General features: G+C 63.5%; 56 protein-coding genes and 1 pseudogene (2 of these 57 cut by a window edge). 30 read left to right on the top strand and 27 right to left on the bottom strand.

All coding sequences use genetic code 11. The annotated features are described in order from the left end of the window. On the bottom strand, positions 1–118 hold the 5' end (the start) of the coding sequence (locus LDZ23_RS13300; RefSeq protein WP_244807670.1) for a class I SAM-dependent methyltransferase. 1,088 nt of this gene lie to the left of the window's left edge; 118 of the gene's 1,206 nt are visible here — the first part of the coding sequence; its start codon is at positions 116–118; the stop codon falls past the left edge of the window. A 13-nt stretch (positions 119–131) separates the two neighbouring features. On the opposite strand from LDZ23_RS13300, the gene LDZ23_RS13295 reads away from it, so the two are divergent. The 5 genes from LDZ23_RS13295 to glmS all read left to right on the top strand — a co-directional run bounded on the left by LDZ23_RS13295 (position 132) and on the right by glmS (position 5,729). After that, positions 132–974 carry an SDR family oxidoreductase gene (locus LDZ23_RS13295; RefSeq protein WP_008352640.1) on the top strand — a complete coding sequence of 281 codons (843 nt, stop codon included), beginning with the start codon at positions 132–134 and terminating at the stop codon, positions 972–974. 27 nt (positions 975–1,001) lie between these two features. Further along, positions 1,002–1,403, top strand: coding sequence for a dihydroneopterin aldolase (locus LDZ23_RS13290; RefSeq protein ID WP_008352641.1), 402 nt, complete (start codon positions 1,002–1,004; stop codon positions 1,401–1,403). Further along, positions 1,400–2,371 carry a tRNA 2-thiocytidine(32) synthetase TtcA gene (gene ttcA / locus LDZ23_RS13285; RefSeq protein ID WP_008352644.1) on the top strand — a complete coding sequence of 324 codons (972 nt, stop codon included), beginning with the start codon at positions 1,400–1,402 and terminating at the stop codon, positions 2,369–2,371. The genes LDZ23_RS13290 and ttcA overlap by 4 nt, the downstream gene beginning before the upstream one ends. Before the next feature lie 96 nt (positions 2,372–2,467). After that, entirely contained in the window at positions 2,468–3,829 is a 1,362-nt protein-coding gene (gene glmU / locus LDZ23_RS13280) for a bifunctional UDP-N-acetylglucosamine diphosphorylase/glucosamine-1-phosphate N-acetyltransferase GlmU (protein ID WP_008352645.1), read from the top strand. An 82-nt stretch (positions 3,830–3,911) separates the two neighbouring features. Next, positions 3,912–5,729, top strand: coding sequence for a glutamine--fructose-6-phosphate transaminase (isomerizing) (gene glmS, locus LDZ23_RS13275; protein WP_008352648.1), 1,818 nt, complete (start codon positions 3,912–3,914; stop codon positions 5,727–5,729). A gap of 62 nt (positions 5,730–5,791) precedes the next feature. Here the strand turns inward: glmS and chrA are convergent, their stop codons facing one another. Both chrA and LDZ23_RS13265 read right to left on the bottom strand, forming a co-directional pair. Then, positions 5,792–6,997, bottom strand: a complete 1,206-nt coding sequence (gene chrA / locus LDZ23_RS13270; RefSeq protein ID WP_008352649.1) for a chromate efflux transporter — start codon at positions 6,995–6,997, stop codon at positions 5,792–5,794. Between the two features lie 280 nt (positions 6,998–7,277). Then, on the bottom strand, positions 7,278–7,979 hold the full coding sequence (locus tag LDZ23_RS13265) for a FadR/GntR family transcriptional regulator (protein ID WP_008352651.1): 702 nt from the start codon (positions 7,977–7,979) through the stop codon (positions 7,278–7,280). A 381-nt stretch (positions 7,980–8,360) separates the two neighbouring features. Here LDZ23_RS13265 and garL point away from each other — a divergent pair, with 381 nt between their 5' ends. The 4 genes from garL to gudD all read left to right on the top strand — a co-directional run bounded on the left by garL (position 8,361) and on the right by gudD (position 13,057). Continuing rightward, the gene (gene garL, locus LDZ23_RS13260) at positions 8,361–9,146 is read left to right on the top strand and encodes a 2-dehydro-3-deoxyglucarate aldolase (protein WP_008352653.1); all 786 of its coding nucleotides are present in this window, start codon (positions 8,361–8,363) and stop codon (positions 9,144–9,146) included. Continuing rightward, positions 9,080–10,090, top strand: coding sequence for a 2-hydroxy-3-oxopropionate reductase (locus LDZ23_RS13255; protein WP_268811673.1), 1,011 nt, complete (start codon positions 9,080–9,082; stop codon positions 10,088–10,090). The genes garL and LDZ23_RS13255 overlap by 67 nt, the downstream gene beginning before the upstream one ends. 265 nt (positions 10,091–10,355) lie before the next feature. Then, a complete protein-coding gene (locus tag LDZ23_RS13250; RefSeq protein WP_008352655.1) occupies positions 10,356–11,690 on the top strand; it encodes an MFS transporter in 1,335 nt (444 codons plus the stop codon). Positions 11,691–11,725: 35 nt separating this feature from the next. Beyond that, positions 11,726–13,057 (top strand): glucarate dehydratase, encoded by a 1,332-nt coding sequence (gene gudD / locus LDZ23_RS13245; protein ID WP_008352656.1) that lies wholly within the window; start codon positions 11,726–11,728, stop codon positions 13,055–13,057. 7 nt (positions 13,058–13,064) lie between these two features. On the opposite strand, the gene LDZ23_RS13240 is transcribed toward gudD, so the two are convergent. Both LDZ23_RS13240 and LDZ23_RS13235 read right to left on the bottom strand, forming a co-directional pair. Continuing rightward, on the bottom strand, positions 13,065–13,880 hold the full coding sequence (locus LDZ23_RS13240) for a DUF72 domain-containing protein (RefSeq protein ID WP_033536945.1): 816 nt from the start codon (positions 13,878–13,880) through the stop codon (positions 13,065–13,067). 201 nt (positions 13,881–14,081) lie between these two features. Further along, positions 14,082–14,384 (bottom strand): hypothetical protein, encoded by a 303-nt coding sequence (locus LDZ23_RS13235; protein ID WP_144403794.1) that lies wholly within the window; start codon positions 14,382–14,384, stop codon positions 14,082–14,084. Between the two features lie 408 nt (positions 14,385–14,792). Between LDZ23_RS13235 and arsC the strand changes: the two genes are divergently transcribed. From arsC to LDZ23_RS13220, 3 genes are all read left to right on the top strand, one after another. Next, entirely contained in the window at positions 14,793–15,215 is a 423-nt protein-coding gene (gene arsC, locus LDZ23_RS13230; RefSeq protein WP_008352660.1) for an arsenate reductase (glutaredoxin), read from the top strand. A 125-nt stretch (positions 15,216–15,340) separates the two neighbouring features. Then, positions 15,341–15,631 (top strand): hypothetical protein, encoded by a 291-nt coding sequence (locus LDZ23_RS13225; RefSeq protein WP_008352663.1) that lies wholly within the window; start codon positions 15,341–15,343, stop codon positions 15,629–15,631. Between the two features lie 247 nt (positions 15,632–15,878). Further along, entirely contained in the window at positions 15,879–17,051 is a 1,173-nt protein-coding gene (locus tag LDZ23_RS13220; RefSeq protein WP_008352664.1) for a GGDEF domain-containing protein, read from the top strand. On the opposite strand, the gene LDZ23_RS13215 is transcribed toward LDZ23_RS13220, so the two are convergent. Then, positions 17,048–17,542, bottom strand: coding sequence for an MgtC/SapB family protein (locus LDZ23_RS13215; RefSeq protein ID WP_008352666.1), 495 nt, complete (start codon positions 17,540–17,542; stop codon positions 17,048–17,050). The two genes, LDZ23_RS13220 and LDZ23_RS13215, sit on opposite strands and share 4 nt — an antisense overlap. A 129-nt stretch (positions 17,543–17,671) precedes the next feature. Between LDZ23_RS13215 and LDZ23_RS13210 the strand changes: the two genes are divergently transcribed. After that, positions 17,672–18,061, top strand: coding sequence for a RidA family protein (locus LDZ23_RS13210; protein ID WP_008352667.1), 390 nt, complete (start codon positions 17,672–17,674; stop codon positions 18,059–18,061). A gap of 6 nt (positions 18,062–18,067) precedes the next feature. Here the strand turns inward: LDZ23_RS13210 and LDZ23_RS13205 are convergent, their stop codons facing one another. Further along, a complete protein-coding gene (locus LDZ23_RS13205) occupies positions 18,068–18,664 on the bottom strand; it encodes an alpha-ketoglutarate-dependent dioxygenase AlkB family protein (protein WP_008352670.1) in 597 nt (198 codons plus the stop codon). Between the two features lie 189 nt (positions 18,665–18,853). Between LDZ23_RS13205 and LDZ23_RS13200 the strand changes: the two genes are divergently transcribed. Then, entirely contained in the window at positions 18,854–19,249 is a 396-nt protein-coding gene (locus LDZ23_RS13200) for a response regulator (RefSeq protein WP_008352671.1), read from the top strand. Positions 19,250–19,255: 6 nt separating this feature from the next. On the opposite strand, the gene LDZ23_RS13195 is transcribed toward LDZ23_RS13200, so the two are convergent. Beyond that, a complete protein-coding gene (locus tag LDZ23_RS13195) occupies positions 19,256–20,062 on the bottom strand; it encodes an endonuclease/exonuclease/phosphatase family protein (RefSeq protein WP_008352672.1) in 807 nt (268 codons plus the stop codon). A gap of 50 nt (positions 20,063–20,112) precedes the next feature. Beyond that, positions 20,113–20,634 (bottom strand): hypothetical protein, encoded by a 522-nt coding sequence (locus tag LDZ23_RS13190; protein ID WP_008352673.1) that lies wholly within the window; start codon positions 20,632–20,634, stop codon positions 20,113–20,115. A gap of 328 nt (positions 20,635–20,962) precedes the next feature. Between LDZ23_RS13190 and LDZ23_RS13185 the strand changes: the two genes are divergently transcribed. The 6 genes from LDZ23_RS13185 (at position 20,963) to LDZ23_RS13160 (ending at position 25,808) form a co-directional block, all read left to right on the top strand. Further along, the gene (locus tag LDZ23_RS13185; protein ID WP_008352674.1) at positions 20,963–21,940 is read left to right on the top strand and encodes an AAA family ATPase; all 978 of its coding nucleotides are present in this window, start codon (positions 20,963–20,965) and stop codon (positions 21,938–21,940) included. Positions 21,941–22,125: 185 nt separating this feature from the next. Beyond that, a complete protein-coding gene (locus tag LDZ23_RS13180; protein WP_008352675.1) occupies positions 22,126–23,226 on the top strand; it encodes an NAD(P)/FAD-dependent oxidoreductase in 1,101 nt (366 codons plus the stop codon). A 132-nt stretch (positions 23,227–23,358) separates the two neighbouring features. Further along, a complete protein-coding gene (locus LDZ23_RS13175) occupies positions 23,359–23,676 on the top strand; it encodes a high-potential iron-sulfur protein (protein ID WP_008352676.1) in 318 nt (105 codons plus the stop codon). Positions 23,677–23,846: 170 nt separating this feature from the next. Further along, positions 23,847–25,136 (top strand): MFS transporter, encoded by a 1,290-nt coding sequence (locus LDZ23_RS13170; RefSeq protein ID WP_033536939.1) that lies wholly within the window; start codon positions 23,847–23,849, stop codon positions 25,134–25,136. A 205-nt stretch (positions 25,137–25,341) separates the two neighbouring features. Further along, the gene (locus LDZ23_RS13165) at positions 25,342–25,641 is read left to right on the top strand and encodes a hypothetical protein (RefSeq protein WP_144403793.1); all 300 of its coding nucleotides are present in this window, start codon (positions 25,342–25,344) and stop codon (positions 25,639–25,641) included. Between the two features lie 23 nt (positions 25,642–25,664). Further along, the gene (locus LDZ23_RS13160) at positions 25,665–25,808 is read left to right on the top strand and encodes a type II toxin-antitoxin system YoeB family toxin (protein WP_200889185.1); all 144 of its coding nucleotides are present in this window, start codon (positions 25,665–25,667) and stop codon (positions 25,806–25,808) included. A gap of 48 nt (positions 25,809–25,856) precedes the next feature. Here the strand turns inward: LDZ23_RS13160 and LDZ23_RS13155 are convergent, their stop codons facing one another. After that, complete coding sequence (locus LDZ23_RS13155; protein ID WP_008352684.1) at positions 25,857–26,165, bottom strand: hypothetical protein; 309 nt, start codon at positions 26,163–26,165, stop codon at positions 25,857–25,859. Positions 26,166–26,174: 9 nt separating this feature from the next. After that, complete coding sequence (locus tag LDZ23_RS13150) at positions 26,175–26,930, bottom strand: Mut7-C RNAse domain-containing protein (RefSeq protein ID WP_033536938.1); 756 nt, start codon at positions 26,928–26,930, stop codon at positions 26,175–26,177. On the opposite strand from LDZ23_RS13150, the gene LDZ23_RS13145 reads away from it, so the two are divergent. From LDZ23_RS13145 to LDZ23_RS13130, 4 genes and pseudogenes are all read left to right on the top strand, one after another. After that, positions 26,929–27,924, top strand: a complete 996-nt coding sequence (locus LDZ23_RS13145; protein ID WP_268811672.1) for an NAD(P)-dependent oxidoreductase — start codon at positions 26,929–26,931, stop codon at positions 27,922–27,924. The genes LDZ23_RS13150 and LDZ23_RS13145 overlap by 2 nt on opposite strands. A 67-nt stretch (positions 27,925–27,991) precedes the next feature. Next, the gene (locus LDZ23_RS13140; RefSeq protein ID WP_008352688.1) at positions 27,992–28,621 is read left to right on the top strand and encodes a LysE family translocator; all 630 of its coding nucleotides are present in this window, start codon (positions 27,992–27,994) and stop codon (positions 28,619–28,621) included. Between the two features lie 210 nt (positions 28,622–28,831). Next, a pseudogene (locus LDZ23_RS13135) lies at positions 28,832–29,214 on the top strand (hypothetical protein). 7 nt (positions 29,215–29,221) lie between these two features. Next, complete coding sequence (locus LDZ23_RS13130) at positions 29,222–29,587, top strand: response regulator (RefSeq protein WP_008352689.1); 366 nt, start codon at positions 29,222–29,224, stop codon at positions 29,585–29,587. A gap of 235 nt (positions 29,588–29,822) precedes the next feature. On the opposite strand, the gene argC is transcribed toward LDZ23_RS13130, so the two are convergent. From argC to LDZ23_RS13115, 3 genes are all read right to left on the bottom strand, one after another. Beyond that, entirely contained in the window at positions 29,823–30,776 is a 954-nt protein-coding gene (gene argC / locus LDZ23_RS13125) for an N-acetyl-gamma-glutamyl-phosphate reductase (RefSeq protein ID WP_008352692.1), read from the bottom strand. Between the two features lie 46 nt (positions 30,777–30,822). Next, positions 30,823–31,437 carry a flavodoxin family protein gene (locus LDZ23_RS13120; protein ID WP_008352694.1) on the bottom strand — a complete coding sequence of 205 codons (615 nt, stop codon included), beginning with the start codon at positions 31,435–31,437 and terminating at the stop codon, positions 30,823–30,825. A gap of 126 nt (positions 31,438–31,563) precedes the next feature. Next, a complete protein-coding gene (locus LDZ23_RS13115; RefSeq protein WP_008352697.1) occupies positions 31,564–32,154 on the bottom strand; it encodes a YbhB/YbcL family Raf kinase inhibitor-like protein in 591 nt (196 codons plus the stop codon). A gap of 292 nt (positions 32,155–32,446) precedes the next feature. On the opposite strand from LDZ23_RS13115, the gene LDZ23_RS13110 reads away from it, so the two are divergent. Continuing rightward, a complete protein-coding gene (locus LDZ23_RS13110; RefSeq protein ID WP_008352699.1) occupies positions 32,447–33,160 on the top strand; it encodes a response regulator in 714 nt (237 codons plus the stop codon). A gap of 82 nt (positions 33,161–33,242) precedes the next feature. Here LDZ23_RS13110 and LDZ23_RS13105 read toward each other — a convergent pair whose 3' ends face one another. Next, complete coding sequence (locus tag LDZ23_RS13105; RefSeq protein WP_008352701.1) at positions 33,243–33,929, bottom strand: orotate phosphoribosyltransferase; 687 nt, start codon at positions 33,927–33,929, stop codon at positions 33,243–33,245. Between the two features lie 295 nt (positions 33,930–34,224). Here LDZ23_RS13105 and LDZ23_RS13100 point away from each other — a divergent pair, with 295 nt between their 5' ends. Together LDZ23_RS13100 and LDZ23_RS13095 are read left to right on the top strand one after the other, a co-directional pair. Continuing rightward, positions 34,225–35,466, top strand: a complete 1,242-nt coding sequence (locus LDZ23_RS13100; protein ID WP_033536942.1) for an MFS transporter — start codon at positions 34,225–34,227, stop codon at positions 35,464–35,466. A gap of 251 nt (positions 35,467–35,717) precedes the next feature. Next, complete coding sequence (locus LDZ23_RS13095) at positions 35,718–37,991, top strand: NADP-dependent malic enzyme (protein ID WP_008352704.1); 2,274 nt, start codon at positions 35,718–35,720, stop codon at positions 37,989–37,991. Between the two features lie 69 nt (positions 37,992–38,060). Here the strand turns inward: LDZ23_RS13095 and LDZ23_RS13090 are convergent, their stop codons facing one another. After that, positions 38,061–41,636, bottom strand: coding sequence for an indolepyruvate ferredoxin oxidoreductase family protein (locus LDZ23_RS13090; RefSeq protein WP_008352705.1), 3,576 nt, complete (start codon positions 41,634–41,636; stop codon positions 38,061–38,063). 345 nt (positions 41,637–41,981) lie between these two features. On the opposite strand from LDZ23_RS13090, the gene LDZ23_RS13085 reads away from it, so the two are divergent. Further along, the gene (locus LDZ23_RS13085) at positions 41,982–42,191 is read left to right on the top strand and encodes a hypothetical protein (RefSeq protein ID WP_008352707.1); all 210 of its coding nucleotides are present in this window, start codon (positions 41,982–41,984) and stop codon (positions 42,189–42,191) included. Positions 42,192–42,286: 95 nt separating this feature from the next. Here the strand turns inward: LDZ23_RS13085 and hppD are convergent, their stop codons facing one another. Further along, on the bottom strand, positions 42,287–43,390 hold the full coding sequence (hppD, locus tag LDZ23_RS13080; protein ID WP_008352709.1) for a 4-hydroxyphenylpyruvate dioxygenase: 1,104 nt from the start codon (positions 43,388–43,390) through the stop codon (positions 42,287–42,289). A gap of 145 nt (positions 43,391–43,535) precedes the next feature. Between hppD and LDZ23_RS13075 the strand changes: the two genes are divergently transcribed. Then, positions 43,536–44,039, top strand: a complete 504-nt coding sequence (locus tag LDZ23_RS13075) for an Lrp/AsnC family transcriptional regulator (protein ID WP_008352710.1) — start codon at positions 43,536–43,538, stop codon at positions 44,037–44,039. 75 nt (positions 44,040–44,114) lie between these two features. On the opposite strand, the gene LDZ23_RS13070 is transcribed toward LDZ23_RS13075, so the two are convergent. The 9 genes from LDZ23_RS13070 to LDZ23_RS13030 form a co-directional block, all read right to left on the bottom strand. Continuing rightward, positions 44,115–44,711, bottom strand: a complete 597-nt coding sequence (locus LDZ23_RS13070; protein WP_235366314.1) for a GNAT family N-acetyltransferase — start codon at positions 44,709–44,711, stop codon at positions 44,115–44,117. Between the two features lie 288 nt (positions 44,712–44,999). Next, on the bottom strand, positions 45,000–45,605 hold the full coding sequence (locus tag LDZ23_RS13065) for a TetR/AcrR family transcriptional regulator (protein WP_008352714.1): 606 nt from the start codon (positions 45,603–45,605) through the stop codon (positions 45,000–45,002). Between the two features lie 33 nt (positions 45,606–45,638). After that, positions 45,639–46,439, bottom strand: coding sequence for a DUF1835 domain-containing protein (locus LDZ23_RS13060; RefSeq protein WP_244807669.1), 801 nt, complete (start codon positions 46,437–46,439; stop codon positions 45,639–45,641). Positions 46,440–46,522: 83 nt separating this feature from the next. Beyond that, positions 46,523–47,611, bottom strand: coding sequence for a 1,2-phenylacetyl-CoA epoxidase subunit PaaE (gene paaE / locus LDZ23_RS13055; protein ID WP_008352720.1), 1,089 nt, complete (start codon positions 47,609–47,611; stop codon positions 46,523–46,525). A gap of 28 nt (positions 47,612–47,639) precedes the next feature. Continuing rightward, positions 47,640–48,152, bottom strand: coding sequence for a 1,2-phenylacetyl-CoA epoxidase subunit PaaD (gene paaD / locus LDZ23_RS13050; protein ID WP_008352721.1), 513 nt, complete (start codon positions 48,150–48,152; stop codon positions 47,640–47,642). Further along, positions 48,152–48,952 carry a 1,2-phenylacetyl-CoA epoxidase subunit PaaC gene (paaC, locus tag LDZ23_RS13045; protein WP_008352722.1) on the bottom strand — a complete coding sequence of 267 codons (801 nt, stop codon included), beginning with the start codon at positions 48,950–48,952 and terminating at the stop codon, positions 48,152–48,154. The genes paaD and paaC overlap by 1 nt, the downstream gene beginning before the upstream one ends. 11 nt (positions 48,953–48,963) lie before the next feature. Continuing rightward, entirely contained in the window at positions 48,964–49,248 is a 285-nt protein-coding gene (gene paaB / locus LDZ23_RS13040; protein ID WP_008349546.1) for a 1,2-phenylacetyl-CoA epoxidase subunit PaaB, read from the bottom strand. A 17-nt stretch (positions 49,249–49,265) separates the two neighbouring features. Beyond that, positions 49,266–50,270 carry a 1,2-phenylacetyl-CoA epoxidase subunit PaaA gene (gene paaA, locus LDZ23_RS13035; protein ID WP_008352723.1) on the bottom strand — a complete coding sequence of 335 codons (1,005 nt, stop codon included), beginning with the start codon at positions 50,268–50,270 and terminating at the stop codon, positions 49,266–49,268. Between the two features lie 224 nt (positions 50,271–50,494). After that, the gene (locus LDZ23_RS13030; RefSeq protein ID WP_008352724.1) at positions 50,495–51,967 is read right to left on the bottom strand and encodes an MFS transporter; all 1,473 of its coding nucleotides are present in this window, start codon (positions 51,965–51,967) and stop codon (positions 50,495–50,497) included. Between the two features lie 179 nt (positions 51,968–52,146). Between LDZ23_RS13030 and LDZ23_RS13025 the strand changes: the two genes are divergently transcribed. Beyond that, the gene (locus LDZ23_RS13025) at positions 52,147–53,409 is read left to right on the top strand and encodes a TIGR03862 family flavoprotein (RefSeq protein WP_033535854.1); all 1,263 of its coding nucleotides are present in this window, start codon (positions 52,147–52,149) and stop codon (positions 53,407–53,409) included. Between the two features lie 6 nt (positions 53,410–53,415). Here LDZ23_RS13025 and LDZ23_RS13020 read toward each other — a convergent pair whose 3' ends face one another. After that, positions 53,416–54,163: the 3' portion of a methyltransferase gene (locus tag LDZ23_RS13020; protein WP_008352726.1), read on the bottom strand. 404 nt of this gene lie beyond the right edge of the window; only the last 748 of its 1,152 coding nucleotides appear in the window; the start codon falls outside the window, past its right edge — the gene reads right to left on this strand; its stop codon occupies positions 53,416–53,418.

The following is a 54,163-nucleotide window of genomic DNA, read 5'->3' as shown; positions in this document are numbered from 1 at the left end:
ACCAGCCGCCCGCCGCGGCAATGCGCCTGCGGATCAGGTCGGTGAGCGCTTCGGACTGCGCGAGCGCGTCGGCGCCCGGAGCAGGTAAACTATCGGATTGTCTGGCATTCGGATTCATCCCAGTATTGTAAATGAGCGCTTCCACGCCGTTTTCTTCCGTCAACACGTCGTCATCCGGTTCCGTTTCGCGTGCGCGCGCCGTGCTCGTGACCGGCGCGGCGAAACGCATCGGGCGCGGCGTCGCGCTCGAATTCGCGCGGCAAGGCTGGGATGTGGTCGTGCATTACGGCCACTCGGCGCATGAAGCGCGCGAAACCGTCGCGGATATCGAGTCGCTCGGGCGCCGCGCGGTTGCACTGAAAGCGGATCTCGCCGTCGAGGCCGAGGTAGAACGGCTCGTGCCGGCGTGCGCCGAAGCGTTCGGCGGTCTGAACTGCGTGGTGAACTGCGCGTCGCGTTTCGACGAAGATACGGCCATCGACTTCGGCTACGCGAAGCTGCTCGAGATGACCGCCGTCAACGTCGCGGCGCCGCTCACGCTCGCGCGCATGCTGCACGAGATCACTCCCGAGTCCGCAACCGTCGATGACGCGCAACGCGGCGTCGTCATCAACGTGCTGGATCAGAAGCTGTACAACATGAACCCGGACTACCTGTCGTACACGCTGACGAAGGCGGCGCTCGAAAACGCCACCATCGCGCTCGCGCAGGCGCTGGGTCCGAAACTGCGCGTCGTCGGCCTCGCGCCCGGTCTGACGCTGATTTCCGCCGGGCAGACGCCCGCGTCGTTCGAGACGGCGCATCGCGTGACGCCGCTCAACCGCGCATCGACGGTCGACGACGTCGCGCAGGCCGCGTGTTATCTCGCGAACGCGCACGGCGTGACCGGCACGACGCTCGTCGTCGACGGCGGCCAGCATCTCGTGCCGAGTCCGCGCGACGTCATGTACATGATCGGCGCGCAAAAGTCCTGAAACGCGCCACTGAATATTGGAACCAACATGCTTGCCGCACTTTCGCACCCCCGGCTGACCGATTGCCGGCGGCTTTTTCTGCGTAACTACGAAGTTCGCATCAACATCGGTGTGCATGACTTCGAAAAGCGCGGCGAGCAACGTGTCGTCATCAACGTCGAGCTGTACGTGCCGCTCGCGCTGTCGACGCCCGTCGCCGACAAGCTCGCCGAAGTCGTCGACTACGATTTCATGCGCTCGACCATCGCCGAGCGCGTGAAGCGCGGACACATCCATTTGCAGGAAACGCTGTGCGACGACGTCGCGGCCGCGCTGCTCGCGCATCCGAACGTGCGCGCCGTGGCCGTGTCGACGGAAAAGCCCGACGTCTATCCCGATTGCGACGCGGTCGGCGTCGAAGTCTTCCGCATCAAAGAGGAACGAGCATGAACGCGCGCGACACGATCGAAGCCGCAGCCGAAACCGCAGAAGCGCAAAAGCCGGTGCGCGAGGCGCTGACGAAGCGCCAGCAAAAGGAAGCGTACGAGAACAACAAGCTGTTCAAGCGCATCGCGCGCCAGGTCGGCGAGGCGATCGGCGACTTCAACATGATCGAGGAAGGCGACAAGGTCATGGTGTGCCTGTCCGGCGGCAAGGACAGCTACGCGATGCTCGACATCCTCATGCGCCTGCGCGAGCGCGCGCCGATCAACTTCGAGATCGTCGCCGTCAATCTCGATCAGAAGCAGCCGGGCTTTCCGGAACACGTGCTGCCGGAATATCTGAGCAAGCTCGACATTCCGTTTCATATCGAGAATCAGGACACGTACAGCATCGTCAAGCGGCTCGTGCCGGAAGGCAAGACGACATGTTCGCTCTGCTCGCGACTGCGCCGGGGCATTTTGTATCGAGTCGCGGGCGAGCTCGGCGCGACGAAGATCGCGCTCGGACATCATCGCGACGACATCCTGCAGACGCTGCTGCTCAACATGTTCTACGGCGGCAAGCTGAAGGGCATGCCGCCCAAGCTGCAATCCGATGACGGCAAGAACATCGTCATTCGTCCGCTCGCGTACGTGAAGGAAGTCGATCTCGAAAAATACGCCGAACTGCGCGAATTCCCGATCATTCCGTGCAATCTGTGCGGCAGCCAGCCGAATCTGAAGCGCGCGGAAATGAAGGCGCTGGTCCGAGAATGGGACAAGCGTTTTCCGGGGCGCGTGGAAAACATGTTCAACGCGCTGTCGAACGTGGTGCCGTCGCATCTGATGGACAGCAAACTTTTCCCGTTCGCCGGATTGCGCGCGACGGGCGAGGCCGATCCGCAAGGCGATATCGCGTTCGACGAGGAACCGTGTGCGACCGAACCGTCAGGAACGTCCGGCACGGTTTCAATTGTGCAGTTCGACGACCTGTAACCTTTATCCAATAAGGCGCAGCGTGGGTTTCGCCGCATTGCGCCAAAGAGCCGCGTGATAAATTGGCGGCTCGTCATACCAGCAAGGCTTTCAGCGATGAACATCGTGATTCTGGCTGCCGGCATGGGCAAGCGCATGCGCTCCGCCCTGCCGAAAGTGCTTCATCCATTGGCGGGCAAACCGCTGCTCGCGCACGTCATCGATACGGCGCGCACGCTGTCGCCGACGCGGCTCGTCGTCGTCGTCGGACATGGCGCGGACAAGGTTCGCGAGGCCGTCGGCGCGCCGGACGTCCAGTTCGCTCTGCAGGACAAACAACTCGGCACGGGACACGCCGTGCAGCAGGCGCTGCCGCTGCTCGATCCATCGGTTCCGACGCTCGTGCTGTACGGCGACGTGCCGCTCACGCGTGCGAGCACGCTCGAACGTCTGATCGCCGCCGCGGGCGCGGAGCGCTACGGCGTCCTGACCGTGAACGTGGGCGATCCGACGGGCTACGGGCGCATCGTGCGCGACGCCGCGGGCAAGGTGAAGAAGATCGTCGAGCAAAAGGATGCGAGCGAGGAAGAACGGCGCATCGCGGAAATCAATACGGGCATCGTCATCACGCCGACGCGCACGCTCGAATCGTGGCTCGCGTCGCTGAAGAACAACAACGCGCAGGGCGAGTTCTATCTGACGGACGTCGTCGAGCGCGCGATCGAAGCGGGCGTCGAAGTCGTCACCGCGCAGCCGGACGCCGAATGGGAAACGCTCGGCGTGAACAGCAAGATCCAGCTCGCGGAGCTGGAGCGCATCCATCAGCGCAACGTCGCGAACGCGCTGCTCGATGCGGGCGTGACGCTGATGGACCCGGCGCGCATCGACGTGCGCGGCACGCTCGAATGCGGCGCGGATGTGTCGATCGACGTGAACTGCGTCTTCGAAGGACGCGTGACGCTCGCCGACAACGTGACGATCGGCCCGAACTGCGTGATCCGCGACGCGACCATCGGCGCGGGCACGCGAATCGATGCGTACACGCACATCGAAGGCGGCAAGACGGGCGCGAACGTCGTGCTCGGTCCGTACGCGCGGCTGCGTCCGGGCGCGACGCTCGGCGATGAAGCGCATGTCGGCAACTTCGTCGAAGTGAAGAATGCGGTGTTCGGGCGCGGCTCGAAGGCGAACCATCTCAGCTATATCGGCGATTCGGATGTCGGCGCGCGCGTGAACATCGGCGCGGGCACCATCACCTGTAATTACGACGGCGCGAACAAGCATCGCACGGTGATCGAGGACGACGTGTTCGTCGGCTCGGATACGCAACTGGTCGCGCCGGTGCGCGTGGGCCGCGGCGTGACGATCGCGGCCGGCACGACAGTATGGAAGGACGTTGGCGAAGGCGAGCTGGTGCTCAATGAGAAGTCGCAAGTGAGCAAGACGGGCTACGTGCGCCCGGTCAAGAAGAAGTCGTAAGGCTGTACGTCAGATTCAGCCCAACGCGCGCGGCGCATCGTGCATCGCGCTTTCGAATGCAAGTCTCAGAGGAAGAACGTCCATGTGCGGAATTGTCGGCGCGGTAGCGCAACGTAACATCGTCTCGGTGCTGGTCGAAGGTCTGCGCCGGCTCGAATATCGCGGCTACGACTCGTGCGGCGTGGCCGTTCTGAGCAACGGCGAGCCGCGCCGCGCGCGCAGCGTCGCGCGCGTATCCGATCTCGACGCGCAAGTGCGCGAGACGAACCTCGGCGGCATGACCGGCATCGCGCACACGCGCTGGGCCACGCACGGCGCGCCCGTCACCGACAACGCGCATCCGATCTTCTCGCGCGATACCGTCGCGCTCGTGCACAACGGCATCATCGAGAACTACGAGTCGCTGCGCGAAATGCTGAAGGGCAAGGGCTACGAGTTCGTGTCGCAGACCGACACCGAAGTCATCGCGCATCTGATTCACAGCATGTATCGCGGCGATCTCTTTCAAACCGTGCGCGAGGCCGTGAAGCAACTGCACGGCGCGTATGCGATCGCGGTGATGCACCGGAATCAGCCGCATACGGTCGTCGGCGCACGTCAGGGTTCGCCGCTCGTCGTCGGCGTGGGCGAGGGCGAAAACTTCCTGGCTTCCGATGCGCTCGCGCTCGCCGGCAGCACGGACCGCTTCGCGTTCCTCGAAGAAGGCGATGTTGTCGAGATCGGTCTCGAAGGCGTGAAGATCGTCGATCGCGAAGGTGTACCCGCCGAGCGCGAAGTGCGCGTGGTGACGGCGTACGGCGGCGCGGTCGAGCTCGGGCCGTATCGCCATTTCATGCAAAAGGAAATTTTCGAGCAGCCGCGCGCGATCACCGACACGATTCCGCAAGCCGACGAGTTCAGCCCGAGCCTCTTCGGTGAAGCGGCGCGCGACGCGTTCTCGCAGGTCGACAGCATTCTCATTCTCGCGTGCGGCACGAGCTACTACTCGGGCGTGACGGCGAAATACTGGCTCGAATCGATCGCGAAGATTCCGACGCAGGTCGAGATCGCGAGCGAATATCGTTATCGCGAATCGGTGCCGAATCCAAAGGCGCTGGTCGTCGTGATTTCGCAATCGGGCGAAACCGCCGACACGCTCGCCGCGCTCAAGCACGCGCAGTTGCTCGGCCACAAGCACACGCTCGCCGTGTGCAACGTCGCGACGAGCGCGATGGTGCGCCAGACCGAACTCGCATTCCTGACGCACGCGGGCACCGAAATCGGCGTGGCATCGACGAAGGCGTTCACGACGCAGCTCGTCGGTCTCTTCGTGCTCGCGGTGACGCTCGCGAAGATGCGCGGTCACGTCGACGCGAAGCGCGAAGCGGCGTACTTCACGCAACTGCGCCACTTGCCGGCTGCGCTGAACAGCGTGCTCGCGCTGGAGCCGCAGATCATCGCGTGGTCGGAAGAGTTCGCGCGCAAGGAGAATGCGCTGTTCCTCGGCCGCGGCCTGCATTATCCGATCGCACTCGAAGGCGCGTTGAAGCTCAAGGAAATTTCGTACATCCACGCTGAAGCGTATCCGGCGGGCGAGCTGAAGCACGGGCCGCTCGCGCTCGTCACCGAGGCGATGCCGGTCGTGACCGTCGCGCCGAACGACGCGCTGCTCGAAAAGCTGAAGTCGAACATGCAGGAAGTGCGCGCGCGCGGCGGCGAACTGTACGTGTTCGCGGATGCCGATACGCGCATCGTCAGCGAGGACGGCATCCATGTGATCCGCATGCCGGAGCATTACGGCGCGTTGTCGCCGATCCTGCACGTCGTGCCGCTGCAGTTGCTCGCGTATCACACGGCGTGTGCACGCGGGACGGATGTCGACAAGCCGCGCAATCTGGCTAAGTCGGTGACGGTGGAATAAGGTCGGTTGATCGGCTGAAAAAGAATAAAGAGGTCCGCGCATGTCGCGGACCTTTTTCATTTTCACGCGCCGATCATCCATCCGCCGATGGCGGTCAGCGCCACGACGATCACCGGAGACACGCGCCCCACGACGAGCAAACCGAACGCGGCCAACGCCAGCGCGACATCCGCACGCGAATGCACGGCGCTCGTCCAGACCGGGTCGTACAGCGCCGCGCCGAGAATGCCGACGACCGCCGCGTTCACGCCGCCCATCGCGCGCTGTATCGCGTCCCGCTGACGCAACGTCTCCCAGAACGGCAGTGCGCCGAGCACGAGCAGAAACGCGGGCAGGAACATGGCGACGAGCATCGCGAAACCGCCGATCCATCCGCCGAGCGGCGCGGGCATCACCGCGCCCAGAAACGCGGCGAAGGTAAAGAGCGGCCCCGGTACGGCTTGGGCCGCGCCATATCCGGCGAGAAAAACATCGTTGGGCACCCATCCGTTCGGCACGACGCTCGCCTGAAGCAGCGGCAACACGACGTGCCCGCCGCCGAAAACGAGCGAGCCCGACCGGTAAAACACCGACGCCATCGCGAGCCAGTTCGCGCCGGTCCAACCGGCGACGCCCGGAAGCAAAGCGAGCAGCACGAAAAAAACCGCGAGCAGCATCGCGCCCTGCGTTCTGCCGATGCCATATCGCCGATGCTTCGCCGACGCCAGATGCGTCAGCGTCAACATCCGCCAGCCGATGATTCCGCCGAACGCGATGGCGCCCAATTGCCCGGCGGCCGACGGCACGGTCAGCGCGATCAACGCGGCGGCCACGGCGATGCCGGCCCGCAACCGGTCCGGACACAGCGACGTCTTCATGCCCCACACCGCTTGCGCGACGATGGCGACCGCCGCGAGCTTGAGACCGTGCACGATCCCGGAGTGAATCAGCTGCGCCGAGTGCGCCAGGCCGAGGGCGAAGAGAATCAGCGCAATCGCGGACGGCAACGTGAAGCCGGTCCATGCCGCCAGCGCGCCGATCCATCCTGCGCGCGCGAAGCCGATCGCGATTCCGACCTGGCTGCTCGCCGGCCCCGGAAGGAACTGACATAGCGCGACGAGATCGGTGAAGCTCGTGTCGTCGAGCCATTTCCGGCGTTCGACGAATTCAGCGCGAAAGTAGCCGATGTGCGCGACTGGTCCGCCGAACGATGTCAGGCCGAGTTTGAGAAACGTCGCGAACACTTCGAACGGCGTTCCGCGCGCGGACTTCGGTTCATGCAAAGCCATCGTCCTGTGGACAACCTTGTTGGCACATCGTCGCGTTAACTGTTGGCGCTTTCTGAACAACTCGACGTCCGTCGAAACGACGCGAAAGTTGTCCCGAGTTCAGGCCGAAACCACGCCCGCCATACCGGAGTTGTCGGCGCGGTAAACCTCTGACGTAAAAAGCGCATTGCCAGTTATCCACCGATTTGCGGCGAGCTTGTTAACTACTACCACGTATACATACGAACTCTTTTGTTTACTCAGACAACGTGGCGGCACTGCCCAAAACATCGGCGCTCATTCAGGCGGCAGCGCCATGCGCGTGTCTCAACCGTTCGCGGCTGTTGCTCAGATGCATGCGCATCGCGGCGCGGGCATCGTCCGGATCCTGACGCACGATCGCCTGATAGATCGCCTTGTGCTCGCTCAGCACACAGCGCAGACGTTCGATCTGATCCAGCTCCGCGATTTCGGCCTTGCGCAGCCGCGTGCGCGGACTGACGCCGCGTCCCATCTGACTAAGCACGTCGTGGAAATAGCGATTCCCGCTCGCGCGCGCGATCTGCAAGTGAAACTCGACGTCGTGTTGCAGCACGTCCGTACTTCCGTTCGCGAGTTGCTCCTCGAAGCGCTTGAGCGCGGCGGCGATCTGCTTCAGATGCGCGTCGGTGCGCCTGCCGGCGGCGAGCGCGGCGGCGGCGCCTTCGAGATCGATGCGAAATTCGATGATCGCCATGATGTCCAGCAGGTTCGACAGGTCGGCATCCGCGAGACGCACCGATTCGCGTTCCTCGGGCGAGCGGATGAACGTGCCGACGCCGTGCCGCGTTTCCACGACGTTCGCCGCCTGCAAGCGCGACACAGCCTCGCGCACCACGGACCGGCTCACCGACAGTTGCTTCATCAGCGCGGCTTCGGTCGGGATCTTGTCGCCGGGACGGAGAACGCCGCGTTCGATATCCTCGATCAGGGTTGCGACGACTTTATCGGTGAGACTGGCCATGGTGATTCGCTGCTGATGGATATTGTTCTGGGAAGCGCGGCGTTTACACCCGTTGTCGGACGTCTTGGCTTCGCTTAGGATCGGTCGACGCGCATGGCGCGATAAGCCTCGCGCGTGGGGATGTCCGACGACGCATCTTCCTGCGTGGGGAACGCTTCGTCAATTCGACGCGGCCCGGATGTCCTGCAAATTGATATAAGACATCGTATAAGTAGAATTAGACGATTCTTAGCAGAAATCTCTTAAACTAAAGGAATGCAGGGTTTACGCCGCTGTCGTTTTCCCGCGTTTCCACAGTACCCTGTGTTAAGACGTCCGATAACTACGTGAGTTCGGACTTGCCGCTTTCCAATCAGATCGCCGTCGTCACAGGGAGGCATCATGCCGTCTTCGTCACCATATCAACCGCTGCCCAATACATTCCGAACGTCGCTGCGCGAGCGCAAGCGGCTGATCGGATGCTGGATGTCGCTGGCGAGTCCGATCGTCACCGAACTCGTCGGCGTGGTCGGATTCGACTGGATGCTGCTCGACGCCGAGCACGCGCCGAACGACGCGCTCACGCTCATCCCGCAATTGATGGCGCTGAAAGACAGCCCGAGCGCGCCTGTCGTGCGCCCGCAGGCCAACGATCCCGTCGCGATCAAGAAGCTGCTCGACGGCGGTGTCGTCAATTTCCTGATTCCGTTCGTCGACAGCGCCGCCGATGCCGAGCGCGCCGTCGCCGCGACGCGTTATCCTCCTCAGGGCATCCGCGGCGTGTCGGTCGGGCATCGCGGCAATCGCTACGGCACGGTTCCGAACTACTTCCAGATCGCGAACGACAATATCAGCGTCGCGGTGCAGATCGAGAGCCGCGCGGCGGTCGAAGCGATCGACGAGATCATCGCGGTCGAAGGCGTCGACGCGCTGTTCGTCGGACCGTCGGATCTCGCGGCATCGTACGGTCACATCGGCCAAGCGAACCATCCGGACGTGCAGGCGGTCATCGCACATGTGTTCGAGCGCGCGCACGCGGCCGGCAAGCCGAGCGGCATTCTCGCGCCCGTGCAGGAAGACGCCGAGCGCTATCTGGCAATGGGCAGCACATTCGTCGCCGTGTGCGCGGATCTGGGGATGCTCAGAAACGCGGCGCAGGGCGTGCGCAAACATTTCATCCCGGACTGAGCGTCGCGCTCGACAAACCGGCATCGAAAATCGACATCAAGGAGCGATACATGCAAAAGGCAGGCTTCATCGGACTGGGCATCATGGGCAATCCCATGGCGGCCAATCTTCTCAAGGGCGGCGTCCAGCTCGCGGCATTCACGCGCAGCGGCGTGCCCGCCGATCTGACCGGCGCGGGCGCCACGGCCTGTGATTCGCCCGCGGCCGTCGCGGAGCAGGCCGACGTCATCTTCATCATGGTGCCGGACACGCCGGACGTCGAACGCGTGCTGTTCGGCGAGAACGGCGTCGCGAGCAAGCTGAAGAGCGGTCAGATCGTCGTCGACATGAGCTCGATTTCGCCGATCGCCACGCGCGAATTCGCGGCGAAAGTGCGCGAGAAGGGCGCGGATTATCTCGACGCGCCCGTCTCCGGCGGCGAAGTCGGCGCGAAGGCCGCGTCGCTGACGATCATGGTCGGCGGCGCGCAAGCCACGTTCGACAAGGTCAAGCCGCTTTTCGACCTGATGGGCAAGAACATCTCGCTGATCGGCGAAGTCGGCGCGGGACAGGTCTGCAAGGTCGCGAATCAGGTGATCGTCGCGGCGACCATCGAGGCGGTCGGCGAAGCGCTCTTGCTCGCATCGAAGGCCGGCGTCGATGCCGAAAAGGTTCGCACCGCGCTGATGGGCGGCTTCGCGTCGTCGCGCATTCTCGAAGTGCACGGCGAGCGCATGACGAAGCGCACGTTCAATCCGGGCTTCCGTATCGAGCTGCATCAGAAGGATTTGAATCTGGCGCTCGCGACGGCGCAATCGCTCGGCGTCGCGCTGCCGAACACGTCGACGTGCATGCAGTTGTTCAATGCGTGCGCCGCGCACGGCGGCAAGGCGTGGGATCACTCGGGCATGGTCCGCGCGCTCGAGATCATGGCGAATCACGAGATCGGGCAGGACAAGAAGTAAGCGTCAGCATTTCCCGTCTTCGATAAACACTGCCGGCCTCGCGCCGGCAGTGTCGTTTTCGCAACCGGCCTTGTGCTTCTGTAGTTGTCGGACGTCCTAGTTTAGAAGGCCAGCGTCCGAACATGCGCTCGGTGTCCATCGGCGTGTAAGCCATATACGACAAGCCTAGAGCCGAGAAAGGGTAAACACGTGATTGGCCCCGAAAGCATCTCGCCATACAATGTCATCAGACAACGTACCACGAGACGCGATCCGGAGACATCCCTTGAACACGATTCCCGCCACGCCAGCCGCCGATCTGCTCGAATCGGCCAGCGCCAAGGTCAAGCGCCATGTGCTGCCCTTGTTCCTCATCATGTTCATCGCGAACTACATCGATCGCGTGAACGTCGGTTTCGTGAGCTCGCATTTGCAGACCGATCTCGGCATCGGCGCGGCGGCGTACGGTCTCGGCAGCGGTTTGTTTTTCATCGGCTATGCGCTGTTCGAAGTGCCGTCCAACGTGCTGATGCAGAAGTACGGCGCGCGCGCGTGGCTCACGCGCATCATGGGTACGTGGGGCGTCGTCGCGGCGATGATGGCCTTCGTGCAGAACGAAACGTCGTTCTACGTGCTGCGCTTTCTCCTGGGCGTCGCGGAGGCGGGATTCTTTCCGGGCGTCATCTATTACTTCACGCAATGGCTGCCGCAGAAGGAACGCGGCAAGGCGATCGCGATTTTCCTCGGCGGCTCGGCGTTCGCATCGATTCTGTCCGGCCCGATCACGGGCGGTCTGCTGTCGATTCGCGGTCTCGGCCTGCACGGCTGGCAGTGGATGTTTCTGATCGAAGGCGGGTTCTCCGTCATCCTGTGCGGCGTGAGCTGGATGCTGCTGAAATCGCGCATCAGCGATGCTCACTGGCTCTCCGTCGACGAGCAACGCGCGCTGCAAAACGCGATCGCATCCGAACAGGCGGAACGCGAAGCGGCCACCGGCGGCCACATTCCCGCGATCAAGCTGCTGAAAGATCCGCAGATCGTGCTGTTCTGCTTCATGTATTTCGCGATTCAGCTCACGATTTACGCCGCAACCTTCTGGCTGCCGACGATCATCCGCAAGATGGGCGGCCTCACCGATTTCCAGGTCGGCCTCTACAACACGATTCCGTGGATGATCGCGATCGTCGCGATGTACTGCTTCGCGCTGCTCTCCGCGCGCTGGCGCTTCCAGCAGGCGTGGGTCGCCGTGGCGCTCGTGATCGCGGCATGTGGCCTGTTCGCATCGACGACCGGCAACGCGGTGCTGTCGTTCGTCGCCATCTGCTTCTCCGCGATCGGCTTCAAGGCGGCGTCGTCGCTGTTCTGGCCGATTCCGCAAGGCTATCTCGATGCGCGCGTCGCGGCTGGCGTGCTCGCGCTCATCAACTCGGTCGGCAATCTCGGCGGTTTCTTCGCGCCTGCGACCTTCGGCTATCTTCAACAACATACGGGCTCGGTGTCGGGCGGCTTGTACGGCCTCGGCGTCGCATCGCTGATCGCGGCGGTCGCGGTCTTCTTCACGCGCAACCGCCGCTCGGATCGCACGCCGGACGGCCACGTCGCGCATCAAGGCGCGCACTGAAACCCGCTTCAACCTCTCTGGGAAGGATCACGCTCATGTCCACGAACACTCCGAAAGTCACCGAATTGCGCGTCGTGCCGGTCGCGGGCCGCGACAGCATGCTCATGAACCTGTCCGGCGCGCACGGTCCGTTCTTCACGCGCAATCTCGTGATCCTGACGGACAGCGCGGGCAACACGGGCGTCGGCGAAGTGCCGGGCGGCGAGAACATCCGCCAGACGATCGACGATGCGCGCTCGCTCGTCGTCGGACAATCGGTCGGCAATCTGCATGCGGTGCTGAATCAGGTCCGCACGAAGTTCGCCGATCGCGACGCGGGCGGCCGCGGCCTGCAAACCTTCGATCTGCGCACGACGATCCACGCCGTCACCGCGCTCGAAGCCGCGCTGCTCGACCTGCTCGGCAAGCATCTCGGCGTGCCCGTCGCGGCCTTGCTCGGCGAAGGCCAGCAGCGCGATGAAGTGGAAATGCTCGGCTATCTGTTCTATATCGGCGATCGCCACAAGACGGATCTGCCGTATGCGTCCGGCGCGGACGGCAAGGACGATTGGGACCGCGTGCGTACCGAAGTCGCGCTGACGCCTGAGGCGGTCGTGCGTCTGGCCGAAGCGGCACAAGCGCGCTATGGCTTCAACGACTTCAAGCTGAAGGGCGGCGTGCTCGCGGGCGATGCGGAAATCGAAGCCGTCACGGCGCTCGCCGAGCGTTTTCCGGATGCGCGCGTGACGCTCGATCCGAACGGCGCGTGGTCCTTGGCCGAAGCGATCCGCCTGTGCCGCGACAAGCACGACGTGCTCGCCTACGCGGAAGATCCGTGCGGCGCGGAAAACGGCTACTCCGGCCGCGAAGTGATGGCGGAATTCCGCCGCGCGACCGGCCTGCCGACGGCGACGAACATGATCGCGACGGACTGGCGTCAGATGGGTCATGCGATCCAGTTGCAATCGGTCGACATTCCGCTCGCCGATCCGCATTTCTGGACGATGCAAGGCTCGGTGCGCGTCGCGCAGATGTGCAACGACTGGGGCCTGACGTGGGGCTCGCATTCGAATAATCACTTCGACGTGTCGCTCGCGATGTTCACGCACGTCGCCGCTGCCGCGCCGGGCAAGATCACCGCTATCGACACGCACTGGATCTGGCAGGACGGCCAGCGTTTGACGCGCGATCCGCTCCAGATCGTCGGCGGGAAAGTGAAGGTGCCGGAAGCGCCGGGCCTGGGCGTCGAACTGGATATGGACGAAGTCGAGAGGGCGCACGAACTGTACAAGCAGCATGGACTCGGCGCGCGCGACGACGGCGTCGCGATGCAATATCTGATTCCGAACTGGAAGTTCGACAACAAGAAGCCGTGCCTCGTCCGCTAAAGGTTCTTTAGCCTTTCAGACGTTCGATGAGCGCGATCGCCGCCGCGGGATTGCGCTCCTTGAATCCGCTGATGACGTAGAGAAACACATCGCGCGATGCGGCTTTCGGCGCAGCCTTGCCGAAGGTCTGCAAGTCGTCCGGCGAGCCGCCCGACGACCACGTCTTCGCGCGCTCGGCCCAGCGATCGAGCGCCGCTTTCGCATAGCCCTTCGCCTGCTTGTCGGTCGTGCCCATGATGCGCGCATAGACGAACGGCGCGGTGATATCCGCGATTTGCGGATACTTCGAATCCCCCGCGATGACCACCGCGACGCGATGCTTCCGCGCGAGCGCAACGAAGGCTGCATCGCAAAAGCTCTCGTGCCGAACTTCGACCGCGTGACGAATCGCGCGGCCTTCCACTTTCGCGGGCAGCAGTTCGAGAAAGCGTTCGAAGTCCTCCGGATCGAACTTCTTGGTCGGCGCGAATTGCCAGTTGATCGGGCCGAGCTTGTCCTTCAGTTCGAGTACGCCGCTGCCGAAGAATCGCTCGATGGTATCGCCCGCTTCGGCGAGCACCCGGCGATTCGTCGCGTAGCGCGGCGCCTTCAGCGAGAACACGAAGTCGTCGGGCGTTTCGTCGCGCCACTTGATGAACGTCGCGGGCTTTTGCGCGCCGTAGAACGTGCCGTTCACTTCGATGGACGTCAGCGCGCGGCTCGCGTATTCGAGTTCGCGCTTTTGCGGCAGATCGTCCGGATAGAACGTGCCGCGCCACGGCTCGAACGTCCATCCGCCGACGCCGACGCGAATGCGCGCGGTCTTGCTTTTCGAGGTGGCCATCGCGCGCTTACTTCCGCCGGCATCGAGCGAACCGTCCGGCTCGCGCGTCTCGGTCACGACTTGGTTGAAGCCTTCGTCGAAGAGAGGTGCGGGAGATTCGTCGCAGTGCATGCTGGCCATTCCGTGGATAAGGGAAGCGCGTCCGTTCTCACCGAACGGACGCGCCGGGTCATGCACCTATGCTGGCGCAGTCTAAAGAATTCACTGGCCGAAGAAGATATTGCATTGCGGCCCGCGCGTGCAGGGCTTGGAGGCCGGACTGTCCATCGTGCCCATCGTGGTTGCGCCGGCCGCGCCGCGTGTCATCGGCGAGCCGCCGTAGGACGTGTCGGTCGACTGGCCCTGCATGGCGCTTTGCGCGGGCGCGCCGGGATCGGTCCAGGTGTCGGCGGTGGCCTGTCCCGGAACCTGCGCGGTGCGGTAATAGGACTGCTGAGCCGATGCGAGACCGGCAGTGGCGAGTAACGAGGCGGCGAGCGCCGCCATGGCGATACGTGATTTCATGTCGACTCCTTGATCGAAAGGCGCGTTCGCGTGTACGCCGCGCAACGCTGTTCGCTGATTCGAATCGTTGATCCGCACGGAACGTGCCACGAGTGCTGCATGTGCCATGCATGGCGCTGGCGAGCGGATATTGGCGCCGGTTCCCGGCGAGGCTGCCGCGGCGGGTTTCCCGGACTTGTTCGAATGTGATGCAGACGGAGCGCCGGTGCGCTTGCCGGCGAATGGGACCCGCGGGTCCGCAGAAGACGCATGCCGCGCTGCACTCTTCGTTATAGGCCGTCGCTCCGCGATTGAACAGGACAATTGAACGCGCATGGCGCTCGCGGTCGCGTGCGTGACGCGAAGCTGTCGATCGCGCCATCGCCTAGAATGCGATGGCTAATCCACGAACGCAGGGACATCGCCGCCATGACTGTCACCATCTATCACAACCCGAAGTGCGGGACTTCGCGCAACACGCTCGCACTGATCCGCAACGCGGGCATCGAGCCGGCGGTGATCGAGTATCTGACGCATCCTCCGAGCCGCGAGACGCTCGTTGCGCTGATCGCGCGCGCGGGACTGTCGGTGCGCGAAGCGCTGCGCGAGAAGGGCACGCCATACGCCGAACTCGGCCTCGACGATCCGAGCCTCAGCGACGAACAACTCATCGACGCGATGCTCGCGCATCCGATTCTCATCAACCGTCCGTTCGTCGATACGCCGAAGGGCGCGCGGCTGTGCCGGCCATCGGAGCTCGTGCTCGATATCCTGCCCGAAGCGCAGAAGGGGCCGTTCACGAAGGAAGACGGCGAAGTCGTCATCGACGGTTCCGGCAAGCGTGTGCGCTAGGACACCTTCGTTTTCGCTGACCGTTACCTGACGTTACCTTTCTGGCAAACCCGTTGCACCTGTATCCGTCATCGCTTTCTAGACTGCACTGACTCACACGGCACTCGGTGCAAGGAGAAAGCGGCATGAAGAAGAAACTTCTTGGTACGGCGATCGGGCTGGCGGGGCTCGCGGCACTTGCGATATCGGCATCGGCGAACGCGCACGTCGATGTGGCGGTGGGCGTCGGCGTGCCGGTCTACACGCAGCCCGTGTACGCGCAGCCCGCGGTGCCGGTCGGCTATTACGGATATGGATACGGCGATCGCGACGAACGCTGGCGCGAGCGCGAATGGCGTCGTCACGAATGGCGCGAGCGCCGCTGGCATCACGAGATGCGCCGCGAGCAACGCTGGCGCGAGCGTCATGAATGGTAAAAGCGCGCGGGAATCCGCGTTCGAACGCGGCGCGCCGAAAGGCTGCGCCGCGTTTTTACATGCGTCATGCGACGCCATGACGCAGGTCGACCTGTTCAAGGCACGCCGATTCGAGCCGTAAACACGTCGGTGTTGTCGGATACTCGTGCTCTTTCGCCGCGAATCCCTTTTAGCGAATCTTTTCGTCGCACCGCGCGTGCGGCGTCGTTTGCTCAAAGCACGAGCGATAACCCGTCCACTTTCAGCGATGTTCAGTCCCGTCAGCATTCTCGTCGTCACGGCGCTGTCGAGCATCCTCTCGATACTGGTGCTGATTTCGCTGCTCTCGCACGCGATTGCGGGCGTGCCGCGCTGGCTTGGGGCGAACGTCATCGCAATCGTTTCGCTCTTGCTTTTCGCCGTGCAGAACGTGGCGCCGGCGTGGCTCGGCATCGTCGTCGCGAATCAGTTGCTCGCCGCGACGGTCCTGCTCATCTACGAAGGCTGCAACGATTTCTTCGACGTTCGCATGCGTCCCGCGCAGCGCTGGGCCGGCTGGATCATGTGGCTCGGCGTGATGGCGGGCATCGTCTACTTCACGTATGTGACGCCGGATGTGAATGCGCGCGTGGTGATCGTGTCGGCGTTTCATGCCGCGTGCGATTTCGCGATCGCCGGACGCGTGTTGATCGAGCGTCCGAGGGAACGGCCGCGCTATAACTACTTGTTCGTCGCCGGCGCGTCGGCGCTCGGCGCGCTCGGCCATACGGTGCGCGGCGCGATCTACGTCGTGGAGCCGCCCGCGCAGACATCGCTGCTGCAGCCCGGCGTGATGCAGATCACGTTTCTCGCGCTCGGCATTCTCGTGCTGCCGTCGCTGTGTATCGGCCTCGTGATGATGGCGCACGACCGTCTCGCGCAGCGGCTCGAACGGCTTGCGCGCTTCGACGATCTCACCGGCGCGCTTTCGCGCAAGGCATTGCTGGCCGGCGCGGGCGAGCGTCTCGCGCGGGCGCGGCAGGAAGGCGAGCGCGAGTTCGTCGCGGTCATCGACATCGATCACTTCAAGAGCGTGAACGACCGCTACGGTCACGCGGCGGGCGACGAAGTCTTGCGCCATTTCGCGTCGATCGTGCGTGCGCGCATTCGCGAAGACGATGCGTTCGGGCGTATCGGCGGCGAGGAGTTTTGTCTTTTCTGCACGGCGGCGCGCATCGACGATGTCACCGCGCTCGTCGAGCGGCTGCGCAAGACCGTCGAGGCGACGCCGTGCGTCGTGCCCGGCGGCCTGCTGCATTACACCTTCAGCGCGGGCATTGCGATGTGGGACGGGCGCGAGCCGCTCGCATCGCTGATGGCGCGCGCCGACGGCCTGCTCTATGCCGCGAAGGTCGCGGGCCGCAATCGCGTGAAAGCGCCCGCCGCCGACGCGTTCGCCTAAGCCTCTTCGACGTCCGCGTATTTCTGGCGTTCGTCTTCCGGCTTGCTCATCCAGCGACGCAACAGACGCTTCTCGACGACGCGCCCGATCGTGAGCAGCGCGATCATCAGGATCATCGCGATGAACGCGAGGCTCCAGACGCCCAGTCCGCAGACGATGCCCACCGCCGCCGTCACCCAGATCGACGCCGCCGTCGTGAGCCCGCGGACGCGATTCTCGCGCGGATTCTGCAGGATCACGCCCGCGCCGAGAAAGCCGACGCCCGTCACGATGCCCTGCACTGCGCGCGACACGTCGGCGTCGTGGGAGAGCGTCATCGAGAAGCCTTGCGCGCACATCGTCGCGATGCACGCGCCGAGCGACACGAGCCCGAGCGTCTTCATGCCGGTCGGCTTGCCGTGCAGATCGCGATCGATGCCGATGATGCAGCCGATCAGCATCGCGGCCAGCATGCGCAACACGGCGTCGGCGAGAATGGGATAGGGAAGCATCGCGTGTGAAAAGGTAATCGTAAGCCGGGCCATCTTCGCATGCGGCGCCGGCGCGCGCGCAATTTTGGCGCGCTAACGTGCCGGTTCTGCTTTATATCGAACGCAAAACGGGGAGACGAAGTGACTCAGATGCCGAAATTCACGATGGTCGATGCCGCGCCGACGCCCGTCGGCCCTTTCTCGCACGCAGCCGAAGCCGACGGCTGGGTGTTTCTCACCGGTCAGATGCCGACCGATCCGAACGACGACGGCGCGCCGTTGCCCGAAGGCGTCGCCGCGCAGACGCGCCGCGTGATGGACAACCTGATTCTCGTGCTGAACGGCGTCGGGCTGACGCTCGACAATGTGGTCAGCGTGCGTATCTTTCTGACCGAGTTCAAGCGCGACTACGACGCGATGAACGCGGTGTATCGCTCGTACTTTCTGCCGAAGCCGCTGCCGGCGCGAACGTGCATCGGCGTGACGGGGCTTGCGCGCGATGCGCTCGTGGAGATCGATTTCGTCGCGAAACGTCCTTGAGCGCGATTACTTCCGTTTCGACGCATCGACCCAGCGGAAAGTGAGATTGATGCGCTCGCCGCGCGCCCCCGGCTCTTTCGGCACGCGATGCACCCATTCGCGCTGCGTGCGCCCGCGCATCACGAGCAGGCTGCCGTGTGTGAGCGCGAGCGTGTGCGTCGCGTGCGTGCGCGCGTGACGAAACTCGAAGGTGCGCGTCGCGCCGAGACTCACCGATGCGATCACCGGCTCGGGCCCGAGTTCGCGTTCCTTGTCGGCATGCCATCCCATGCTGTCGAGGCCGCTGCGATAGCGGTTGAGCAGCACGCTGTTGAAGCGCGCATCGCAGGCGGCCTCGGCGCGCTCGCGAAGTTGCGCGACGGCGGGCGTCCACGGCTGCGGCACATTGCGGATGCCGGAATAGACATAGACCGCGTCCGGTTCGCCTTGCCACGCGGTCAGGCGCGGCAGCGGCACGCGGCCGCCCGGCGTGGTCATCGTGTCCTGCTGCCAGGCGACTTCCGCGATCAGGGCGCCCATCAGATCGCAAGCCGCGTCGGCGTCGATCCAGTCCGGATGCCACGCGATGTCGGGCTTGGGAATGTCGTCGAAGAGATCGAACATGACTGTGGTGCGAGACGGCGGCGGAAGGAACGTTCACGATAGCAGAGCCGCCGGGCGGCGTGATCGCGGAGTCGTTTTCTTGCCCGCGAACCCGCTGTGCTACATTGCCCCAATCATCTCAATAACGTCGTGCGAGGGTCGGAACATCCGCTTTGGCCTTTTCGCGCGACGACGGCAACGGGGAACTGCATGAACACCACCGCCCAAGCAAGCGGCGGCACGGTGCCGGGCCGCCGCATCCTGCTCGTCGACGACAGCGTCGATGCGGCGCTTGCCATGTCGATGCTGCTCGAAGCGCTCGGCCATGAAGTCCGCACCGAGCATGACGGCCCGCGCGCACTCGCATCGCTCGACGATTTCAAACCGGATGTTGTCGTGCTCGATATCGGATTGCCGGGCATGAGCGGCTTCGACGTCGCGCGCGAAATGAGAAAGCGCGACGCGACCCGAAGCGCGCTGCTGCTTGCATTGACCGGCTGGGGCAGCGATGCCGATCGTCGCAGCGCGCTCGACGCGGGCTTCGATCATCATCTGACGAAGCCCGTCACCATCGCCGATCTGGAAGCGCTGCTCACGAAGCCCTGAGCGCGCTCACTCCACGCGCAGCCGCGCCATGTACGGAAGGTGATCGGACAGCCACGCGGTGTCCTGCGTCGGCACGAGCCATTCGACCGGCTTCAGGCCGCGCACGAACATCTTGTCGAGCGCGAGCGCCGGTGAGAAAGCCGGAAACGTGCGGCCCGATTCGCCGAGCATCGTCGCGACTTCGCTCATGCCAAGTTCGCCGAAAAGCGGCACGGAGTCGTTGCGCCAGTCGTTGAAATCGCCCGCCAGCATGAGCGGACCTTCCGGCGCTTCCTTCGCGATCCAGTGCGCGATCCAGTTCATCTGACGCAGCCGCGCCTGCCGCGTCAACGCGAGATGCGCGCACAGCAATGTGATGGCCTGACCGGCGAAGGTCGCGCGCGCGACCAGCAAGCCGCGCTTTTCGAAACGATGCGCGGAGATGTCCCAGCGCCCGGAAAGATCGAGCGGATGCGGCGAGAGAATCGCATTGCCATGCCGCCACGACGGCTTGAACACGTTCGGTCCGAGCGCGATCTGCAATTCGAGCGCGGTGGCGATCTCGGTCGCCTGGCAATGCCAGACATCGTCGAGCGGCGCGTCGAACGGCTTGCCGAAGCCGCTTGCGAGCACGGGCTGCGGCATGCGCCGCGCCATCGCTTCCTGAAGAAAATAGACGTCGGCGTTGGTGGTCTGAACCCACCGTTGCATCGCGGTCCACGCGCGCAGGCCGAGGGGCGAGCGGCCCTTGTGCAGATTCCAGCTGACCGCCGTGAAATCCGGCGTGGCCGAATGAGCGGACGGGCCTGGCGGAAGATGTTCTGGGTTTCGCATGCGTTCTTTGTCTCGAGCGGCGGCCTCTTGAGTCTATGTCACCGCGGTTGTCATTGCGCCGCCGCCGGCGACCCCAGGCTCGCGCGTACCCGGTAGGCGAGCGACGGATTGCTGTCGATGAGCTGCCACTGCGCCCATTCGCCTGGCTTGAGCGCCAAGCCCGGATGCGATCCGCTCACCTGACGCGGCACCGGCGGCAGCTTGCAGCCCGAGGGCGATGCGCGCGAGCTGTCGTCCTGCAAGGTTTCCTGCGCGTCGATGGCGAGCGTGATGTCGTCGGCGTTCGCGCGCGTCGGCGAAATGGTGATGGTGCGTTGCAGATCGATGTCGCCGGCAGGCTGATCCGCGCAGCCGACGCGATTCTGCACCTTGTTGTGATGCGTGTCGGTGCGCGCCTGTCCGACGTTCGTCGTGCCGGAAAACGAGTCGATCTGTTGTCCGTCGCGCACGACCTGCAACTCCCAGGTCACCGGTTGCGATGGCGCGGTCTGCGCCTGCGCGTTAAGCGCGGCAAGACCGGCGCCCGTCATGAGCGCGGCATTCAGAAAGACGGTGCGTATCGTTTTATGCATTGAAAGCGACTCCTGCGCGCGGACTGTTCGGATGGCGGCGCGGCTGGCGCGTCGCTGGATCGGCGTTCTCCGGCGAATTCGTTGTGACACGGCGGCGCAGGTACGGTTCAGCCAGACCGCGCAACACATAATTGTGGACGAACGAAACGAATCTCAACCTGGCCTGACGCGAAGCAGATTTCGAACCCGCTCGCCGCGTCGTCCGACGATGATACTCGCACGCTTTGCGCATCGCGATTAGCAGCACACGCGTTCGACTGCTCGCTTGCGTGCGGTTTTGGCGTCGATACACTGGACTCGTCGACCATAAAAATTGACGGGGTGTGACATGACGACGGCCGTGGTCAAACAGGAACTCGCAGTGGCATCGTTCAGCAAGGTCTACAGTCTCGACGATGTGGAGTCCGCGCTCAACGATCTCTCCGAAGGCGCGAACGACGCCTTGCGCGCCACTTACGAAAAAATGCTCAAAGTGGGTAATCTGCGTTTCTGCGTGAAGCCGAACCGCATGCCGTCGGTGGACGATCTCGCCGCCGACCTGCCGAATTTCGAGGAGCCGCTCGCCGATATCCGCAAGCAGATCGCGCTGTGCCTCGAAACCGACGATCGCCTCGAACTCATGCCGATGCTGCTGCTCGGCGAGCCGGGCATCGGCAAGACGCACTTCGCGAAGCAACTCGCGCGGCTGCTCGGCACGTCGAATCACTATGTCGCGATGAGCTCGCTGACGGCGGGCTGGATCCTGTCGGGGGCGTCGTCGCAATGGCGCAATGCGAAGCCCGGCAAGGTGTTCGATGCGCTCGTGAACGGCAGCTACGCGAATCCCGTCATGACCGTCGACGAAATCGACAAGGCCACCGGCGACGCGCAATACGATCCGCTCGGCGCGCTCTATGCGCTGCTGGAGCATGACACGGCGCAGACTTTCGTCGACGAATTCGCCGAAGTGCCGATCAACGCGGGCAACGTCGTGTGGATCGCGACGGCCAACGACGCGCGCGCGATTCCCGAGCCCCTGATGAATCGCATGAACGTCTACGAAATTCCGCCGCCCGATCGCGACGGCGCGCGGCGCATCGCGCAGTCGATTTACGCCGAAATCCGCAATGCTCATTCGTGGGGCGCGCGTTTTCCGGAAACACTCGGCGACGCGCCGCTCGACGCGCTCACGCAGGCGTCGCCGCGCGGCATGCGGCGCGCGATGCTGAACGCGTTCGGCAACGCACGTATCGACGGACGGCATCACGTCGAAGCGCGCGACATTCAGATCGACCGCAACCTGCGCAAAAAAGCGATCGGCTTCTGAAAGCGCGCCGTTCGCGAAATTGCCGAAAAGGCCGCCAAAACCTGTCGTTTTTGACATCTGGCGGCCAGATTCTTGCCTTTTTCTGAATTGCACCGGAAAACGATCTAATCGGCGTGCATTTGTTGTGTAACGCGCAATAGTCCCGAACGTAAAATAGTTGGGACAAATCTGCCGCGGAAGAAGACATGGATCGGATCGAGTGCGTAGTAATCGGGGCGGGCGTCGTCGGACTGGCGATCGCCCGCGCGCTGGCCAAGCGCGGCCGCGAAGTCATCGTGCTGGAGGCGGGCGAGGGCATCGGCATCGGCACGAGCTCGCGCAACAGCGAAGTCGTTCACGCAGGCATCTACTATCCGCGCGGATCGCTGAAGGCCGAACTGTGCGTGCGCGGGCGCGACATGCTCTACGCGTTCTGTCAGGAGCACGGCGTGCCGCACCGGCAATGCGGCAAGCTGCTCGTCGCGACGGCGCGCAATCAGGTGCCGCAACTCGCGGCGCTGGAACAGAAGGGCATCGAGAATCGCGTGAAGGGACTCGTGCGCATCAGCGGCGCGCAGGCGGCCGAGATGGAGCCGCAACTTCAATGCGTCGAGGCGGTGTGGTCGCCGCTGACGGGCATCGTCGACAGTCATCAGTACATGCTCGCGCTGCAGGGCGAGGCGGAGAATCACGGCGCGAATATCGTGTTCCATACGCCGGTCACGTCGGTCGATGCGCGCGAAGGCTGCTTCATCGTCGAGACGGGTGGCGAGTCGCCGGCGCGCTTTCGGGCGTCGTTTCTCATCAACAGTGCGGGCTTGCATGCGAACGAGATCGCGCGGCGCATTCGCGGACTGGACGATCGTCACGTGCCGCCGCTCTACTTCGCGAAGGGCAACTACTTCAGCGTGAGCGGACGCGCGCCGTTCGAGCGGCTCATTTATCCGATGCCGAACGAAGCCGGCCTCGGCGTGCATCTGACGATCGATCTCGGCGGGCAGGCGAAGTTCGGTCCGGACGTCGAATGGGTGCAGGCGCTCAATTACGACGTCGATCCGCGTCGCGCCGATTCCTTCTACGCCGCGATCCGCGCGTATTGGCCGGGTCTGCCCGACGACGCGCTTCAACCCGCGTACGCGGGCATCCGTCCGAAGCTGTCCGGTCCGGGCCAGGCGGCGGCGGATTTCGTGATCCAGGGCAAATCGGCGCACGGCGTGCCGGGACTCGTGAACCTCTTCGGCATCGAATCGCCGGGATTGACGGCATCGCTCGCGATCGCCGAACGCGTCGCCGACATGGCGCGCTGACTGTCATGCGACTTTCCGCCGTGCCTTATCTCTAACATTTGGCGTCGTCGACTCGCTTTCAGGTTGCTATGCTCGGGTATCGCCGTCGCCAAGAACGGCGCTATCCCCCAATACAACATGGAGTGAGTCACCATGAAGACATCACGTCGCACGTTTCTCATTACCAGCGTGGGCGTCGCATCGACGTTCGCGCTCGGCTCGAAAGCGGCCTTCGCCGCCGACGCCCCGAAAGTCGCTGAAAGCGATCCCACCGCGCAGGCACTCGGCTACAAGGAAGACGCGAGCAAGGTCGACAAGGCCAAGTTCGCGAAGTACGCCGCCGGGCAGGACTGCGGCAACTGTCAGTTCTATCAGGGCAAGCCGACGGACGCCTACGCGCCGTGCCCGATGTTCAGCAACAAGCAGGTCGCGGCGAAGGGCTGGTGCAGCGCCTATGTGAAAAAGGCATAAGCGCGGCTCGCTCCCGAGCCGAAGCGCGCCCGGCCGAAAGGCACGGCGCGCTTTTCTTCGTTCGCAATTAGCTTGATCGGGAGAAAAACCGTCTTTACACTCGCCAAGGAAAAAAGAGCCGCGCGTTCGCATCTTTAAAGCGCGGACACCCACTGACCTTGGGGGATCGCATGCCAGGAAGAGCATTGAACGCGCGCGCCGTGATGGCGGCGGTCATCGGCAACGCGCTGGAGTGGTACGACTTCACCGTGTTCGGCTTCATGACGGTCGTCATCGCCCGCTTGTTCTTTCCGAGCAGCAGCGATTATTCGTCGATTCTTCTGACCACCGCGACCTTCGGCGTCGCGTTCGTGATGCGTCCCGTGGGCGGCATCGTTCTCGGCCTGTATGCGGATCGCGCGGGGCGCAAGGCGGCGCTGACGCTCGTCATCGGACTGATGACGCTCGGCATTCTCCTGCTCGCGATAGCGCCGCCGTATTCGGCGATCGGCATCGGCGCGCCGCTCGTCATCGTGTTCGCGCGGCTGCTGCAGGGATTTTCCGCTGGCGGCGAGTTCGGCAGTTCGACCGCGCTGCTGATCGAAGCGGCGCCGTTTTCGAAGCGCGGCTTCTACGGCAGTTTCCAGATGGCGAGCCAGGCGGCGTCGCTCCTGCTCGGCGCGATCGTCGGCTCGGCGATTTCGCGCGGACTGTCGCCCGAAGCGCTCGATTCATGGGGATGGCGCGTGCCGTTCATCTTCGGTCTCGTGATCGGGCCGGTCGGGCTGTACATTCGCCGCAACATGGCCGACACCGAAGCGTTCCTGCACGCGAAGAAAACCGCGCGCCGGGCGACGCTCGGCGAAGTGTTCAGCACGCATGGCCGCGAGGTGCTGTGCGGGCTCGGCTCGGTGATCGCGTTGACGGTGAGCGTGTACGTGCTGATTGCCTATCTGCCGACGTTCGCCGTCAAGCAATTGAAGCTGCCGTTCGGTCAGTCGTTCACGGCGTTGATCGTCGGCAATCTTCTGCTGACGGTGCTGTCGCCGGTCACGGGCGCGTGGTCGGATCGCATCGGGCGCAAAGGGCTGTCGCTGTGGTCGCTCGCGATCACGCTCGTCATCATCTATCCGCTTTTCGCGTGGCTCGCGGCGGAACCGAGCGTGATGCGGCTCGTTGTCGTGCAGGCGCTGCTGTCGATCGCGCTGTCGGGATACTACGGGCCGTTCGGCGCGCTGATCGCGGAGCTGTTTCCGGCGCACGTGCGCTCGACGGGGCTTTCCCTCGCGTACAACATCGCGGTGATGATCTTCGGCGGCTTCGGACAGTTCATCGTGACGTGGCTCATCCGCATGACCGAATCGCAACTCGCACCCACGTTCTATGTGATGGGCGGGCTCGTGCTCTCGCTGATCGCAGTGGCGTGCATCCCGGCGACGCGCCATGCGGATGTCGACGAAGCGCGCGACCTCACGCGTTAGGCGGAAGCCGACTACACGGCCGGGCGCGCGCAGGCGATTCTTCCTAACCCGTTCGGACAGGTGGCATGGGGCGAACGTTGGCGGTCATAATCTGCCCATCGTCGTGCAAATGCGAGGGCGGAAAATGGTTAGGACCGTTGAATTAATCGAGCGTAAGTATGAAGCGGGACGGGCAGCGGGGCGGTCGTCGAGCGAATGGGGCGAGATGCCGTTGCTGGATTCGGAGAAGCTCGTCGTGGTTCCGAAGGACAGGCTGGCGCTCTACATTGCGCGGCTTCAAGAGGTCGAAAACGAGCTTTGCCGGCGGACAGTCGACGAGACGTTCGAGTTGATGGAGGCGCAGGGTGTCAGTTTTCTTACGCCGGCAGATCTCGAGGAGGAGGAAGCGTCGCAAGGTGGGAAGCCTCTGCGAGCGCGGCGCATACGTAGGACGCGGGCGCCGAAATCGTCGTTTCTCAATATGTTTCGCAACATGTTCGCGAAACGAACGAAGCAGGCCGGATGATGGGGCGCGGCGTGAAGTTCTTGATGCCGAGCTGGTGTGATTATCACCAGTGGCGCAGTTCGGATGCGAAGACCTTCGAGAAGCTGACGAGCCTGATCGATGAGTGCTGCCGCAGCCCGTTCAAGGGAACGGGCAAGCCGGAACCGCTCAGGCACGACAAAGCGTAGTCGCCGCGCATCGTTCGCTGCCGCGGCCACCACGGCGACAACCAGCGCTTACCGCTCCAGCCCCGCCTTCACCAGCAACTCGGCCAGCACTTCCGTCATCCCGCCTTCATGCGCTTCGGCGCGTTCCTTCAACTGCTTGACGAGCTTTTCATCGAGCTTGCACGCGAACGGCACGAGCCCCTTCGCCTGATCCAGCTTGCGCTGTTCGCGCCGATCGACCTTCTGCGCATCCGCTGCGCCCACGCGTGCCCGGCCGCCCTGCTTGAGGTCGTTGGCGAGTTTGAATGCCTTGTTCTGTTCCAGTTCGAATTTGTTCACGCGATGCTCCGATGCGACGATTGATTGCAAGTCCGACATTGTACGGAACTAGCGACCCGCCTCCGCCAGCGCATCGATGCGCGCCCGCATGCGCCGCCAGTGCGAGCCTTCCCAGAACACGCGATGGCACACATCGCAGGTCACGAAGCGCGCATGCCGCTCACGTACGCCCTCGGGCACGCGGCCGTCGATCTCGCCGGGCGCGGCCGGACGCAATGGCGCGTTGCACATCAGGCAGAGACGGAACGCGCGGACGTGCGGCGCGAGATCGAAGCGCTCCGAGACTTCGCGGAACTGGTCGTCGGCTTGCAGGGTCCGCACGTAGCATCCTCGCAAGACGGTGCGGCGCTTGAGCAATTCGCGATCGCGCGTGAGCACGATGCGCGCTTCGTCCTGCGCGAGCTGCTCGATTTCATCGTCGGGGAAGTTGTTGTCGTAGCGCGTGTCGAAGCCCGCCAGTCGCAGCAATTGCGCGAGTCCGCCGAGATGCGCATCGGCGATGAAACGCAGGTCCGCGGCGTCGAGCGGCGGGCGCAGCAGCAGCGCGCCGTTCTCCATTCCGGCGGGCGCGTGACGCGCGGGATAAACCTCGATGAGATCGTCCGGCTCGATCGGGGCGTCGAATCCAACCGCGCGGCCGGCCTTCACGATCAGATCGACTTCGGTATGCGGCACGCCGAGCGCCTCGATCATGTGCTTGGTCGACGAAGACTTCGCGCACGCGCACGCGAACGTGTGCCCGCGCAGGGATCGAGCGAGGAAATCGTTCAGTTCGCGATGGAAGTGAAAGCGCGCCTTGACCATGCAGCAGTATGGCATTGCGCGCTTCTGCGCGCTTTCCGGCGATGTGCTTTACTGGCGCTCGGTCCGCGCGGCATTGCGCGCGCGGCAAGCGGACAAGGCAAAGGAGCACACGAGCATGGATATCGGATTCATCGGATTGGGGGAAATGGGCGGCGCGATGGCGGAGCGCGCGCTCAAGGCGGGGCACAGCGTGCGCGTCTGGAATCGCTCGCGCGACAAAACGCGCGCGCTCGCGGATCAGGGCGCGTCGGTCGTCGATACGCCCGAGCAGGCTTTCGCCGGCGACGCCGCGTTCTCCATGCTCGCCGACGATACCGCGCTGCGCTCCGTGCTCGTCGATGGCGGCCTGCTCAAGCACGCGCCGAAAGGCCTGGTGCACGTCAACATGGCGACTATCTCGGCGGCGCTCGCCACCGAGCTCGCCGAATTGCACGCGCAGCACGGCGTCGCGTATGTCGCCGCGCCGGTGCTCGGCCGGCCGGACGTCGCGGCGGCGGGCAAGCTCAACATTCTCGCGGCGGGCGCGAGCGAAGCGATCGACCGTGTGCAGCCCGTCCTCGATGCGCTCGGCCAAAAAACGTGGCGCGTCGGCAGCGAGCCGCAGCACGCGAACGTGCTCAAGCTCGCCGCGAATTTCATGCTGGCGTCGGCGATCGAGAGCTTCGGCGAGGCGGCGGCGCTCGTGAGCGGCCACGGCATCGAATCGCAGATGCTGCTCGACGTCATCACGAATTCGCTGTTTCCAGGACCGGTCTATCAGGGATACGGGAAGATGATCGCCGAGCGGCGCTACGAGCCCGCGCTCTTCAAGGCGCGTCTCGGACTAAAGGACGTGCGTCTCGCGATCGCCGCGGGCGACGCCGTCAACGTGCCGCTGCCGGTGGCGAGCGTCGTGCGCGACAATCTCGTCGATGCGCTCGCCCACGGCGACGGCGAGAAGGATTTCGCCGTGCTCGGTCAGGTGGCCGCGCGCCGCGCGGGGCGCGAATCGTAAATCGATGTCGTGGCGAAGGCGGTCAAACGGCATAATTCGAATCCCGTTTCTTCCTCGCCACGCCGCAATGAGCCTGCATCTCTGGTGGCTGTTCGTCGCCACCGTCTTCGTCGTATCCGCGATTCCCGGCCCCAACATGCTGCTCGTCATGACGCACGGCGCACGGCATGGTCTCGAGCGCTCGACCGCCACCATGGCCGGCTGTCTGACGGCGCTCGTCATCATGTTGTCGGTGTCGGCGGCGGGGTTGGGCGTGTTTCTCGAAGCGTGGCCGCGCCTCTTCGACACGCTGCGTCTGATCGGCGCCGCGTATCTCGTCTGGCTCGGCGTGAAAAGCTGGCGCGCCAAGGCGGGCGCGATCGACGTGCGCGACGAAACCGGCGGCGCGCATGCTTTCAGACCCTTCACGCTTTTTCGCAACGGCTTTCTCGTCGCGAGCAGCAATCCGAAGGCGATTCTCTTTGCGGCGGCGCTGCTGCCGCAGTTCATCGATGCAAGCCGGCCGGTCTTGCCGCAATTCGCGGTGCTCGTGTCGACATTCGCCGTCATCGAGGTGAGCTGGTACGCCGTGTACGCGGGGCTCGGCGCGCGCATCGGCGACAAACTGAAAAGCGCGAGCGTCGCGCAGGCGTTCAACCGGCTAACGGGCGGCGTGTTCGTCGGCTTCGGCGCGATGATGGCGCTCGTGCGTCACTAACGCGCTTCCAAACGTCTGCAAAAACGGGTGCGTGACTTGCTGCCGTTTTGAGTGCTTCATTCGCTTTCGAACAGACATACGCGAATCGGCAGCGCATAGTCGCGCTCGTCCGGTTCGCGGCGAAACGAAAAGAACAGCTAAAAGGAGGCGCTCATGGATGAGACAGGCCGACGCGCCGTTTTCGCCGCGCTCTTGCCGCTCTGCTTCGGCATGCTTTCGACGACGTGCGCGCGCGCCGACGACACGCCGAATCCGTGCGATGCGCTCAAACGCGTGCTGTCCGCCGCGCCGAATTTCTCGTCGCTTTCCGCTTTCGACGGCCGCGCGATCGCGCTTCCCTACGGCGACGACGCGAAGTGCGCCGCTTCGCAAACCAACTATCGATGCACATGGACGCCGCGCGGCGGATCGAGCGCGGATTCGCTGCAGGGCGTCGCGGCGGACATCGCCTCGTGCGTGCCCGACGCGAGCACGATCAGAATTCGCCCGCGCGCCAGCACTTCTATCTGGGCGCACGCGGTGCGCGCACCGAGATTACGGCGGCGCAGGCCGGGTCGAACAAGCTGACACTCGAAATTTACGGTTCCCGCTGAGGCCATCATGAGCAAGCGCATCCTAATAGCCGACGACGACGACGATGCGCTCGCCGGTCTCGCGAACTTGCTGACCGGCATGGGCCACGAGGTCGCGCTCGCGGCGAACGGCGCGCAGGCTGTGGAAGTCGCCGCGCAGTTCGACCCCGAAGTCGTGATCCTCGATCTCGGCATGCCGCTCGTCGACGGACTTGCGGCGGCGCGCCAGTTGCGCAAGCTGCCGAACGGCCACGCGTTGATGCTCGTCGCGCTCACCGGCTGGGGGCAGCCCCAGCATCGAGAAATGACGCTCGACGCAGGTTTCGACATGCATCTCGTCAAGCCGATTTCCGCGGATCAGCTCCAGTTCATCCTTTCGATGATGCAGCCCTGAGTTTCGTCGGCGTGTCGGGCGTCAGCGCGCCGCAACGGCCATGTTGCGATGCACCAATATTCTTGGTATATTTACTCCTGTCTCCTCCATGTCTCCACTGATATGGATTCAGCCCGTCGACCCTGGCGGGCTTTTTTTCGTCGGTACCTTCCGATGCTGCGCCGCACCGACTGATACGAAAAAGGCCGATTCGCCCCGTAGCGAATCGGCCTTTTTTGATTCGGCTGAAGCTCGATCAGCGGGCGAGCCCCGTCTCTTCGTCGGCGCCGATCGCGAGATTCATACACTGGATCGCCGCGCCCGACGCGCCCTTGCCCAGATTGTCGAGGCGCGCCACGGTCACGAAGCGCTCGTCGTTGCCGAACACGAAAATATCGACGCGATTCGTTTCGTTGCACGCCTGAACGTCGAAGAAGCCGGCGTCGAGGTTACTCTCAGCGTCGAACGGCATGACGCGCACGAAGGGCTCGTTGTTGTAATACTCGGCGAGCATGTCGCGCACGTCCTGCGGCTTCGCCGGGCGCGCGAGCTGGTCCGGCGAGAAATACGTCGTCACGGCGAGACCTTTCAGGAACGGTCCGACGATCGGCGTGAAGACCGGCGCGCGTTTCAGACCCGTGCGCACCGACATTTCCGGCAGATGCTTGTGCGTCAGGCCGAGCGCATACGGGCGCGGGCTCATCAGCTTGTCGTCGCCGCCTGCTTCGTACTCCGCGATCATCTTCTTGCCGCCGCCGCTGTAGCCGGTGATCGAATAGGCGTGAGCGTGGAAATCGGCGGGCACGAGGCCGCCCGCGACGAGCGGCTGCACAGACAGCACGAACGCCGACGCGTGGCAACCCGGCACCGCGATGCGCTTCGCCGTGCGCAGGCGCTCACGCTGCGCGCGCGACAACTCCGGCAGACCGTACGCCCAGTCGTCCTGCGTGCGGAACGCCGTGCTGGCGTCGATCATCACGGTGCGCGTGTTGTCCGGCGCGACGAGCGAAACCGACTCGCGCGACGCGACATCCGGCAGGCACAGGAACGTCACGTCCGATGCGTTGATGAGGCGGCGGCGCTCCTCCACGTCCTTGCGCTTCGCATCCTCGATGCGCAACACTTCGATGTCACGGCGCTGCGACAGATATTCGAAAATCTTCAGGCCGGTGGTGCCTTCCTGTCCGTCGACAAATACTTTCGTGGTCATCTCGATCTCGCTGGTTCGTGCGGGCGCTCGCCGCAAAACGGACATTTTAGTGCGAATTCGAGGCGGGTTGATGTCCGTCGTTGTCGACGGCGGCGCGATCGCCGATCCAGCGCGCCGTCACAGCCGCGACGCGCGCGCCGAAAACCTTCGCCGTCTCCAGATCGCCGATCGGAGGCGCTTCCTCCGGCGAGGCATCCGCGGGCGATTGCGTGAGCAGTCCGGTGAATCCGCCGACGAAATTCAGGTCGTTGCGCGTGGCCGCCTTCGTGTTCGACGGCATCATGCCCGTGCCGACCCAGACCATGCCGTGCTGCATGGCGAGCGTTACGAAATACGAGATCGTCAGGAATTTGTCGCCGTTCATGTGCGCCGAATTCGTGAAGCCGGCCGCGATCTTGTCCTTCCATTTCTGCGCGAACCACGGTTTCGAGCTTGCATCGGCGAATTTCTTGAAATCGGCGGACGGCCCGCCCATGTAGGTCGGCGCGCCGAAAACGATGGCGTCGGCGGCGTCGAGTTCGGCCCAGCCAGCGTCGTCGAGCTCGCCGACGGCGATCAGCTTCACGTTCGCGCCGGCGTCCGTTGCGCCGCCGAGCACGGCGTCCGCGACCTTCTTCGTGTGGCCGTAGCCGCTGTGATAAACGATGACGATGTTCGGCATGGTGTCCCCGAGGTCGGTCCGTGCGCGGCGGCACACGCCGAAGGCGCGCCGTGCGGACGGTTCGGGCCAGTCTAGCAAAGACAATTTTTGACCGACCGGCGCGACCGCACGGTTCTCGACGTCCGACTATCGCCCGTATGTGAAGGTGAGTCGCGCGCTGGCGATGGCCATTGTGCGGATTTCGTGTTCGAACATGAGTGCGGGCGTGCCCTGGCGCAAGCGTAGATCGGCGCTGTTGAGCGCGTACACGGTCACGATGTAGCGATGCGGCTTGCCGGGCGGCGGGCAGGGGCCGCCGTAGCCGTCCGTGTCCCAGTCGTTGCGCGCTTCGATGGCGCCCAGCTTGCGCAGCGCGCCCGAAGCGCTCGCGTTGTTCGGCAGCCGATCCGTGCCGGCGGGAATGCCGGCGACGGCCCAGTGCCACCATCCGCGCCCCGGCGCGTCGGGGTCGAAGATGGTCACGGCGAAGCTGCGCGCGTTCGAAGGCGCGCCATGCCAGGAAATTTGCGGCGATCGGTTGCCGCCCTTGCACTCGGATTGATCGAAAAGCAGATCGCGCCCGATAGTCTTGCCCGGCGCGAGATCCGTACTGGTCACGGTGAAGACCGGATCGGCCGCAGCGTCGCGCGAAATGGGAAAAACCGCCGCCGCCAAGGCGATGAACAGTACTGATACGACATGGCCACTCGAACTCACGCGTCGGCCGGTGAGGCGCATGGGCTGAACTCCTGTCAGTATCGCCGCGCGTTATAGCAGCGTTTCGCTGGCCGCAACGATGTTTTTTGTCTCAGTGATGCGCTTCGAACCAGCTTGCAGTTTAACATTGCAACAAAGCATTAAAGCTTGGATTCCTTGGGACTTAACCGATGGCGCATTGTGCGCTCGCAGGTTTGGACGTAGTGAAAGCAGCGCCTTGACGGCGACGACTTCCGACTCTATTGAATGTAGAAATGAGTAATTCGATGCAGATTCGCGCGGCAACAAATCGACTGAAATACAGGAGAGTTAAATGAGCCAGCGAATAAAAGTCATTATCGCAGACGACCATCCGGTGATCCTTTTCGGCGCGACGCAGGCGCTCAACAAGTTTCCGGAGGTTGACGTCGTCGGGCAGGCGCGTCAGTCGACCGAACTCATCCAGTTGCTTCAGAAGTCTCCATGCGACGTTCTCGTCACCGATCTCGCCATGCCCGGCGGTTCGTACGGCGACGGCATGCCCTTGCTCGGCTACATCGGACGGCAATTCCCGCGGGTCAAACTCGTCGTGCTGACGATGCTCGAGAATCCGGCGTTGCTCAAACGTTTGCGCGAGGTCGGCGTGATGTCCATCATCAATAAGGCCGACGACATGAATCACATCGGCTGGGCGATCCAGCACGTGATGCGCGGCCAGGAATACCTCGGGCCGTCGGTGAAGGTCGCGCTCGACAGCATGGGCCTCGGCGCGAGCGGGCAGCAGCGCAGCGTCATCCTGTCCAAGCGCGAGCTCGAAGTGGTGCGCCTGTTCGTCTCGGGCATGACGATCACCGAAATTGCGGCTCAATTGCGGCGCAGTATCAAGACGATCAGCACGCAAAAGAATACGGCGATGCGCAAACTCGGCATCGAGCGCGATTCGGAATTGTTTCAGTACGCGCAAAGCAACGGATTAATGAACCTGTCGGCGTATTCCGGCGACGGCTCGCTCGACGATTCCTCGCTTTCCAATCCGAACTCGCTTTAGTTCGTCCGCTTGCAGAATTAAAAAAACCGCTGAGTTTAATCAGCGGTTTTTTGCATTTTCATTGCCTTGCGACTGTCAATATTTATTGCGGAGCCGCAGTTGCACCGCCGTGCGCGGCCGACCATTCCGCCGGCGCATGCAGGAATTTCTCGACTTCATCGAGCGTCTTCGTCTCGAAATAGCCCTGTTCCTTCGCGACGCGCAGCACGTCCCACCATGTGGCGAGCGCGTGCAGATCGACGTCGATGTCCTTCAGCACGGACACGCTTTCCTTGAAGATGTTGTAGTGGAAGAGCACGAAGCAGTGATTCACCGTCGCGCCCGCGGTGCGCAGCGCGTTGATGAAGTTGATCTTGCTGCGGCTGTCGGTGGTCAGGTCCTCGACCAGCAGCACGCGCTGGCCTTCGGTCAGCAAACCTTCGATCTGCGCGTTGCGGCCGAAGCCCTTCGGCTTCTTGCGCACATATTGCATCGGCACCATCAGGCGATCGGCGATCCACGCCGCGAACGGGATGCCAGCGGTCTCGCCGCCGGCGACCGCGTCGATCTGCTCGTAGCCGACGTCGCGCAGAATGGTCGCTTCGGCCATCTCCATCAGGCCGCGGCGCACGCGCGGGTAGGAGATCAGCTTGCGGCAATCGATATACACGGGGCTCGCCCAACCGGACGTGAAGATGTACGGTTTTTCCGCGTTGAAGTGCACCGCCTGCACTTCGAGCAACATCTTGGCGGTGGTGTCGGAGATCGTCTGGCGATCGAAGCCTGTCATGGGCGAATCCTTGGACTTGTGTGGCGCTTGGAAAGCGGGAGGCGGCCGCGCGGGCCCTGGCGCATGGATCAACGCGGAAAGAGCATTCCTTTCGGATGGCTTTTGGCGTTTCCTGCGCGCGTGTCGACGGGACTTGGCGCTTCGGCGCCTTAGTTCGGCGCCTTAAGGCCGTCCCATGCACAGCTAGCCCGCCATTTTACCCGAGGCGGCGAGGCGGGGCGAATTGTTTGCAGGTTGTGAAGCCGCGCCGCTCGCGCGTAAACTCGCGGCGCTGTTGCGCAACTTCACATCGCCGATGACATCCGTTCCCTCTACACAAGATTCCAGCGTCGCGCCCACGCGCCACGCGCTGCAGGCGCTCATCGCGTCCGTTCTCGGCTACGCGATGGACGGCTTCGATCTGCTGATTCTCGGCTTCATGCTGCCCGCGATCGCCGCCGACCTGCATCTCACGCCCGCGCAATCCGGCGCGCTCGTCACGTGGACGCTCGCCGGCGCGGTCGCGGGCGGCATCGTGTTCGGCATGCTGTCCGACTATTTCGGCCGCGTCCGCATGTTGACCTGGACGATTCTCGTGTTCGCCGTCTTCACCGGTTTATGCGCGCTCGCGCAGGGCTATGGCGATCTTCTGATTTACCGCACCATCGCCGGGATCGGGCTGGGCGGGGAATTCGGCATCGGCATGGCGCTCGTCGCCGAGGCGTGGCCCGCGCGTTTGCGGGCGCGCGTGTCGTCGTATGTCGGAATCGGCTGGCAACTGGGCGTGCTCGCCGCCGCGCTCGTCACGCCGTTGCTCCTCCCCCTGATCGGCTGGCGCGGCATGTTCGCGGTGGGGCTGCTGCCGGCGGTGGCGTCGTTTTTCGTGCGGCGGCATGTGGAGGAACCCGCGCTCTTCACCGAACGCCGCGCGGCCGCGAAAGCGAACCGCGCCCGCAAGCTGCCGCTCAAACGTCTCTTCGACGACGCCCGCACCGCGCGCGCGAGCATCGGCGTCATCATTCTGTGCTCGGTGCAGAACTTCGGCTATTACGGGCTGATGATCTGGCTGCCGAGCTATCTGTCGAAGACGTTCGGCTACTCGCTCACGAGATCCGGTCTCTGGACCGCGGCCACCGTGCTCGGCATGGCGCTCGGCATTTGGCTGTTCGGTCTCGCGGCGGATCGCTTCGGGCGCAAGCCCGCGTTTCTCGTCTATCAGATCGGCGCGGTCGCGATGGTCTTCGTCTACTCCAATCTGACGAGCCCGTCCGCGTTGCTGATCGGCGGCGCGGTGATGGGCGTGTTCGTGAACGGCATGCTCGGCGGCTACGGCGCGCTGATCTCCGAAATCTATCCGACCGAAGCGCGCGCGACAGCGCAGAACGTGCTGTTCAACATCGGGCGCGCGGTGGGCGGTCTGGGACCGGTCGCGGTCGGCGCGCTGGCGGCGCGCTATTCGTTCGCGGTCGCGCTCGCGTTCCTCGCGTCGATCTATCTGCTCGATGTCATCGCGACGCTCTTTCTGATCCCCGAAAAGCGCGGCGCCGAGCTCGTCTGAGCGTGCTTCATCGGACGAAATTGCGCTGAAACGTTGCATCGCGTCATTTCAAGTGCGCGGTGTACACTGGACGTCCCAAAAAAACCAAGGCTCCGTCCGCTCGTCACATCCTTCCGAGCGGCACGTTGCGTCTATCCGACGTGCCGAGCCGTGATACTTGGTCCATCGATTCACATTTCCGCATTCATTGCAGCACGGTCGACGGCAGTGTGAACCCTGTTCAAATAATTCCCAAACGTCTCAGGTCAATCATGGACGAACAACTCAAGCAAAGCGCCCTCGCGTATCACCAGAATCCCCGCCCCGGCAAGATTTCGGTTACTCCGACCAAGCCGCTATCCAACCAGCTCGATCTCTCGCTCGCGTATTCGCCGGGCGTCGCGGCCGCTTGCATGGCGATCTACGACGAACCGCTCGACGCGCAGAAGTACACGTCGCGCGCGAATCTCGTCGGCGTCGTGACGAACGGCACGGCCGTGCTGGGACTCGGCAACATCGGCCCGCTCGCGGCCAAGCCGGTAATGGAAGGCAAAGGGTGCCTGTTCAAGAAGTTCGCGGGCATCGACGTGTTCGACATCGAGTTGGCTGAAACCGATCCGGACAAACTCGTCGATGCGATCGCGATGCTCGAACCGACGCTCGGCGGCATCAATCTCGAAGACATCAAGGCGCCGGAATGCTTCTATATCGAGAAGAAGCTGCGCGAGCGCATGAAGATTCCCGTTTTCCATGACGATCAGCACGGCACGGCGATTATCGCTTCGGCGGCGATTCTCAATGGCCTGAAAGTGGTCGGCAAGAAGCTCGAGGAAGTGAGGCTCGTCTGCTCGGGCGCGGGCGCGGCGGCGATCGCGTGTCTGGATCTGCTCGTGCATCTGGGTTTGAAGAAGTCGAACACGCTCGTGATCGATTCGAAGGGCGTGATCTACGAAGGCCGCGGCAATCTGGATGCGTCGAAGGAGCGCTATCAGGCGTCGACCGACGCGCGCACCCTCGCCGATGCGATGCACGGCTGCGACGTGTTCCTCGGCTGTTCGAGCGCGGGCGTGCTGAAGGCCGAGATGGTCCAGACGATGGCCGACAAGCCGCTGATTCTCGCGCTCGCGAATCCCGAGCCGGAAATCCGCCCGGAAGAAGCGAAGCGCGTGCGTCCGGACTGTATCGTCGCGACGGGCCGTTCGGACTATCCGAACCAGGTCAACAACGTGCTGTGCTTTCCGTTTATCTTCCGCGGCGCGCTGGATGTCGGCGCGACGACGATCACCGAAGAGATGAAGCTCGCGTGCGTGCGCGCGATCGCGGAACTCGCCGAAGAGACCGATCAGGGCGATGAAGTCGCGAAGGCATACGAAGGTCATTCGCTGGAATTCGGTCCGGAATATCTGATTCCGAAGCCGTTCGATCCGCGCCTCATCATCAAGATCGCGCCGGCTGTCGCGCAAGCCGCGATGGATTCGGGCGTGGCGACGCGTCCGATCAAGGACATGGACGCGTATCGCGAGACGCTCGGCGCGACGGTGTATCGCACGGGCATGGTGATGCGCCCGGTGTTCGCGGCGGCGAAGGCGGCGCCGGCGCGCATCGCGTTCGCGGAAGGCGAGGACGAGCGCGTGCTGCGCGCCGCGCAGTTCGTGCTGCTGGAGAAGATCGCGAAGCCGATCATCATCGGGCGTCCGGCGGTCGTCGAGATGCGTCTGCAGAAGATGGGCTCGAAGCTGAAGCCAGGCGTCGATTTCGAGATCGTGAATCCGGAAGACGATCCGCGTTATCAGAAGAGCTGGCAGGCGTATCACGAGATCGCCGCGCGTCAGGGCGTGACGCCCGAAAGCGCGAAGGCCGCGCTGCGCAAGTTCAACACGCTGATCGGCGCGATTCTGGTTCATACCGGCGACGCGGACGGGATGATCTGCGGTCTCATCGACACGTATCAGGATCATCTGAAGTTCATCGATCAGGTGCTCGGCAAGGCCAAAGGCGCCAACAACTTCGCGGCGATGAACTTGCTGATGCTGCAAGGGCGCAATCTGTTCATCAGCGACACGTACGTCAATGAGACGCCGACGGCCGAACAACTCGCCGACATGACGATTCTCGCCGCGCGCGAGATCGAGCGTTTCGGCGTGCAGCCGAAGGTCGCGCTGCTGTCGAATTCGAACTTCGGCAGCGTGCCGAGCGCATCGGCGAGCCGGATGGCCGAAGCGCGCAAGCTGATCGCCGAGCGCGCGCCGGATCTCGAAATCGACGGTGAAATGCACGGCGACGCGGCTTTGTCGGAAGCCGTGCGCAAGGCTTCGTTCCCTGGCACGACGCTGCATGGCGAGGCGAATCTGCTCATCATGCCGAACGTCGAGGCGGCGAACATCACGTATAACCTGCTCAAGATGGTGAGCGGCGAAGGCGTGACGGTCGGGCCGTTCTTGTTGGGTGCCGCGAAGCCGGTTCATATCCTCACGCCGGCGGCGACCGTGCGTCGGATCATCAATATGACGGCGGTGGCGAGCGCGAATGCGCGCGTGGCGAAGTAAGGTTTATTTGCTGCGCTGAAAGAAAAACGGCGATCCGGAAAGGATCGCCGTTTTTTTTGAGCCAGCGCGTCAGGCTACTTGTCGCTTTTCGTCACCCTGCGGATCGCGCCACCGTCCCAGCAACTTCTCCCACTTCAGCTTCGCGGCCTTCACGTTGTTTTCCTTGATGTGCCCATACCCGCGCATCGAATCCGGCAGATTCGCCAGTTCGATCGCGAGCGGCAGCTTCTCTGCAGTCAATCCGCCGATCAGCTCCTTCACCAGCGCTTCGTATTCGCCGATCAACGCGCGCTCCATCTGCCGCTCCTCCGTGCGTCCGAACGGGTCGAGCGCCGTCCCGCGCAGGAACTTGAAACGAGCGAGAACACGCATCGCGGACATCATCCACGGGCCGTACTGCTGCTTCACCAGATGCCCATGCGAATCCTTCTTCGACAAGGAAGGCGGCGCGAGATGCACCTTGATCTTCCAGTCGCCTTCGAAGCTCCCGCGAATCTTGTCGAGGAAAACCGGATCGGCATACAGGCGCGCGACTTCGTACTCGTCCTTATAAGCCATGAGCTTGTGAAGATTCTTCGCGACAGCTTCCGTCAACGAATAATCACCGGTTCCGAGTTCCGCTTCCTTCGCGCGCACCGACGCGACCAGCCGCCCATACCGCGCCGCATAAGCCGTGTTCTGATACTTCGCGAGATAGTCGAGCCGCTTGTCGATGAGCGTATCGAGCGCCTTCGGCGTATGCAGCGCAATGATCTTGCCCGGCGCGTCTTGCGTTTGCGTCCCGTGAGCGAGCCGCGTAACCGACGAAAGATCGTGCGCCGCGCGTCGTCCCCATTCGAACGCCGCGAGATTCTTCTCGACCTGCACCGCGTTCAATTCGATCGCGCGCACCAGCGATTCATGCCGCAGCGGCACCCAGCCCTTCTGCCACGCAAACCCGAGCACAAACGGATTCGTATAAATCGCGTCGCCCATCAGCGCGACGGCGAAGCGGTTGGCATCGACGAGCGCGACGTGCTCGCCCGCCGCCGCGCGGATATCCGCCTCGGCGCTCGCGCCCGGAAAGCTCCAGTTCGGATTCTTGATGAACTCGGCGGTCGGCGTTTGCGCGCTGTTCACGACGACGCGCGTGTGGTCCGGCTGCATCCGTGAGCCGCATTCGTTGCTCGCGGTCACGATCGCGTCGCAGCCGATGACGAGATCCGCCTCGCCCATCGCGATGCGCGTCGCGTGGATATCGGCAGGACGATTCGCGATCTGCACGTGGCTCATCACGGCGCCGCCTTTCTGCGCAAGACCGGTGACGTCGAGCACGGTGACGCCTTTCTGCTCCAGATGCGCCGCCATGCCGAGCAGCGCGCCGATCGTCACGACGCCCGTTCCGCCGACGCCCGTCACCAGCACGCCATACGGCCGCCCGATTTCCGGCAGCTCGGGCGTGGGCACGGCGGGCATCGCATCGCTCGCGACGCTCGTCGCCTTCGGTTTCTTCAACTGCCCGCCTTCCACCGTGACGAAGCTCGGGCAGAAGCCGTTCAGACACGAATAGTCCTTGTTGCACGTCGACTGGTTGATCTGCCGCTTCGTGCCGTACTCGGTTTCGAGCGGTTCCACCGACAGGCAATTCGACTTCACCGAGCAATCGCCGCAACCTTCGCACACGGCCTCGTTGATGACGACGCGCTTCGCCGGATCGGGAAACGCGCCGCGTTTGCGGCGACGCCGTTTCTCGGTGGCGCAGGTCTGGTCGTAGATCAGGATCGACGTGCCCGGAATGTCGCGCAACTGGCGCTGGATATCGTCGAGTTCATCGCGATGATGCACGTCGATGCCCGGCGCGAGTCCGACGTTCGCGGTGTACTTCTCCGGCTCATCCGTGACGATGACGATCTTCGCCGCGCCTTCCGCCGCGAGCTGATGCGTGATCTGCGGCACGGTCAGCACGCCGTCGACGGGCTGGCCGCCCGTCATCGCGACGGCATCGTTGTAAAGAATCTTGTAGGTGATGTTCACCTTCGCCGCGATCGCCGCGCGGATCGCGAGCAGGCCCGAATGGAAGTACGTGCCGTCGCCGAGATTCGCGAAGACGTGCTTGTCGTTCGAGAACGGCGCCTGGCCGACCCACGCGACGCCTTCGCCGCCCATCTGGCTGAACGTGCTCGTGTTGCGGTCCATCCAGACCGTCATGTAGTGACAGCCGATTCCGGCCATCGCGCGCGATCCTTCCGGCACGTTCGTCGACGTATTGTGCGGACAGCCCGAGCAGAACCACGGCTTGCGCTCCGCCTCGACGCGCGGCCGCGCGAGCGATTTCTCCTTCGCGTCGATCACGGCGAGGCGCGTCGCGATGCGCGCACGCACGTCGGCGGGGAGATCGAACTTTTCGAGGCGCGTGGCGATCGCCTTCGCGATGATCGCGGGCGACAGCTCGTAGTGCGCGGGTAGAAGCCAGTTGCCCATCGGCACGGACCATTCGCCACCGGCGCCGTCTTTCTCGTCGAACTTGCCGTAGACGCGCGGACGTTGCGCATCCGGCCAGTTGTACAGCTCTTCCTTGATCGCGTATTCGAGAATCTGGCGCTTTTCTTCGACGACGAGAATCTCTTCCAGCCCGCGCGCGAATTCCTGCGCGCCTTGCGCTTCCAGCGGCCACACGCAGCCGACCTTGTAGAGACGAATGCCGATTTGCGAACACGTCGCGTCATCGAGGCCGAGATCGGTCAGTGCCTGACGCACGTCGAGATACGCCTTGCCGCCGGTCATGATGCCGAAGCGCGCGTGCGGCGAATCGATCTCCACGCGGTCGAGCTTGTTCGCGCGCACATAGGCCAGCGCCGCGTACCACTTGTAGTCGAGCAGACGCGCTTCCTGCACGAGCGGCGGATCGGGCCAGCGGATGTTCAGGCCGCCGTCGGGCATCGCGAAATCGGTGGGCAGCACGATTTGCGTGCGATGCGGATCGATATCGACCGAAGCCGACGACTCGACGACATCTGTCACGCATTTCATCGCGACCCACAGGCCGGAGTAGCGCGACATCGCCCAGCCGTGCAGGCCGAAATCGAGATATTCCTGCACGTTCGACGGAAACAGCACCGGCAGTCCGCACGCCTTGAAAATGTGCTCCGACTGATGCGCGAGCGTCGACGATTTCGCGGCGTGATCATCGCCGGCGAGCACGAGAACGCCGCCGTGCTTTGCGGAGCCAGCGGAGTTGCCGTGCTTGAAGACATCGCCCGAGCGATCGACGCCCGGACCTTTGCCGTACCACATCGAGAAAACGCCGTCGTATTTGGCGCTCGGGTACAGGTTGACTTGCTGCGAGCCCCACACGGCGGTGGCGGCCAGATCTTCGTTCACGCCCGGCTGAAACACGATCTGATGCCCGGCGAGATGCTTCTTCGCCTTCCAGAGGGACTGATCGAGACCACCGAGGGGAGAACCGCGATAACCGGAGATGAATCCGGCCGTATTGAGACCAGCGGCTTTGTCGCGCTCTTGCTGGAGCATCGGCAGACGCACCAGCGCCTGGATGCCGCTCATGTAGGCGCGGCCGCGTTCGAGCGTGTATTTGTCGTCGAGCGTGACGGACTTCAGCGCGGCTTCTAGCGAAGCTCTTTGTTCTGCGTCTAGCGGGGCGTTCATTATGTGTCTTCCTCCACCCGAGGTTTGGGATCACCAAAGCATGTTTCGGGCCGTCGCGTCTTATGAACGGTCGGGCCGGGATTCCAGTTTGCCGGTCTAAGGGTTTTCGAGACAGTGGGACAAACCCGTTAAAAATTCCTCGCTTGGTTGCGCCTTGCGTGAATTCCTTGACGATTTGACCGTGATCGGGAAGGTTTTGTTACATCGTGTAAAACCGACCGATCTGCGGAACCCTGCCACTCATCCCTGTCTAAAATGGCGCTTCCGGAAATCCCGTGCCATCTTTTTAAGCACGTTTTGGCTTCCGAAAGCGAGTTGTACGCAAGCAGTTAGAAGGAGATAACGATGAAACAACGCCACATCCAGAATTTCTTGATGGTTTCGGCAGCCTTTTTCGCCATTAGCGCGCCCGTTGGCGGCGCACGGGCGAATAATGCCTCGCCGTTCGGGGCGTCGTCGGTTGCACAGGTCGCGCAAGTGCGCGTTCAGTCGGTTCAGGCTGGCGCCCAACAGCGCCGCGAATCCGAAAGCAGCGACGACGAGACGGCGGGCTGACCCGATCGTCGCGGTCCGCGCCGACAAAGCGGGTCGCCGGAATGGAAAAAGGGACATGAAATTCATGTCCCTTTTTTTTGTGCCGCTCGTATTTCTTAGCTCGCGGTGGTGTCCTTCAGCACGCCACGGCGCATTTGATCCAGTTCGATCGATTCGAACAGCGCCTTGAAGTTGCCTTCGCCGAAGCCCTGATTGCCCTTGCGCTGAATGATCTCGAAGAAGATCGGCCCAATCTGGTTCTCCGTGAAGATCTGCAACAGGATTTCGTCCTTGGTGCCGTCGATCAGAATCTTGCGCTTTTTCAGTTCCGCGACGGATTCGCAATGCCCCGGCACGCGACGATCGACGAGTTCGTAATACGTGTCGATGGTATCGAGCAGCGCGATCTTCGCGCCGCGCAGTCCGTCGACGGTGCCGTAAATGTCGCCCGTGCCGAGCGCGATGTGCTGAATGCCTTCGCCGTGGTACGCGTCGAGATATTCCTGAATCTGGCCGGCGTTCTCCGAGCCTTCCTCGTTGATTGGAATGCGGATCTTGCCGCAGGGCGAGGTCATCGCTTTCGACTTCACTGCCGTCACCTTGCCTTCGATATCGAAGTAACGCACTTCGCGGAAGTTGAAGAGCCGCTCATAGAACTCCGCCCATTCGACCATACGGCCGCGATGCACGTTGTGCGTCAGGTGATCGATATACGTGAGGCCGTGGCCGACCGGATTCTGCTCCGCGCCCGGGATCGGCTCGAAATCGACGTCGTAAATGCTGATATCGCCGATGCTGCCCGGCTGCGCGCCGTTCTTGCCGCGCCAGCGATCCACGAAATAGATCAGCGAATCGCCGATGCCCTTGATCGCCGGGATATTCAGCTCCATCGGACCGGTCTTGTTGTCGAAACCCCAGGCGCCGAGTTCGAGCGCGCGCTGATACGCCTTGGCGGCATCGGCGACGCGGAATGCGATCGCGCAGATCGACGGCCCGTGCAGACGCGCAAAGCGCTGCGCGAAGGAATCCGGCTCCGCGTTCACGATAAAGTTGATTTCCCCTTGCCGATACAGCGTCACATCCTTGTGACGATGCTTCGCGATCGCCGTGAAGCCCATCTGCTCGAACAGTTTCCCGAGCGCGACGGGATCCGGCGCGGTGTATTCGATGAACTCGAAGCCGTCGGTGCCGACGGGATTGTCCCAAGTCGTTGCGGTCATGCATGTCTCCTGATTGGCGTGCGGCGCGTGTGCGCGACGTGAAGACAGTTTAGTCAGATGGCGATGGCAAAAACTTGCGAAACAAATCGCGCATTCATAAGATTGCGCACGATACTGCTAATCGAGTGCATTCCGGAGCTATGAAATGGCCGAACCCGAATTGGACATGATAGACCGCCGCATTCTTGCGATCCTTCAGGAAAATGGCCGGCTGTCGAATCAGGAGATCGCCGAGCGCGTGAATCTGTCGCCGAGTCCGTGCTTGCGGCGCATCCGTCGGCTGGAGGAGATCGGCGTCATTCGCGGGTACGTCGCGTTGCTCGACGCAAAAAAACTCGGGCTCGGCTTGCTTGCCTATATCAACGTGCGTCTGGAAAAGCGCGGCGGCACGCAGGCCGCGGCGGGCACGCCGAAGGCGCCGACGCACGGCGATCTCTTTCGCGAAGCCGTGCGTTCATGGCCGGAAGTCGTCGCGTGCGACGCGATGACCGGCGAGATGGACTTTCTGCTGCGCGTGCAAGTGCGCGACATGGATGACTTTTCGCGCTTCGTGCAGGACGAGTTGCTGCATCATCCATCGGTGATCGACGTACGCTCGAGCTTCTCGCTGGAGCGCATCAAAGAGACGACGGTTCTGCCGTTGCGCTGAAATGAAAAAGGGCGGTCGATGCCGCCCTTGCTGGTCCCGCTCGCAGCGCAAACCCCGCGCTGTTCTCGATGATGGTTAAGCTGCGTCCGCCGTCGGAACGAACGCCTGAAAAACCTGCGACGCACGATGCGCCTGGCGCTTGATCGCGTAGTCGAACACGGCCGCTTGTTCCTGGAGCATTTCGGCCATGATGCTGGTCTGATCGGCCGGCGCGAGCGACAGATAGGCGTCCGCTTCGCCGTACGCGTACTCGATCTTCATGCCCGACTTCTTCGCGATGTGCATCATGGTCGAGTTGCGCGACAGGCAGTGCATGTAGAGCACCGACACGTGCGTGTTGCGGCTGCGCATGGCGGCGCGCTCGAAGAGCTTCGAGCCGACGCCGCGGCCGCGGGCGCTTTCGAGCACCGACACGCCGAACTCGGCGGTGCGCTTGTCGCCTTCGGCGGGCAGATAGGCCAGATGGCCGACGCCGATCAATTCCAGCGCGCTGCCGAAGACACCGAACACCTTGTCGTCCGCGAAATTGATGTTGCGCACGTAGTTCTCGATGACGTGGTCCGGCACAATCTGGCCGAACCGCAGAAGACGGTCGTCTTCATCGAGCGCGAGGAAGTGCGTGAGGAGACGCTCGCGATCCGCCGAAGACAACTCACGGACGAGAACCGGCATACGCGCGTCTTTGAGCGGCTGATCGTGCGCGACGATCTGCTCGGCAGTGCGGTTGATAGTCAGTTCCACGGTCGTTTCTCCTTCGTTTCGTCATGCAGCGTGCTGCAAAGCAAAACGAATTCTAGCCGATCTGGGAGAAGCGAGTACGGGAAAACCCTTAAAACCGATTAGGCGTGACGTTCTAAACGTGCGCTGAAATCAATTTAGGTCAATGAAATCAGTCGCTTAACAGATTGTCGTGAACGCAACGGTTCACCGACCGGTGAGTCTGTTGTGCCGCAGCATTTTCTAACGGTCGACGTTTAACCCATTTTCGATCATGTCGACGACCTGCTCGGCGAATTCGCTGTAGCCGAGCTTTCCGCCCGGCTTGAGCCAGGTGAACGTCCAGTTGATCATGCCGAACACCATCATCGTGAGGGCGGTCTGATTGTCCTTGGTCGCGCGTTTCGGATACGCGCGCGCCAGTTGTCGCGCGAACGCCGCCACGATGTCGCGCTGACGATCGAGGACGATTTCGCGCTGCGCCTCTTCGAGATACTTCACGTCGTTCAGCAGCGCAACGTGCCGGCTGTGCGACGTCTCATATTCGGCGAGGAACGCGCGCACGAGCTCGGCGAACGCCTCGCGCTCGCCCAGTCCGCGCCGCTGGCTCGCGCCTTCGACCTCCGCGATGATCAGCATCAGCCGCTTCGTGTAGCGATCGAGCAGATCGAAGAGGATCGCTTCCTTGCTCTCGTAATAGTGATAGAGGCGGGCTTTCGACGTGCCGCTCGCCGCGGCGAGATCGGCCATCGAGGTACTGGGATAGCTCGTCTGCGCGAATTTCGCGGCGGCGAGTTCGAGGATCTGTTCGCGTTGTGTCTCGTGATCGGGCGCTTTGGTACGGGCCATGTGTTCGAAGAATGCGTTCTTATAAATATGGATTCAGCGGCGCAGTTCGGCCCCACTGATTTCGGACGGCGTGCCGCGGATTTTAAGCCGTCCCGCCATCACGAGTTCGCGGCAACGCCAGAACGCGACGGCATCGGAGAGCAGGAAATCGAAGCGCTGTGCCATCGCCGCGCCGGCGATGCGGGCGGCCGGCTTCCATTCTGGACTGGCGAGATCGAGCAGCGCTTCGTCGACGTCGGTCCACGTTCCCGATACGAGCATGTTGTCGCGCAGCCGGCGCGTTTCCGCGTTGGCGTACTTCGCTTCCTGCCATTCGAGCGCGAGCCGGCTGATGCGCAGCACGGAAATGGGCGCGGCGGTCGGCAGCTTCGCGACCAGTTGCTTCGGCGAGAACATGCCGACGGCCGTCGCGCGGTCTTCGCGGCTGACGCGTTGCGGCTCGCTGTCGTCGGTTCCGATCGACAGATCGTCGTACGTGAGTTTTGCTTCGTTCAGGCGCTGCGGCGCATTGCGCAGATGATAGGCGACGCGTCGCAACGTGAGCTGATCCGCCGCGCTCTGACCGTGCCACACGACGATCTGTCCGTCGCCGCGCGCGAGGCGGGTGAAGAGCGCCTGTTGCTGTTCGAGTTCGTCTTCGAAGTCGATGCCGCTCGTTATGATCTGACGCCAGAACGTGGCGCGCGCGAGCACCGATTCGTCGATGTCCCTGAGCGGACCGACAGCGAGATCGTCGCGCAGCGCAATGACGCGCTCATCGCGTTCCGCGCGCAGCAGGGCTTCGGTGAGCGATTGGGCCGCGCTATCGCCATTCGTGACATGAATCGTGTTCATCGGTGTCGGCTGCCGGAAAGACGAAAGGACCGCTCGGGTGAGCGATCCTAGTTTACGCGAATCGAATGCCGGCGGGACGTCGTTTACCGCTCGTCGAAGCTCACAACCACGCGCTCGCTCACCGGATGACACTGGCAGGTCAGCACGAAACCCTCATCGATCTCGTGTTGTTCGAGCGTGTAGTTCTTGTCCATCTTCACTTCGCCTTCGAGCACTTTCGCGCGGCACGTGCAGCACACCCCGCCCTTGCACGCGTACGGCAACGCGAGCCCTGCCTTCAGACCGACATCGAGCACGCTCACGCCTTCATAAGGCAGACGCAGCTTGCGCTTCTTGCCGTCGATGACCAGTTCCAGATCCGCCGCCGGCGTGCTCTCCGTAATCTCGATCGTCGGCGCACCCGCCTGCGGCAACGGCGTGCCGAAGCGCTCCACATGAATCTGCTTCGGCGGCACGCCCGCTTCTTTCAGTGCGGCTTCAGCGGCGTCCATCATCGGGCCGGGGCCGCAGATGAACGCTTCATCGATCTCTTCAGGCGAGAGCAGCGTCGAAAGAAACGCCTTGCACTTCTCCTGATCCAGCACGCCGTTGAACAACTCGACATCCTGCAAATCATCGGACAGCACGTGATACAGCGAGAACCGGTCCATATACCGGTTCTTCAGATCCTCGAGTTCTTCGGCGAACATGATCGCGTCTACACTGCGATTGCCGTACACCAGCGTGAAGCGGCTCGTCGGCTCCATGTCCAGCGTCGTCTTGATGATCGCCAGCACCGGCGTGATGCCCGAGCCGCCCGAGAACGCCACGTAATGCTTCGCGTGATCCGCGTTCAGATGCGTGAAGAAGCGTCCGTCGGGCGTCATCACCTCGATCTCATGGCCCGGCTTCAAGGTCTCGAACGCGAAGTTCGAGAAGCGCCCGCCGCGCACGCGCTTGATGCCGATGCGCAATTCGCCATCGCGATCGTAGTCGGTCACGCCCACGCAGATCGAATACGAGCGGCGCGTCTCCTCGCCATCGATATGCGTCTTGAGCGTCACGAACTGGCCCTGCGTGAAGCGAAACGCATCGCGCAATGCGGGCGGCACATCGAACGAGACGGTGAGCGCGTCGGCGGTTTCGGGGCGCACGTCGCGAATGCGCAGCGGATGAAATTGCGGAGTAGCCATGTTTTCTCGGCTCGCTTGTCAGTGAGGTTCAGTACGGCTTGAAGTAATCGAACGGCTCGCGGCAATCGATGCATCGATACAACGCCTTGCACGCCGTCGAGCCGAATTGCGCCAGCTTCTCCGTGTGCGTCGAGCCGCAGCGCGGGCACGCGATCGTCGCGGGCTTGCGCGCCACGAAGCGGATCGGCTTCTCTGCGCTGCCGCATGCGCCCGTCGGCGGCGCGATGCCGTAGCGGCGCAGCTTCTCGCGCGCGTCATCGGTGATCCAGTCGGTCGTCCACGCGGGCGCCAGCACCGTCTCGATGCGATGCGCGCCGAGTTGCGCATCATCGATCGCTTTCGCGATGTCCTCAGCAATCTGCGACATCGCAGGACAGCCCGAGTACGTCGGCGTGATCACCACTTCGAGCACGCCATCGTCGCCGTGACGCACATCGCGCAAGATGCCCAGCTCGCGAATCGATACCACCGGAATCTCCGGATCGGGCACCGACTCGAGCACGTGCCACGCGCGTTCGATCGTGGTTTGCATGGCCTGCATTACCAGCTCGCACCCGGATGCTGACGCGCCAGGCTCTGCATCTCCGCCAGCAGATAACCCATGTGCTCCGAGTGCTCGCCTTGCTTGCCCGTCGTGACGTGCTGCACTTCTACGGGCGCTCGGAGCGTCGCTTCATCGAGCGCCGATGCAACCTGCTCGCGCCACGCCGCTTCGAACTCGCTCGCCAGCGGCGCGATGCCCGCATCGGCGACGGCCTGTTCGATTGCATCGGTCGCGAAGAACTCGCGCGTGTACGGCATCAGATAATCGAGCGCAGCCTGCGCACGCCGATGCGACTCCGCAGTGCCATCGCCGAAACGCACCAGCCAGTCGCGCGCGTGATGCAGGTGATAGCTCGTCTCCTTGATCGACTTCGCCGCGATCGCCGCGAGTTGCGCATCGTTCGATGATTGCAATGCGCTCCACACTTCCATCATCAACGCCGAGTACAGGAAGTTGCGCACGATCGTCACCGCGTAATCGCGCTCCGTGCGCGTCGTGCCCGCGAGCGGGCCGAAGTGCGGCAACTCCGCGATCGTGTAGTTGGCGAACTCGCGCTCGGTGCGGAAGTACGCGTAATCGTCTTCGGTCTTTTTGTTGCCGTTGAGCGATGCTTCGAGCGAAGCAGCATGCGTGTAGAGCAAACGCGCCTGACCGATCAGATCCAGACTGATGTTCGCCAGCGCAATATCCTCTTCCAGTGCCGGGCCGTGACTGCACCACTCCGCGTTGCGCTGTCCGAGAATCAGCGCGTTGTCGGCAAGACGCAGCACGTAGGCGAGATGTTCTTTCTGGCTCATGTCGCGCGCCCTTACATGTGATTGATTTCGTCGGGCAGCACGAAGAACGTCGGATGCCGATAGATCTTGTCGCCCGCGGGCTCGAACAACTCGGCCTTGTCTGCCGGGTCCGATGCCGTGATCGCCGCCGAGGGCACCACCCAGATGCTCACGCCTTCCTGACGACGCGTGTACACGTCGCGCGCCATGCGCAACGCCGCGCCCGCGTCCGGTGCGTGCAGGCTGCCGCAATGCTTGTGATCCAGTCCCTGCTTGCTGCGCACGAACACTTCCCAGATCGGCCATTCCTTGTTCATCTTCATCGTCTCCATGCTCATGCAGCTTGTTGGTGGGCGCGGGCTTTTTGCTTCTCTGCATACGCCAGTGCGGCTTCGCGAACCCACGCGCCGTCATCGTGCGCCTTCACGCGCGTGGCGAGGCGCTCCTTGTTGCACGGACCGTCGCCGTTGACCACGCGCCAGAACTCGTCCCAGTCGATCGCGCCGTAGTCGTGCGCTTGCCGCGCTTCGTTCCACTTCAAATCGGGATCGGGCAACGTGACGCCGAGGATCTTCGCCTGCTCGACGGTCGCATCGACGAACTTCTGACGCAGGTCATCGTTCGAGATGCGCTTGATGCCCCACGCGAACGACTGGCCGCTGTGGATCGAATCCTTGTCGCTCGGGCCGAACATCATCAGCACCGGCCACCACCAGCGGTTCACCGCCTGCTGCACGAGATCCTTCTGCGCTTGCGTGCCTTTCATCATCGCGAGCAGCGCGTCGAAGCCCTGGCGTTGGTGGAACGATTCCTCCTTGCAGATGCGGATCATCGCGCGGGCATACGGCCCGTAGGTGCAGCGGCACAGCGGAATCTGGTTCATGATCGCGGCGCCATCGACGAGCCAGCCGATCACGCCGACATCGGCCCACGTGGGTGTCGGATAGTTGAAGATGCTCGAATATTTCGCCTTGCCTGCGTGCAGCGCGGCGACCAGTTGATCGCGCGAGACGCCCAGTGTTTCGGCCGCGCTGTAGAGGTACAGGCCGTGGCCGCCTTCGTCCTGCACCTTCGCGAGCAGAATCGCCTTGCGTTTGAGGCTCGGCGCGCGGCTGATCCAGTTGCCCTCGGGCTGCATCCCGATGATCTCCGAATGCGCGTGCTGCGAGATCTGACGCACCAGCGTCTTGCGATACGCCTCGGGCATCCAGTCCTGCGGCTCGATCTTGCCGTCGGCCTGCATCACCGCGTCGAAGCGGGTTTGGGCGGCGGAGGCTGCGGCTTCGTGGCTTTCGGCTGTGGGCGTCGCGCTGGGGAGGTCGAGGGATTGCGTGTACATGTCGGCACTCGCTCAAAAAGAAGTCGCTGTCCGGCGATTATAAACCGACCGGACGGTCGGTAAATGCATTTTTGAGACGTATTCGGGTAACTCCGCATGCGAGAAGCGGACCCCGTCGCGCAAAGCGCGCGACCTTTAATCTAGTGCAGGCAGGAGGAGAAACGAAAAGAGCGGCAGGCGAAACATCGCCTGCCGCTCTTTATAAGGCGGGATCGGAAACTGTTTTAACGCGGCTGCTGCGCGGCGAAATCCTCAGCGTCGACGTCGTAGCCCGACGGTTCCCAGCGCACGGCGAACAGTGCGACGAGCCCCGCGAGCGGCGCGACGGCGATGATCCAGAACACCTTCGTGCCGAGCGCCGCCGACAAGACCGGGAACAGGAACAGCGAAACCGTCGAGCTGGCGCGCATCAGCGTCTGATTGAAGCCGACGCCGACACCACGCAGCGAAGTCGGATAGCTCAGCGACGCAAACGTCATGCTGTGCGAGCCAGGCCCGACGCCCTGTCCGAGCAGGAACGCCGCGAGAAACGCGATCGCGACGACGACTTCGACGCCCGTCGACGGCTTCCCGACGATAGCGAGCCCGACGAGCGCCGCAAGCTGAAACGTGTAACCGACGACCGACAGCTTCCACGCGCCGAATTTCGGCACCGTGCGCACGGAAAACAGCCCGCCCGCGAACGCGAAACACAGATTGAGCGCGAGCGACGCGAGGATCGTAGTGAGCATCGATTGCGCGAGGAAACTCGAAATGATGACCGGCAAGCCGAACGCCACGGCGTTATAGGCGAACGACGACGCGATGGCGATGACCGTCGCCAGCACGGTCCGGCGCAGGTAGACGCCGCGCAGCAGCGCGCCGTAGTTGCTCCACGTCGCGCGACGCGCCTTCGGCGCAACGGTGGCGGTTTCGTCGACGCGGGCATCGATGCCGTACGAGCGCTTGAGGATCGCGGCCGCGCCTTTCAGATCGCCCTGATTCGCGGCCCAGACCGGCGATTCGCTCATGTATCGGCTGCGAATCGCGATGATCGCAATCGCCGGAACCGCGCCAAAGCCGAGGATCAGACGCCAGAGCCAGCCCGCGTTGTGTTCGGGCAAGACCGCGTACAAACCGAGCACCAGCAGATACGAGACGCTGATCGCCGCGTACCAGACCGGGCACCACATCGCAACGCGTGCCGCCTTGTTGCCGCGGCCCTGCAAGCGGGAAAATTCCGCGAGAAAGGCCATCGCGACGGGCAAATCGATGCCGACGCCCAGTCCCATCACGAAACGCGCACCGCCGAGCACCCAGGCGTTCGGCGCGAGCGCGCAGGCGATCGCCGCGACGACGAAGAAGAACATGTCCGCCATGAAGACGCGATAGCGGCCGACCTTGTCGGTGAGATATCCGCCGAGGAACGCGCCGATGATCGCCCCGAACGTGATCGCGGCGGCGACGAAGCCGGAGCCGGTCGGCGTCAGCGAGAATTCGCGGGCGATGTCCTTCATGCCGAACGCGAGCGCGCCCAGATCGTAGGCATCGAGAAAAATGCCGCCGAGCGCGATGGCGACGACCACGCGCGCGTCGCTGCCGATGGCGGCGCCGTGGTTGACGAGACTGGAAACATCGGCGGCGCTTTTGATGACCGGCCGTGAATCCTGGGTGGCGGACTGGGCGGCAGCGCGTTCGGGCGCGAGGGAAACGGACATGATCAGGCTATTTCAGTAAAAAGTTGTCGATGCAACGAATCGCCGGATCGTACTGGCCCGCGCGCAGGCGGCCAAATTCTTTTTTGTTATTTAATGACTTACGCGGTCCGTCGATGCGTTCCCGCCGCGTAGACCGGCGATGCGACAATGTCGCTCCGTTTTGTTCTTTCTGTTCAGGCATGTCGTCAGTTGAAAACATCGAATCGGTGAACGTCGCGGTCGTCGGCGGCGGGCCGGCCGGGCTCATGGCCGCGGAGGCGCTCGCGGCGGGCGACGCGCGCGTCGATGTGTTCGACGCGATGCCGTCCGTCGGACGCAAATTCCTGATGGCCGGCAAAGGGGGCATGAATCTCACGCATTCGGAGCCCGCCGACGCGTTCCTCGCGCGATACGGCGCGCGCAGCGGGGAGATCGCGCCGCTGCTCGCGCGCTTCGATGCAAGCGTGTTGCGGGATTGGGTTCACGGCCTGGGCGTCGAGACTTTCGTCGGCAGCTCGGGGCGCGTGTTTCCCACCGACATGAAAGCCGCGCCGATGCTGCGCGCATGGCTGCATCGGCTGCGCGCGTCGGGCGTCACGTTTCATATGCGGCATCGCTGGCTCGGCTGGGCCGACGAACGCGCGTCGATATCGCGGTTCGCGACGCCATCGGGCGAGAAACACGTTCGGCACGATGCGCTCGTGCTGGCGCTCGGCGGCGCAAGCTGGCCGCAACTCGGCTCCGATGGCGCCGCGCTGCCGGTTCTCGCCGCGCGCGGCGTGGCCACGCGTCCTTTCGTGCCGTCGAATTGCGGCTTCGATGTGGGCTGGAGCGAGCATTTCAGCCGCCGGTTCGCGGGCGAGCCGCTCAAGTCGGTGGCGATCGGCGTGCCGCGCGCGAACGGCGCGCCCGACTGGCGCGTTGGCGAGTGCCTCATCACCGATCAGGGTATCGAGGGCAGTCTGATTTACGCGTTATCGGCGCCGATTCGCGACCGGATCGACGAAAGTCACGGCGCCGGCGCGACGATTCTGCTCGATCTGACGCCGCAGCTCTCCGCCGAACGCGTGCGCGAGGAAGTGCTGCATCCGCGTGGCGCGCGCTCGATGTCGAGTCATCTGCAAAGCCGGCTGCATCTCACGGGCGTGAAAGCGGGTTTGTTGCGCGAATGCGTGAGCAAGGACGAATTTGCCGATCCCATCACGCTCGCCGCGCGCATCAAGGCGTTGCCGCTGCGTGTGCTGCGCCCGCGGCCGATTGCGGAAGTCATCAGCAGCGCGGGCGGCGTCGAGTTCGAAGCCCTCGATGCGCGTTCGATGCTCTCAGCGCTTCCCGGCGTGTTCTGCGCGGGCGAAATGCTCGACTGGGAAGCGCCGACCGGCGGCTATCTGCTGACGGCGTGTTTCGCGAGCGGGCTCGTCGCGGGCGAGGGCGCGCTCGCGTGGCTTGCCGAGCGCGCCTGATTCAATTTACGCGACGACCAGCCGCCACAGCGACGTGACTTCCGCCGAGCGCGCGGCGTGCAGCGGATCGGACTTGTCGATCGCCTTCGAATGACGCGGCTTGATGTCGATACGTCCATCGACCTTCAGTCCGGCCTTGTCGATCCATTCCTGCAACTGCGCGCGCGTGCGCAGGCCGAGATGTTCCGCGAAGTCCGACAGGATAAGCCAGCCTTCGCCGCCCGGTGTCAGGTGCGCGGCGAGGCCGTCGAGAAAGCCGCGCAGCATGCGGCTCTCCGGGTCGTAGATCGCGTGCTCGATCGTGGCGCTCGGACGCGCCGGAAGCCACGGCGGATTGCAGACGACGAGCGGCGCGCGGCCCTCGGGAAACATGTCGGCTTCCACGACCTTCACCTGACGAGCGAGGCCGAGTCCATCGACGTTTTCCCGCGCACAGGCGAGCGCGCGGGCGTCGACGTCGGTTGCGACGATCCGCTCGACGCCGCGCCGCGCGAGCACGGCCGCGAGCACGCCGGTTCCCGTGCCGATATCGAACGCGAGTTCCTTTGACGGCAGCGGCTGATGCGCGACCAGATCGACGTACTCGCCGCGAACGGGCGAGAACACGCCGTAATAGGGATGGATCCGCCCGCCGGCCGCGTCGATGTCGACGCCTTTCTTGCGCCACTCGTGCGCGCCGATCAGACCAAGCACCTCGCGCAAGGACACCACCGATGCTTCATCCGACGGCGGCCCGTATGCTTCCTCGCATGCC

It is taken from the genome of Caballeronia zhejiangensis (assembly GCF_022879815.1).
Classification (GTDB): Bacteria; Pseudomonadota; Gammaproteobacteria; order Burkholderiales; family Burkholderiaceae; genus Caballeronia; species Caballeronia zhejiangensis.
Note: the sequence above shows the minus strand (reverse complement) of the source record. Positions and strands in the feature narration are given on the sequence as shown.

What these genes read in the sequence shown, in the direction of transcription:
- LDZ23_RS13295 (WP_008352640.1), top strand. Translation starts at nt 132, where the DNA reads ATGAGCGCTTCCACGCCGTTTTCTTCCGTCAACACGTCGTCATCCGGT.
- LDZ23_RS13290 (WP_008352641.1), top strand. Translation starts at nt 1,002, where the DNA reads ATGCTTGCCGCACTTTCGCACCCCCGGCTGACCGATTGCCGGCGGCTT.
- ttcA (WP_008352644.1), top strand. Translation starts at nt 1,400, where the DNA reads ATGAACGCGCGCGACACGATCGAAGCCGCAGCCGAAACCGCAGAAGCG.
- glmU (WP_008352645.1), top strand. Translation starts at nt 2,468, where the DNA reads ATGAACATCGTGATTCTGGCTGCCGGCATGGGCAAGCGCATGCGCTCC.
- glmS (WP_008352648.1), top strand. Translation starts at nt 3,912, where the DNA reads ATGTGCGGAATTGTCGGCGCGGTAGCGCAACGTAACATCGTCTCGGTG.
- chrA (WP_008352649.1), bottom strand. Translation starts at nt 6,997, where the DNA reads ATGGCTTTGCATGAACCGAAGTCCGCGCGCGGAACGCCGTTCGAAGTG.
- LDZ23_RS13265 (WP_008352651.1), bottom strand. Translation starts at nt 7,979, where the DNA reads ATGGCCAGTCTCACCGATAAAGTCGTCGCAACCCTGATCGAGGATATC.
- garL (WP_008352653.1), top strand. Translation starts at nt 8,361, where the DNA reads ATGCCGTCTTCGTCACCATATCAACCGCTGCCCAATACATTCCGAACG.
- gudD (WP_008352656.1), top strand. Translation starts at nt 11,726, where the DNA reads ATGTCCACGAACACTCCGAAAGTCACCGAATTGCGCGTCGTGCCGGTC.
- LDZ23_RS13240 (WP_033536945.1), bottom strand. Translation starts at nt 13,880, where the DNA reads ATGGCCACCTCGAAAAGCAAGACCGCGCGCATTCGCGTCGGCGTCGGC.
- LDZ23_RS13235 (WP_144403794.1), bottom strand. Translation starts at nt 14,384, where the DNA reads ATGAAATCACGTATCGCCATGGCGGCGCTCGCCGCCTCGTTACTCGCC.
- arsC (WP_008352660.1), top strand. Translation starts at nt 14,793, where the DNA reads ATGACTGTCACCATCTATCACAACCCGAAGTGCGGGACTTCGCGCAAC.
- LDZ23_RS13225 (WP_008352663.1), top strand. Translation starts at nt 15,341, where the DNA reads ATGAAGAAGAAACTTCTTGGTACGGCGATCGGGCTGGCGGGGCTCGCG.
- LDZ23_RS13220 (WP_008352664.1), top strand. Translation starts at nt 15,879, where the DNA reads ATGTTCAGTCCCGTCAGCATTCTCGTCGTCACGGCGCTGTCGAGCATC.
- LDZ23_RS13215 (WP_008352666.1), bottom strand. Translation starts at nt 17,542, where the DNA reads ATGCTTCCCTATCCCATTCTCGCCGACGCCGTGTTGCGCATGCTGGCC.
- LDZ23_RS13210 (WP_008352667.1), top strand. Translation starts at nt 17,672, where the DNA reads ATGCCGAAATTCACGATGGTCGATGCCGCGCCGACGCCCGTCGGCCCT.
- LDZ23_RS13205 (WP_008352670.1), bottom strand. Translation starts at nt 18,664, where the DNA reads ATGTTCGATCTCTTCGACGACATTCCCAAGCCCGACATCGCGTGGCAT.
- LDZ23_RS13200 (WP_008352671.1), top strand. Translation starts at nt 18,854, where the DNA reads ATGAACACCACCGCCCAAGCAAGCGGCGGCACGGTGCCGGGCCGCCGC.
- LDZ23_RS13195 (WP_008352672.1), bottom strand. Translation starts at nt 20,062, where the DNA reads ATGCGAAACCCAGAACATCTTCCGCCAGGCCCGTCCGCTCATTCGGCC.
- LDZ23_RS13190 (WP_008352673.1), bottom strand. Translation starts at nt 20,634, where the DNA reads ATGCATAAAACGATACGCACCGTCTTTCTGAATGCCGCGCTCATGACG.
- LDZ23_RS13185 (WP_008352674.1), top strand. Translation starts at nt 20,963, where the DNA reads ATGACGACGGCCGTGGTCAAACAGGAACTCGCAGTGGCATCGTTCAGC.
- LDZ23_RS13180 (WP_008352675.1), top strand. Translation starts at nt 22,126, where the DNA reads ATGGATCGGATCGAGTGCGTAGTAATCGGGGCGGGCGTCGTCGGACTG.
- LDZ23_RS13175 (WP_008352676.1), top strand. Translation starts at nt 23,359, where the DNA reads ATGAAGACATCACGTCGCACGTTTCTCATTACCAGCGTGGGCGTCGCA.
- LDZ23_RS13170 (WP_033536939.1), top strand. Translation starts at nt 23,847, where the DNA reads ATGCCAGGAAGAGCATTGAACGCGCGCGCCGTGATGGCGGCGGTCATC.
- LDZ23_RS13165 (WP_144403793.1), top strand. Translation starts at nt 25,342, where the DNA reads ATGCCGTTGCTGGATTCGGAGAAGCTCGTCGTGGTTCCGAAGGACAGG.
- LDZ23_RS13160 (WP_200889185.1), top strand. Translation starts at nt 25,665, where the DNA reads ATGCCGAGCTGGTGTGATTATCACCAGTGGCGCAGTTCGGATGCGAAG.
- LDZ23_RS13155 (WP_008352684.1), bottom strand. Translation starts at nt 26,165, where the DNA reads ATGTCGGACTTGCAATCAATCGTCGCATCGGAGCATCGCGTGAACAAA.
- LDZ23_RS13145 (WP_268811672.1), top strand. Translation starts at nt 26,929, where the DNA reads ATGCAGCAGTATGGCATTGCGCGCTTCTGCGCGCTTTCCGGCGATGTG.
- LDZ23_RS13150 (WP_033536938.1), bottom strand. Translation starts at nt 26,930, where the DNA reads ATGGTCAAGGCGCGCTTTCACTTCCATCGCGAACTGAACGATTTCCTC.
- LDZ23_RS13140 (WP_008352688.1), top strand. Translation starts at nt 27,992, where the DNA reads ATGAGCCTGCATCTCTGGTGGCTGTTCGTCGCCACCGTCTTCGTCGTA.
- LDZ23_RS13130 (WP_008352689.1), top strand. Translation starts at nt 29,222, where the DNA reads ATGAGCAAGCGCATCCTAATAGCCGACGACGACGACGATGCGCTCGCC.
- argC (WP_008352692.1), bottom strand. Translation starts at nt 30,776, where the DNA reads ATGACCACGAAAGTATTTGTCGACGGACAGGAAGGCACCACCGGCCTG.
- LDZ23_RS13120 (WP_008352694.1), bottom strand. Translation starts at nt 31,437, where the DNA reads ATGCCGAACATCGTCATCGTTTATCACAGCGGCTACGGCCACACGAAG.
- LDZ23_RS13115 (WP_008352697.1), bottom strand. Translation starts at nt 32,154, where the DNA reads ATGCGCCTCACCGGCCGACGCGTGAGTTCGAGTGGCCATGTCGTATCA.
- LDZ23_RS13110 (WP_008352699.1), top strand. Translation starts at nt 32,447, where the DNA reads ATGAGCCAGCGAATAAAAGTCATTATCGCAGACGACCATCCGGTGATC.
- LDZ23_RS13105 (WP_008352701.1), bottom strand. Translation starts at nt 33,929, where the DNA reads ATGACAGGCTTCGATCGCCAGACGATCTCCGACACCACCGCCAAGATG.
- LDZ23_RS13100 (WP_033536942.1), top strand. Translation starts at nt 34,225, where the DNA reads ATGACATCCGTTCCCTCTACACAAGATTCCAGCGTCGCGCCCACGCGC.
- LDZ23_RS13095 (WP_008352704.1), top strand. Translation starts at nt 35,718, where the DNA reads ATGGACGAACAACTCAAGCAAAGCGCCCTCGCGTATCACCAGAATCCC.
- LDZ23_RS13090 (WP_008352705.1), bottom strand. Translation starts at nt 41,636, where the DNA reads ATGAACGCCCCGCTAGACGCAGAACAAAGAGCTTCGCTAGAAGCCGCG.
- LDZ23_RS13085 (WP_008352707.1), top strand. Translation starts at nt 41,982, where the DNA reads ATGAAACAACGCCACATCCAGAATTTCTTGATGGTTTCGGCAGCCTTT.
- hppD (WP_008352709.1), bottom strand. Translation starts at nt 43,390, where the DNA reads ATGACCGCAACGACTTGGGACAATCCCGTCGGCACCGACGGCTTCGAG.
- LDZ23_RS13075 (WP_008352710.1), top strand. Translation starts at nt 43,536, where the DNA reads ATGGCCGAACCCGAATTGGACATGATAGACCGCCGCATTCTTGCGATC.
- LDZ23_RS13070 (WP_235366314.1), bottom strand. Translation starts at nt 44,711, where the DNA reads ATGCCGGTTCTCGTCCGTGAGTTGTCTTCGGCGGATCGCGAGCGTCTC.
- LDZ23_RS13065 (WP_008352714.1), bottom strand. Translation starts at nt 45,605, where the DNA reads ATGGCCCGTACCAAAGCGCCCGATCACGAGACACAACGCGAACAGATC.
- LDZ23_RS13060 (WP_244807669.1), bottom strand. Translation starts at nt 46,439, where the DNA reads ATGAACACGATTCATGTCACGAATGGCGATAGCGCGGCCCAATCGCTC.
- paaE (WP_008352720.1), bottom strand. Translation starts at nt 47,611, where the DNA reads ATGGCTACTCCGCAATTTCATCCGCTGCGCATTCGCGACGTGCGCCCC.
- paaD (WP_008352721.1), bottom strand. Translation starts at nt 48,152, where the DNA reads ATGCAGGCCATGCAAACCACGATCGAACGCGCGTGGCACGTGCTCGAG.
- paaC (WP_008352722.1), bottom strand. Translation starts at nt 48,952, where the DNA reads ATGAGCCAGAAAGAACATCTCGCCTACGTGCTGCGTCTTGCCGACAAC.
- paaB (WP_008349546.1), bottom strand. Translation starts at nt 49,248, where the DNA reads ATGAACAAGGAATGGCCGATCTGGGAAGTGTTCGTGCGCAGCAAGCAG.
- paaA (WP_008352723.1), bottom strand. Translation starts at nt 50,270, where the DNA reads ATGTACACGCAATCCCTCGACCTCCCCAGCGCGACGCCCACAGCCGAA.
- LDZ23_RS13030 (WP_008352724.1), bottom strand. Translation starts at nt 51,967, where the DNA reads ATGTCCGTTTCCCTCGCGCCCGAACGCGCTGCCGCCCAGTCCGCCACC.
- LDZ23_RS13025 (WP_033535854.1), top strand. Translation starts at nt 52,147, where the DNA reads ATGTCGTCAGTTGAAAACATCGAATCGGTGAACGTCGCGGTCGTCGGC.